Annotated in this window: 51 protein-coding genes (1 of these 51 only partly in view); 25 read left to right on the top strand and 26 right to left on the bottom strand. The window is 64.8% G+C overall.

Annotated features, from left to right (window positions below; all coding sequences use genetic code 11):
- Positions 1–168, top strand: partial view of a histone-like nucleoid-structuring protein MvaT gene (gene mvaT, locus SFA35_RS21335; protein ID WP_320572490.1) — the final stretch only. 213 nt of this gene lie to the left of the window's left edge; only the last 168 of its 381 coding nucleotides appear in the window; its start codon lies off the left edge, out of view; it ends in the stop codon at positions 166–168.
- A gap of 85 nt (positions 169–253) precedes the next feature.
- On the opposite strand, the gene sbcB is transcribed toward mvaT, so the two are convergent.
- A complete protein-coding gene (sbcB, locus tag SFA35_RS21340) occupies positions 254–1,702 on the bottom strand; it encodes an exodeoxyribonuclease I (RefSeq protein WP_320572491.1) in 1,449 nt (482 codons plus the stop codon).
- 111 nt (positions 1,703–1,813) lie between these two features.
- Between sbcB and SFA35_RS21345 the strand changes: the two genes are divergently transcribed.
- From SFA35_RS21345 to SFA35_RS21370, 6 genes are read left to right on the top strand one after another with little or no spacing between them, the layout of a single operon-like run.
- Positions 1,814–2,539: an RDD family protein gene (locus SFA35_RS21345; RefSeq protein ID WP_320572492.1), complete on the top strand. Its 726-nt coding sequence runs from the start codon at positions 1,814–1,816 to the stop codon at positions 2,537–2,539.
- Positions 2,536–3,516 (top strand): stage II sporulation protein M, encoded by a 981-nt coding sequence (locus SFA35_RS21350; RefSeq protein WP_320572493.1) that lies wholly within the window; start codon positions 2,536–2,538, stop codon positions 3,514–3,516. Before SFA35_RS21345 ends, SFA35_RS21350 begins: the two co-directional genes overlap by 4 nt.
- A complete protein-coding gene (locus tag SFA35_RS21355) occupies positions 3,503–5,008 on the top strand; it encodes a DUF4129 domain-containing protein (RefSeq protein ID WP_320572494.1) in 1,506 nt (501 codons plus the stop codon). The genes SFA35_RS21350 and SFA35_RS21355 overlap by 14 nt, the downstream gene beginning before the upstream one ends.
- Entirely contained in the window at positions 5,005–6,165 is a 1,161-nt protein-coding gene (locus SFA35_RS21360; RefSeq protein ID WP_320572495.1) for a DUF4350 domain-containing protein, read from the top strand. Before SFA35_RS21355 ends, SFA35_RS21360 begins: the two co-directional genes overlap by 4 nt.
- Positions 6,162–7,274 (top strand): MoxR family ATPase, encoded by a 1,113-nt coding sequence (locus SFA35_RS21365; protein ID WP_320572496.1) that lies wholly within the window; start codon positions 6,162–6,164, stop codon positions 7,272–7,274. The genes SFA35_RS21360 and SFA35_RS21365 overlap by 4 nt, the downstream gene beginning before the upstream one ends.
- Entirely contained in the window at positions 7,271–8,602 is a 1,332-nt protein-coding gene (locus SFA35_RS21370; protein WP_320572497.1) for a DUF58 domain-containing protein, read from the top strand. The genes SFA35_RS21365 and SFA35_RS21370 overlap by 4 nt, the downstream gene beginning before the upstream one ends.
- Before the next feature lie 64 nt (positions 8,603–8,666).
- On the opposite strand, the gene SFA35_RS21375 is transcribed toward SFA35_RS21370, so the two are convergent.
- Positions 8,667–9,026: a PilZ domain-containing protein gene (locus SFA35_RS21375; RefSeq protein ID WP_320572498.1), complete on the bottom strand. Its 360-nt coding sequence runs from the start codon at positions 9,024–9,026 to the stop codon at positions 8,667–8,669.
- A 173-nt stretch (positions 9,027–9,199) separates the two neighbouring features.
- Positions 9,200–9,577 carry a tetratricopeptide repeat protein gene (locus tag SFA35_RS21380; RefSeq protein ID WP_320572499.1) on the bottom strand — a complete coding sequence of 126 codons (378 nt, stop codon included), beginning with the start codon at positions 9,575–9,577 and terminating at the stop codon, positions 9,200–9,202.
- Between the two features lie 181 nt (positions 9,578–9,758).
- Here SFA35_RS21380 and pyk point away from each other — a divergent pair, with 181 nt between their 5' ends.
- A complete protein-coding gene (pyk, locus tag SFA35_RS21385) occupies positions 9,759–11,210 on the top strand; it encodes a pyruvate kinase (protein ID WP_320572500.1) in 1,452 nt (483 codons plus the stop codon).
- A 64-nt stretch (positions 11,211–11,274) separates the two neighbouring features.
- Here pyk and SFA35_RS21390 read toward each other — a convergent pair whose 3' ends face one another.
- Positions 11,275–12,213 (bottom strand): iron-sulfur-binding ferredoxin reductase, encoded by a 939-nt coding sequence (locus SFA35_RS21390; protein WP_320572501.1) that lies wholly within the window; start codon positions 12,211–12,213, stop codon positions 11,275–11,277.
- The gene (locus tag SFA35_RS21395; RefSeq protein WP_320572502.1) at positions 12,206–13,312 is read right to left on the bottom strand and encodes a GGDEF domain-containing protein; all 1,107 of its coding nucleotides are present in this window, start codon (positions 13,310–13,312) and stop codon (positions 12,206–12,208) included. The genes SFA35_RS21390 and SFA35_RS21395 overlap by 8 nt, the downstream gene beginning before the upstream one ends.
- Positions 13,313–13,649: 337 nt before the next feature.
- Between SFA35_RS21395 and SFA35_RS21400 the strand changes: the two genes are divergently transcribed.
- Positions 13,650–15,173 carry a fumarate hydratase gene (locus tag SFA35_RS21400; RefSeq protein ID WP_320572503.1) on the top strand — a complete coding sequence of 508 codons (1,524 nt, stop codon included), beginning with the start codon at positions 13,650–13,652 and terminating at the stop codon, positions 15,171–15,173.
- A 75-nt stretch (positions 15,174–15,248) separates the two neighbouring features.
- Here SFA35_RS21400 and SFA35_RS21405 read toward each other — a convergent pair whose 3' ends face one another.
- Positions 15,249–15,830, bottom strand: a complete 582-nt coding sequence (locus tag SFA35_RS21405) for a DJ-1/PfpI family protein (RefSeq protein ID WP_320572504.1) — start codon at positions 15,828–15,830, stop codon at positions 15,249–15,251.
- Positions 15,831–15,892: 62 nt separating this feature from the next.
- Positions 15,893–17,050, bottom strand: coding sequence for a phosphatidylserine/phosphatidylglycerophosphate/cardiolipin synthase family protein (locus SFA35_RS21410; RefSeq protein ID WP_320572505.1), 1,158 nt, complete (start codon positions 17,048–17,050; stop codon positions 15,893–15,895).
- A gap of 230 nt (positions 17,051–17,280) precedes the next feature.
- Between SFA35_RS21410 and olsB the strand changes: the two genes are divergently transcribed.
- Both olsB and SFA35_RS21420 read left to right on the top strand, forming a co-directional pair.
- Positions 17,281–18,036 carry an L-ornithine N(alpha)-acyltransferase gene (gene olsB, locus SFA35_RS21415; RefSeq protein WP_320572506.1) on the top strand — a complete coding sequence of 252 codons (756 nt, stop codon included), beginning with the start codon at positions 17,281–17,283 and terminating at the stop codon, positions 18,034–18,036.
- The gene (locus SFA35_RS21420) at positions 18,036–18,812 is read left to right on the top strand and encodes a lysophospholipid acyltransferase family protein (RefSeq protein WP_320572507.1); all 777 of its coding nucleotides are present in this window, start codon (positions 18,036–18,038) and stop codon (positions 18,810–18,812) included. Before olsB ends, SFA35_RS21420 begins: the two co-directional genes overlap by 1 nt.
- A gap of 1,911 nt (positions 18,813–20,723) precedes the next feature.
- On the opposite strand, the gene SFA35_RS21425 is transcribed toward SFA35_RS21420, so the two are convergent.
- Positions 20,724–21,314 carry an ACP phosphodiesterase gene (locus SFA35_RS21425; RefSeq protein WP_320572508.1) on the bottom strand — a complete coding sequence of 197 codons (591 nt, stop codon included), beginning with the start codon at positions 21,312–21,314 and terminating at the stop codon, positions 20,724–20,726.
- A 152-nt stretch (positions 21,315–21,466) separates the two neighbouring features.
- On the opposite strand from SFA35_RS21425, the gene SFA35_RS21430 reads away from it, so the two are divergent.
- The 3 genes from SFA35_RS21430 to SFA35_RS21440 are packed head-to-tail and all read left to right on the top strand — an operon-like array spanning position 21,467 to position 24,025.
- Positions 21,467–21,769 (top strand): helix-turn-helix transcriptional regulator, encoded by a 303-nt coding sequence (locus SFA35_RS21430; protein ID WP_320572509.1) that lies wholly within the window; start codon positions 21,467–21,469, stop codon positions 21,767–21,769.
- A 13-nt stretch (positions 21,770–21,782) separates the two neighbouring features.
- Positions 21,783–22,949 carry an MFS transporter gene (locus tag SFA35_RS21435; RefSeq protein WP_320572510.1) on the top strand — a complete coding sequence of 389 codons (1,167 nt, stop codon included), beginning with the start codon at positions 21,783–21,785 and terminating at the stop codon, positions 22,947–22,949.
- Positions 22,950–22,975: 26 nt separating this feature from the next.
- The gene (locus SFA35_RS21440) at positions 22,976–24,025 is read left to right on the top strand and encodes an alkene reductase (RefSeq protein ID WP_320572511.1); all 1,050 of its coding nucleotides are present in this window, start codon (positions 22,976–22,978) and stop codon (positions 24,023–24,025) included.
- 230 nt (positions 24,026–24,255) lie between these two features.
- On the opposite strand, the gene SFA35_RS21445 is transcribed toward SFA35_RS21440, so the two are convergent.
- The 3 genes from SFA35_RS21445 to SFA35_RS21455 form a co-directional block, all read right to left on the bottom strand.
- Positions 24,256–25,107 (bottom strand): ATPase, encoded by an 852-nt coding sequence (locus SFA35_RS21445; protein ID WP_320572512.1) that lies wholly within the window; start codon positions 25,105–25,107, stop codon positions 24,256–24,258.
- A gap of 98 nt (positions 25,108–25,205) precedes the next feature.
- Entirely contained in the window at positions 25,206–26,207 is a 1,002-nt protein-coding gene (locus SFA35_RS21450) for an NAD-dependent epimerase/dehydratase family protein (protein WP_320572513.1), read from the bottom strand.
- 41 nt (positions 26,208–26,248) lie between these two features.
- Complete coding sequence (locus SFA35_RS21455; protein WP_320572514.1) at positions 26,249–27,139, bottom strand: LysR family transcriptional regulator ArgP; 891 nt, start codon at positions 27,137–27,139, stop codon at positions 26,249–26,251.
- An 88-nt stretch (positions 27,140–27,227) separates the two neighbouring features.
- Between SFA35_RS21455 and SFA35_RS21460 the strand changes: the two genes are divergently transcribed.
- The 3 genes from SFA35_RS21460 (at position 27,228) to SFA35_RS21470 (ending at position 30,868) form a co-directional block, all read left to right on the top strand.
- Positions 27,228–27,827, top strand: a complete 600-nt coding sequence (locus SFA35_RS21460; protein ID WP_320572515.1) for a LysE/ArgO family amino acid transporter — start codon at positions 27,228–27,230, stop codon at positions 27,825–27,827.
- 167 nt (positions 27,828–27,994) lie between these two features.
- Entirely contained in the window at positions 27,995–28,591 is a 597-nt protein-coding gene (locus SFA35_RS21465; RefSeq protein WP_320572516.1) for a superoxide dismutase, read from the top strand.
- 216 nt (positions 28,592–28,807) lie between these two features.
- A complete protein-coding gene (locus SFA35_RS21470) occupies positions 28,808–30,868 on the top strand; it encodes a putative bifunctional diguanylate cyclase/phosphodiesterase (RefSeq protein WP_320572517.1) in 2,061 nt (686 codons plus the stop codon).
- Between the two features lie 85 nt (positions 30,869–30,953).
- Here SFA35_RS21470 and SFA35_RS21475 read toward each other — a convergent pair whose 3' ends face one another.
- The 5 genes from SFA35_RS21475 to colR form a co-directional block, all read right to left on the bottom strand.
- Entirely contained in the window at positions 30,954–31,178 is a 225-nt protein-coding gene (locus SFA35_RS21475) for a hypothetical protein (protein WP_320572518.1), read from the bottom strand.
- Positions 31,179–31,180: 2 nt separating this feature from the next.
- The gene (locus SFA35_RS21480; RefSeq protein ID WP_320572519.1) at positions 31,181–31,894 is read right to left on the bottom strand and encodes a lipopolysaccharide kinase InaA family protein; all 714 of its coding nucleotides are present in this window, start codon (positions 31,892–31,894) and stop codon (positions 31,181–31,183) included.
- Positions 31,895–31,899: 5 nt separating this feature from the next.
- A complete protein-coding gene (locus tag SFA35_RS21485) occupies positions 31,900–32,568 on the bottom strand; it encodes a class I SAM-dependent methyltransferase (RefSeq protein ID WP_320572520.1) in 669 nt (222 codons plus the stop codon).
- 141 nt (positions 32,569–32,709) lie between these two features.
- Positions 32,710–33,999 carry a HAMP domain-containing sensor histidine kinase gene (locus tag SFA35_RS21490; protein ID WP_320572521.1) on the bottom strand — a complete coding sequence of 430 codons (1,290 nt, stop codon included), beginning with the start codon at positions 33,997–33,999 and terminating at the stop codon, positions 32,710–32,712.
- Entirely contained in the window at positions 33,989–34,672 is a 684-nt protein-coding gene (colR, locus tag SFA35_RS21495) for a two-component system response regulator ColR (RefSeq protein WP_320572522.1), read from the bottom strand. The genes SFA35_RS21490 and colR overlap by 11 nt, the downstream gene beginning before the upstream one ends.
- Positions 34,673–34,900: 228 nt before the next feature.
- On the opposite strand from colR, the gene SFA35_RS21500 reads away from it, so the two are divergent.
- Positions 34,901–35,674 (top strand): phosphatase PAP2 family protein, encoded by a 774-nt coding sequence (locus SFA35_RS21500; protein WP_320572523.1) that lies wholly within the window; start codon positions 34,901–34,903, stop codon positions 35,672–35,674.
- A gap of 948 nt (positions 35,675–36,622) precedes the next feature.
- Here SFA35_RS21500 and groL read toward each other — a convergent pair.
- From groL to SFA35_RS21525, 5 genes are all read right to left on the bottom strand, one after another.
- Positions 36,623–38,266 carry a chaperonin GroEL gene (gene groL / locus SFA35_RS21505; protein ID WP_320572524.1) on the bottom strand — a complete coding sequence of 548 codons (1,644 nt, stop codon included), beginning with the start codon at positions 38,264–38,266 and terminating at the stop codon, positions 36,623–36,625.
- A gap of 47 nt (positions 38,267–38,313) precedes the next feature.
- A complete protein-coding gene (locus SFA35_RS21510; RefSeq protein ID WP_213875166.1) occupies positions 38,314–38,607 on the bottom strand; it encodes a co-chaperone GroES in 294 nt (97 codons plus the stop codon).
- 243 nt (positions 38,608–38,850) lie between these two features.
- Positions 38,851–39,333, bottom strand: coding sequence for an FxsA family protein (locus SFA35_RS21515; protein ID WP_320572525.1), 483 nt, complete (start codon positions 39,331–39,333; stop codon positions 38,851–38,853).
- A gap of 66 nt (positions 39,334–39,399) precedes the next feature.
- A complete protein-coding gene (locus SFA35_RS21520; RefSeq protein WP_320572526.1) occupies positions 39,400–40,128 on the bottom strand; it encodes a HugZ family protein in 729 nt (242 codons plus the stop codon).
- A 121-nt stretch (positions 40,129–40,249) separates the two neighbouring features.
- Complete coding sequence (locus tag SFA35_RS21525; protein WP_320572527.1) at positions 40,250–41,254, bottom strand: DUF481 domain-containing protein; 1,005 nt, start codon at positions 41,252–41,254, stop codon at positions 40,250–40,252.
- 73 nt (positions 41,255–41,327) lie between these two features.
- Between SFA35_RS21525 and SFA35_RS21530 the strand changes: the two genes are divergently transcribed.
- On the top strand, positions 41,328–41,687 hold the full coding sequence (locus SFA35_RS21530; protein WP_320572528.1) for an MGMT family protein: 360 nt from the start codon (positions 41,328–41,330) through the stop codon (positions 41,685–41,687).
- A 43-nt stretch (positions 41,688–41,730) separates the two neighbouring features.
- The gene (locus SFA35_RS21535) at positions 41,731–43,269 is read left to right on the top strand and encodes an AmpG family muropeptide MFS transporter (protein ID WP_320572529.1); all 1,539 of its coding nucleotides are present in this window, start codon (positions 41,731–41,733) and stop codon (positions 43,267–43,269) included.
- A 108-nt stretch (positions 43,270–43,377) separates the two neighbouring features.
- Here the strand turns inward: SFA35_RS21535 and SFA35_RS21540 are convergent, their stop codons facing one another.
- Positions 43,378–44,220 (bottom strand): mechanosensitive ion channel family protein, encoded by an 843-nt coding sequence (locus SFA35_RS21540; protein ID WP_320572530.1) that lies wholly within the window; start codon positions 44,218–44,220, stop codon positions 43,378–43,380.
- Between the two features lie 90 nt (positions 44,221–44,310).
- A complete protein-coding gene (locus SFA35_RS21545; RefSeq protein ID WP_320572531.1) occupies positions 44,311–44,790 on the bottom strand; it encodes a YajQ family cyclic di-GMP-binding protein in 480 nt (159 codons plus the stop codon).
- Between the two features lie 160 nt (positions 44,791–44,950).
- Between SFA35_RS21545 and SFA35_RS21550 the strand changes: the two genes are divergently transcribed.
- The 4 genes from SFA35_RS21550 (at position 44,951) to SFA35_RS21565 (ending at position 49,485) form a co-directional block, all read left to right on the top strand.
- A complete protein-coding gene (locus SFA35_RS21550) occupies positions 44,951–45,901 on the top strand; it encodes a GGDEF domain-containing protein (RefSeq protein WP_320572532.1) in 951 nt (316 codons plus the stop codon).
- Entirely contained in the window at positions 45,901–46,818 is a 918-nt protein-coding gene (locus SFA35_RS21555; RefSeq protein ID WP_320572533.1) for a putative 2-dehydropantoate 2-reductase, read from the top strand. The genes SFA35_RS21550 and SFA35_RS21555 overlap by 1 nt, the downstream gene beginning before the upstream one ends.
- A 64-nt stretch (positions 46,819–46,882) precedes the next feature.
- Positions 46,883–48,919, top strand: coding sequence for an ATP-binding protein (locus tag SFA35_RS21560; protein ID WP_320572534.1), 2,037 nt, complete (start codon positions 46,883–46,885; stop codon positions 48,917–48,919).
- A gap of 2 nt (positions 48,920–48,921) precedes the next feature.
- Positions 48,922–49,485 carry a cob(I)yrinic acid a,c-diamide adenosyltransferase gene (locus tag SFA35_RS21565; RefSeq protein WP_320572535.1) on the top strand — a complete coding sequence of 188 codons (564 nt, stop codon included), beginning with the start codon at positions 48,922–48,924 and terminating at the stop codon, positions 49,483–49,485.
- A 75-nt stretch (positions 49,486–49,560) separates the two neighbouring features.
- Here the strand turns inward: SFA35_RS21565 and SFA35_RS21570 are convergent, their stop codons facing one another.
- The 3 genes from SFA35_RS21570 to secA all read right to left on the bottom strand — a co-directional run bounded on the left by SFA35_RS21570 (position 49,561) and on the right by secA (position 54,613).
- Positions 49,561–50,511 (bottom strand): Nudix family hydrolase, encoded by a 951-nt coding sequence (locus SFA35_RS21570; RefSeq protein ID WP_320572536.1) that lies wholly within the window; start codon positions 50,509–50,511, stop codon positions 49,561–49,563.
- A 39-nt stretch (positions 50,512–50,550) separates the two neighbouring features.
- A complete protein-coding gene (gene argJ, locus SFA35_RS21575; RefSeq protein WP_320572537.1) occupies positions 50,551–51,768 on the bottom strand; it encodes a bifunctional glutamate N-acetyltransferase/amino-acid acetyltransferase ArgJ in 1,218 nt (405 codons plus the stop codon).
- A 97-nt stretch (positions 51,769–51,865) separates the two neighbouring features.
- On the bottom strand, positions 51,866–54,613 hold the full coding sequence (gene secA / locus SFA35_RS21580) for a preprotein translocase subunit SecA (protein ID WP_320572538.1): 2,748 nt from the start codon (positions 54,611–54,613) through the stop codon (positions 51,866–51,868).
- 330 nt (positions 54,614–54,943) lie between these two features.
- Here secA and SFA35_RS21585 point away from each other — a divergent pair, with 330 nt between their 5' ends.
- Positions 54,944–55,402 (top strand): DUF721 domain-containing protein, encoded by a 459-nt coding sequence (locus tag SFA35_RS21585; RefSeq protein ID WP_320572539.1) that lies wholly within the window; start codon positions 54,944–54,946, stop codon positions 55,400–55,402.
- Positions 55,403–56,071 lie beyond the last annotated feature (669 nt).

The following is a 56,071-nucleotide window of genomic DNA, read 5'->3' on the forward strand; positions in this document are numbered from 1 at the left end:
CCGGCCAAAGTGCCAGGCACCAAGCGCGCACGTAAAGTCAAACAGTACAAGAACCCGCACAACGGCGAAATCATCGAAACCAAAGGTGGCAACCACAAGACGCTGAAAGAGTGGAAAGCCAAGTGGGGCGGTGATGTGGTGGAAAGCTGGGCGGCATTCCTGGGTTAAGTCATAACCCGCTGACAGCGCCGCGTTCACCGGCAAGTTGCACAAGAACGCCAGCATTCGCTGGCGTTTTTTATTGCTGAATATTTCAGTTATGCATCCGTGGCGAAACTTGCAGGCGTACTGCCAACGCCTGTACATAAGCCTGCCATTGTTCGAGTACCTGCAACTGCGCCTGGCTGGCAGTCAGCCGGGCCTGGCTCAGGGCCTCGGCAAAACCGTCCAGGGTATTCGGTGCGCCGAATTGCGGGTCGCTCAGGCGCTGCTGGCAGAACCCCTGCCAGCGCTGGCGCTCCCCTTCGCTCAATGTATCGGGGAAGTTACGTGCGCGGTAACGGAACAGCAGCTCGGGCAACCGGGGGTCGTCGAACATCCATTGTTCGGCAGCCAACTGCTGCGGCTCGCACAGCCGAACTTGTTCACAGAGGCGCCGATCCCGGTCGCCGATAAATCCGTCATACAGCTGCTGTTCGGGGTCTGCGGTCTCGCTGAAGTCTTCGCTGGCATAGATAGTTGCCAGCTTGTCCTGCCACTGCGCGCAGCCCTCCTGCAATTGGCGGGCGCGGGCCAGGCAACTGTCCAGATCCAGGCCCAGACGCTGACAATCTTCGTCGCGCAGGACCTTGAGCGGAGCGACCACGGGACTTCGATTCACGTGAATCAATTTCAACGGTACCGGCAGCTGATCGGCGGCGGCCTCGTCGCGCCGTCGATAGAGATCGGCCCGCAGCACTTGCGCGCTGTCGGTACACAGTCGTGCCGGATCGTGATGCAGGTCACAGACAATCAGCGCGTTGCGATTGCGCGGGTGCCACGCCAGCGGCAATACCACACCGATAAAGTTGCGCGCCGCTGAAAAACGCCCCGATACATGAAGCATGGGCTCAAGCAGGCGTATTTGCTCCATGACCTGATGCTTGCCACGCAGTTTAAACAACCAGTCATACAATCGTGGTTGCTGTTGTTTGACTAAACGTGCAAGGCCGATAGTTGCGCGAACATCCGACAGCGCATCATGGGCATGACCGTGGTCAATGCCGTTGGCCGCCGTGAGAAGTTCCAGGCGCATGCTCACGCGCCCGTCCACTTGTGGCCAGTGGATGCCGTCGGGGCGCAGGGCATAGGCGGCTCGCACCACGTCGATGAGGTCCCAGCGGCTGTTGCCCCCCTGCCATTCACGGGCATAGGGGTCGAAAAAATTTCGATACAGGCTGTAACGAGTGACCTCGTCATCGAAGCGCAAGGTGTTGTAGCCGGCGCCGCAGGTGCCAGGCGCGCTGAGCTGGGCATGTACGCGGGTCATGAAGTCGGCCTCGGCCAGGCCTTTTTGTGCCAGTACCTGGGGAGTGATGCCGGTGATCATGCAGGCCATGGGGTGAGGCAGAATGTCGTCGCTGGGCTGACAGTACAGGTTGATCGGCGCGTCGATCTCGTTGAGGTCGGCGTCGGTGCGCAACCCGGCCACCTGCAGCGCGCGGTCGTTGCGGGGGTTGATGCCGGTGGTTTCGTAGTCGTACCAGAAGATGCTCGAGCTCACGGGCGGGTCCTGTTCAATAGTCCGAGCAGTCTACCCGAGGGCCGACGCTGGTTGCATGCCGGGCTGCGGCTGGCTAGCATCACGCTTTGCTGTCTCTCTAGCGGGCGCCCCATGCCACACTCTCCAGCCTATGCAAGGAATGCAGCGCTGCCTCGGCCCGTGGACACGCGCTACGCCCTGGAAACCCCGGAAGGCATCGAACTGACGCTGACCCCGGCCGGCCCCCTGCCGCGCGCCCTGGCCTACGCGGTCGACCTGGGCCTGCGCGGCGCGCTGCTGGGCGGCCTGTTTGCGCTGCTGGGTGGCCTGGGCGGCGTCGGTATCGGCCTCGGTGCCTTGCTGCTGTTTCTGGTCGACTGGTGGTACATGGTGCTGTTCGAGGTCCTGCATCAGGGCCGCACACCTGGCAAACAGCTGCTGGGCCTGCGCGTGGTGCACGATGACGCGACGCCGGTGGGCTGGAGCGCCTCGTTGCTGCGCAACCTGCTGCGCTGCGTTGACATGCTGCCCGCCGCCTACGCCCTGGGTCTGTTCTGCAGCCTGCAGCATGCGCAATTCAAGCGCCTGGGCGACCTGGCGGCCGGCACGCTGGTGATCTACACCGAGCGCCCGCCCCCCCTCGCCAGCCTGCCAGTGGTCGAGCCACAGGCGGCGCCGTGGCCGCTGTCGGTGGCCGAGCAGCAGGCCATCGTCCACCTGGCCGAACGCCACGCCCAGCTGCCCGCTCACCGCAGCCGCGAACTGGCCGCGCTGCTGGCCCCGGCCCTCCAGGTACCCGGCGACCAGGCGCTGGCCCGGGTGTACGCGATCGCCCGCAGCCTGCAGGCCGGGCCATGAAGCAGCAGCCCTTCGAGCAACTGCATCAAGCCGAATGGCAGGCGCTGGAGCAACTGCTCGACCAACTGGAGGGCAACCGCGCAAGTCCCGCCGCCTGTGAAGATTTCAGCCGCCGCTACCGGCGCCTGTGCCACCAGCTGGCACTGGCCACCGAGCGAGGCTACAGCCAGGCGCGGATCGAGGCTCTGCAGCAACTGGCGATGCGTGGCCATCAGCAGCTGTACCGGCACCGCAGCCAGGTCGCCGCGAGCATCGCCGGCTTTCTTGCCGCCGGCCTGCCTGGCAGCGTACGCAGCCAGTGGCGCTGGGTGGCGGCCGCAGCCGCCGTGCTGGCGACCAGCCTGCTGCTGACGCTGGCCCTGGTGCTGGCCTTTCCCGACCTCATCTACGCCATCGTCAACCCGCAACAGGTGCAACAGATGGAAGCCATGTACGACCCGGGCGCAGCGCGCTTCGGGCCGGCGGCCGAGCACCTGAGCAGCAGTGCCCTGATGATGTTCGGCTACTACGTGATGCATAACGTCGGCATCGCCTTTCAGGTGTTCGCCAGCGGCCTGCTGCTGGGGGTCGGCAGCCTGTACATGTTGCTCGGCAACGGCCTGTCCATCGGCGCTGTAGCCGGTCATCTGAGCCAGATTGGCTTCGGCCGGACTTTCTGGCCATTCGTCATCGGCCACGGCGCGTTCGAGCTGACCGGCATTGTCCTCGCCGGGGCCGCCGGCCTGCGCCTGGGCGGGGCGCTGATCGCTCCGGGCGCCTGCAGCCGCAGCCAGGCCCTGCGCCACAGCGCGCCGTTGGCCCTGCAGCTGGTCTACGGCGCCCTGCTGCTGTTGCTGGTCGCCGCCTTCGTCGAGGCGTTCTGGTCCTCGCGCAGTGATCTGCCGAACGCTGTGAAATACGGCGTCGGCGCGCTGTTCTGGGCGCTGGTCACAGGCTACCTCGCACTGGCCGGCCGAGGCACCCATGCGCGTGACTGACACCGCCGCCGTGCTGCGGCCCCGTTCGCCCTGGCAAGCCATCGACCTGGGCCTGCTGCTGGCCGGCCGCCATCGGCGTGTGCTGATACTCAGCTGGGCCTGCCTGACCATGCCGGTGCTGGCGGTGCTGAGCTGGGTGTTGCGCGACCACCCCAATGCCGTGTTGTTGGTGCTCTGGTGGCTCAAGCCGGCGTTCGAACGCCTGCCCCTGGATATTCTCGCCCAGGCCTGGCAGGGCACTGCGCCCAGCCTGGGCCAGGCGCTGCGACGCTATCCGCAGCTGCTCAAGACGCAACTGTGGCCAGCGCTGACGGTGCGCCGCCTGAGCCTGAGTCGCAGCCTGACCCTGCCGGTGAGCCAGCTGGAAGGCCTCGACGGCCCCGCCCGGCAACGCCGCATCACCCTGCTGCGCAAGGACAACCGCGGCGCCGCGCGCTGGCTGACGCTGCTGTTCGCGCACATCGAATACGTCTTTGGCCTGGCCTTGGTCGTGGTGCTGTACGCCCTGCAGCCCGACCCGTTCGACAGCCAATGGCACCTGGGTGAACAGTTGGGCTTGAGCGCCAGCCTCAGGGCCGCCTGGCCGGCCCATCTGAGCAACCTGATCTACGCCCTGGTGCTGACCGTCACCGAGCCGCTGTACGTTGCCGCAGGCTTTGGCCTGTACCTGAACCGGCGCAGCCAGCTCGAGGCCTGGGACATCGAACAGGTGCTGCGGCGCCTGGCCGCGCGCCTGGGCAGCGCCATCGGCGCGGTACTGATGGCCGTACTGCTGGCCTGGCCGAGCGCCCCGAGCCTGGCTGCGCCGCCGCCCGACAGCCCGCGCCTGCTGAACCAGAAACTCAGCAGCGACGCCGCACGCAGCGCCCTGCAGGCCATCGAGCAGCAGCCGCCCTTCCATAACCTGGAAAACCAGCGGCATTGGCGCTGGGTGCATGGCGATGGCGAGCCTGCCAGCGAAGTGCCGCTGCCGGCGAGCGTGCCGCGCTTCGAGGGCCTGGCACGCCTACTCGAATCCCTGCTCTGGGTTCTGCTGCTCGCCGCCGTCGTGCTGCTGGGCTGGCGTTATCGGCACTGGCTGGCGCTGTTCGCCCGACCGGCCCCGACGCCGCCCGCCCACCCCGAGCCACCGCAGGTGGTGGCCGGCATCGCCCTGCAGGCACAGGCACTGCCCGCCGACATTGCTGGCAGCGCCGAACGGCTGTGGCCCGAACAGCCCCGCGAGGCCCTGAGCCTGCTCTATCGCGCCCTGCTCCTGCGCCTGTTGCAGGATTACCAGTTGCCGCTCAAGGCGGCAGACACCGAAAGCCAGGTGCTGGCACGCATCGAACAGCTCGGCCAGCCGCCGCTGTTCGCCTTCGGCCAGGCGTTGACCGAGCACTGGCAGAATCTGGCCTACGGTCATCGCCTGCCACCCGAGGCCGCCGGCGCCGCACTGTGTGCCCACTGGCGGGCGCTGTTCGACGGCCCCCGCGCGGAGCCGGCGCCATGAGCCGACGCCGCACCTGGCTGTGGCTGGCAGTCGCCGCCGTGCTCGCGCTGGTGGTCGGCAGCGGCGCGCTCGGGCGGCTGGAGTCGTATCGCCAATGGGTCGACCTGGGCCCCAGCGCCGAGGCACGCGGCGATGACTACCTGGCCGCGCAGCTGTTCCTGCGCCAGCAGGGCGTGACGGTACAGCGCGCCCCGGGCCTGGAGGTGCTCGACCAGCTCGACCCGCGCGGTGCCAGCCTGCTGCTGCTCGGCGAGCGCCAGCGCATGTCGCCGAACCAGGCCGACCGGCTGCTGCGCTGGGTACGCGCGGGCGGGCGCCTGCTGTTCGTCGCCCAGGCCCTGTGGGATCAGGACAAGGCCATGAGTGGCGACCTGCTGCTCGATCGTCTGCAACTGCACCAGTTGCAGACCCGCGACCTGCCTCGGCTGTCGCCCGGCGACCGGATTCAATACCCTGAACTGACTCGTCTATATCTGGAAAACGAGAAGGCCCCGGCCTATTTCAGCTTCGACCCCGCCTGGCACCTCGAGGACCCGATGAACAAGGTCTCGGCCTGGGCCAACAACGCCACCGCCACGCACCTGATGCAGCTGCGCTGGGGCGACGGCCTGATCACCGTGGTCACCGACGCCGACCTGTGGCGCAACGCGGCGATCGGCCAGTACGACAACGCCTGGCTGCTCTGGTACCTGACCCAGGACAGCCAAGTGGCCCTGGTCGGCGACGCCCAGCACGACAGCCTGACCACCTTGCTCTGGCGCTATTTCCCGCAGGCGTTGCTGGCCCTGCTGGCGTTGCTGCTGCTCGGCGGCTGGCATTTCGCCTTGCGCCAGGGGCCCGTCCAGACCCCGCCCCCGCCCGCACGCCGGCGACTGCGCGAGCACCTCGATGCCAGCGCCAGCTTCCTGCTGCGCCGCGCCGGCCATGCCAGCCTGCTGCGCGCCCTGCAACGCGACATCCTGCGCCGCGCCCGGCGCCGCCACCCGGGCTTCGAACGCCTGCCGGTAGCCGAGCAATGGCAGGTCCTGGCCCGGCTCAGCCGCCAACCCACCGCTGCCATCGCCGACGCCCTGCGCCCCCGCCCCCGCCAACGCCTGCAAGCGGCAGAGTTCTGTCGTCAGGTTGCCCACTTGCAAATCATCAGGAACGCCCTATGAGCGAATTACCGGACCCCAGCGAAGGCATTGACCCTGAACACGCTGCCAGCCCTGACCCGGCGTCGCCCGCCGAACAAACGACGGCCGCAGAACCGACACCTGGAGTTGTAACCCCCGCACCCGAGACCCGCCCCGAGGAGCACCTGGCGCATCAGCGCCACCGCGCCAGCCAGCTGGCCCAGGCGGTGCGGCACGAGTTGCGCAAGGTGGTGATCGGCCAGCACGCGGCCATCGACGATGTGCTGACCGCGTTGATCGGTGGCGGCCATGTGCTGATCGAAGGCGTGCCCGGGCTCGGCAAGACCTTGCTGGTGCGTGCCTTGGCCAAGTGCTTTGGCGGCGATTTCGCGCGCATCCAGTTCACCCCGGACCTGATGCCCAGTGACGTCACCGGCCAGGCCGTCTACGACCTGCAAAGCGAGCAGTTCAAGCTGCGCAAGGGCCCGCTGTTCACCCACCTGCTGCTGGCCGATGAAATCAACCGGGCGCCGGCCAAGACCCAGGCGGCTCTGCTCGAAGCCATGCAGGAGCGCCAGGTCACCCTTGAGGGCCGGGCCCTGCCTATCGCCCAGCCGTTCATGGTGCTGGCCACGCAGAACCCGCTTGAGCAGGAAGGCACCTACCCGCTGCCGGAAGCCGAGCTCGACCGCTTCATGCTCAAGCTGCGCATGGACTACCCGGCCGCCGCCGAAGAGCTGGCGATGGTCCGCGAGGTGACGCGCTCGGCGCGCGCGGAAATGCTTGAAGTGCATCCTCCGCGCACCCTGCTCAACGCCCGTGACGTCAGCGTGCTGCAACGCATCGCCAGCGAGCTGCCGCTCGACGAACAGGTCCTCGACTACGCCGTGCGCCTGGCGCGCGCGACCCGCGACTGGCCTGGAGTGGCTATGGGTGCCGGGCCCCGCGCCTCGATTGCCCTGGTGCGTGGCGCGCGGGCCCGGGCATTGCTGCGCGGCGGCGAATTCGTCATCCCCGACGACGTCAAGGAGTGCGCCCTGGCCGTGCTGCGCCATCGTGTACGGCTGGCGCCGGAGCTGGACATCGAAGGCCTGTCGGTGGATCAGCTGTTGGGCCAGCTGCTCGACCAGGTCGCGGCGCCGCGTCTGTGAAACCGACTCGTCTGCTGCTGGGCTGGGTCGCCGCGCTGCTGGCGCTGAGCATACTGCTGGGGGCCCTGCGCGCCCTCGAGTTCGCCGTGCCGGGCAGCGCTTCGGCGGTGGTCTGGGGCTTGCTGCTGGCCACCTTGGTGGTGAGCGTCATCGATGCTCTGGGGCTGCTGCGCAAGCCCGCCGTGCGGGTGCGTCGACAACTGCCCGGCAGCCTGCTGCTCGGGCGCTGGGCCGAGGTGCAACTGTGGGTCGAACACGATCAAGGCTGGCCGCTGGCGCTCAGCCTGCACGACCATCCGCCTGCCGGCCTCGACACCCGGCAGTTGCCGGTCGATTGCCTGCTGCCACCCGCCACCGCGACCTCCCTGAGTTACGGTGTGCGGGCCACGCAACGTGGGACCTTGCAGTTCGCCCGCTGCGAAGTGCAGCTGGCCAGCCGCCTGGGCCTGTGGCGACTGCGCCGCTACCTGGAATGTGCAGATACGCTGCGGGTCTATCCCGATTTCCGGCGCCTGACCGGCGGTGGCCTGCTGGCGCCCGAGCAATGGCTCGGCCAGCTCGGCATCAGCCAGCGCCCACGGCGCGGCCAGGGCCTGGAATTTCACCAGCTGCGCGAGTTTCGCGAAGGCGACAGTCTGCGCCAGATCGACTGGAAGGCCACCGCGCGGCAGCGCACGCCGATTGCCCGGGAATATCAGGATGAGCGCGATCAGCAGATCATTTTCATGCTCGACTGCGGTCGGCGCATGCGCAGCCAGGACGGCGAGTTGGGGCACTTCGAGCACGCGCTCAATGCCTGCCTGCTGCTCAGCCAGGTGGCCCTGCGCCAGGGCGACGCCGTAGGGCTGCTGACCTTTGCCGGCGACAGGCCGCTGTACCTGGCACCGCGCAAGGGTCAGGGCCAGCTCAATCGGCTGCTCAACAGCGTCCACGACCTGCAGGCCGGTCACCGCCCGGCCGATTTCGCCGCCGCCAGCGACGCCCTGCTCGCCCGCCAGTCGCGTCGGGCGCTGGTGATCTGGATCAGCAATCTGGGCGACGAGGAACCCGACGACCTGCTGCGGGCCCTCAAGCGTCTGACCCGCCAGCACCGGGTGCTGGTCGCCAGCCTGCGCGAGGAGCTGCTCGACCAGCTGCGCCTGACGCCGGTCAGCGACTTTCAACAGGCCCTGAGCTACTGCGGCGCCGTGGGCTACCTGAACGACCGCGAGCAACTGCACGAACGCCTGAGCGCCCACGGCATGGCCGTGCTCGACGCCAGGCCGGCGCAGCTGGGTGCGCAGTTGATCAGTCGGTATCTGGGGTGGAAGAAGGCAGGAACACTGTAATCGGCCGCCCTCGCGAGCGTGGGCGGCCAGGTGTGGTCAGGGGTGGTCAGGAAACAGTGGTTCTTCAGGCCGAGGCGCTCAGCTGGCTGAAGGTAAAATAGCTGCGCAAGGCCTCGACCAGCTCGGCATACACCGCGCACGACTGCGTCAACTCGAACCCCGAATCATAATTGCCCGGCGTTTCGTCTTCGCGCGACCACATGCAATTGGCGGTGATGTTGAGCAGTTGCGGGCCACCGCTGGCGGTCGGGATTTTCAATTGCAGCTCGAAATCGGCACCGACCAGCATGGGCAACTGGCTGATCAACATCAGGCCGTGTTCCGACACGTTGCCCAGATAGCCGATCGGTTGCCCGGTGTGCCGGTTGAACACTTGCAGATAGTACGGTAGCTGGTGACGTTCGATACGACGCTCGATATACATGGGGGTGTACCACAATCAAATGACCATGGAGCATGGTCGTACTAAAGCGTGCCGGCACGAATCGAGTCGCGTGGACTCAAAGGGCCATCATTGGAAAAGCTTAGCCTACCACCGTCAAACGTCCACAAGGCTGTCATGAAACTTGTGATCTTGAAAAAACTGGAAATACTATTTCAGCGCGGCGCCGGGAAGGTCTGCGCCGGCGCGCCTTCGTGGATGTGCCCGCCCTGCTGCAGCGTGTCGAGGCGCGCACGGGCCCTGTAGGCGTATTCGCTATAAGGATACTGGGTGATGATGAACGAATAGGTCTGCGCCGCGTCGACGAACAACTGCTGGCGTTCCAGGCACTGGCCGCGCAGCAGACTCACCTCCGGCAACACGTAAGGCCGCGTGCGGCTCTCGCGCTCGACCTGGGACAGGCGCAGCATTACCGTCTCGCAATCGCCCTTGTCATAGGCGCGATAGGCGTCGTTGAGGTGGCTGTTCATGTACCAGCGGGTGCACCCGGTCAGACTGGTGGCCACCAGGGCCGCTATGATCAAGATACGCATGGGTTTCTCCTGTATGCCCGGGGTATCGGCCAGGCCGGAAGAATCTTCAGTGCCACGACACCGTCACGCGAATTCTGCAGTATCGCCGAACAAAGTCCGCTGCCGGTAGTGCAGAGGAACAATGACTACAGCTCGATTGAGGAGTAGCCTTCTGCTGCGCTTCAATACAAGGAGTCAGTGAATGACTGTTCGCCGTACAAAAATCGTTGCCACCCTGGGCCCTGCGAGCAACTCGCCGGAAGTGATCGAACGGCTGATCCTCGCCGGGCTGGATGTTGCCCGCCTGAACTTCAGCCACGGCACGCCGGACGAGCACAAGGCTCGTGCCCGCCTCATTCGTGAAATCGCTGCGCGCAATGGCCGCCATGTGGCGCTGCTGGGCGACCTGCAAGGTCCGAAGATCCGCATCGCCAAATTCGCCAACAAGCGAATCGAACTCAAGGTCGGTGACAAATTCACCTTTTCGACCGCTCATCCACTGACTGAAGGCAACCAGGAAGTCGTCGGTATCGACTACCCGGACCTGGTCAAGGATTGCGGCGTCGGCGACGAACTGCTGCTCGATGACGGCCGCGTGGTCATGCGCGTCGAAACCGCCACGGCCGACGCCCTGGAATGCTCGGTGCTGATCGGCGGCCCGCTGTCCGACCACAAGGGCATCAACCGCCGCGGCGGTGGCCTGACAGCTCCGGCCCTGACCGAAAAAGACAAGCAGGACATCAAGCTCGCCGCTGAAATGGACCTCGACTACCTGGCCGTGTCCTTCCCGCGCGATGCCGCCGACATGGAATACGCGCGCCAGCTGCGCGACGAGTCGGGCGGTACCGCCTGGCTGGTGGCCAAGATCGAACGCGCCGAAGCGGTCGCCGACGACGAGACCCTCGACAACCTGATTCGCGCCAGTGATGCGGTGATGGTTGCCCGTGGCGACCTGGGCGTGGAAATCGGCGACGCCGAACTGATCGGCATCCAGAAGAAGATCATCCAGCACGCCCGCCGCAACAACAAGGCGGTGATCGTGGCGACCCAGATGATGGAGTCGATGATCCAGAACCCGATGCCGACTCGCGCCGAAGTGTCGGACGTTGCCAACGCCGTGCTCGACTCCACCGACGCGGTCATGCTGTCGGCCGAAAGCGCCGCCGGCGCCTACCCGATCGAAGCCGTCCAGGCCATGGCGCGCATCTGCCTGGGTGCCGAAAAACACCCGTCCGGCAAGCTCTCCAGCCACCGCCTGCACACCCAGTTCACCCGCTGCGACGAAAGCATCGCGCTGGCGGCGATGTACACCGCCAACCACTTCCCCGGAGTGAAAGCAGTCATCGCCCTGACCGAGAGTGGCTACACGCCGCTGATCATGTCGCGCCTGCGTTCCTCGGTGCCGATCTACTGCCTGTCGCCGCACCGCGACACGCGCGCCCGCTCGGCGATGTTCCGCGGCGTCTACCCGGTGGCCTTCGACCCGGCAGCCCTGCCGCCGACCGAAGTCAGCCAGGCCGCCGTCGACGAACTGCTCAAGCTGGGCGTGGTCGAGCGTGGCGACTGGGTCATCCTGACCAAGGGCGACAGCTACAACCGCACCGGCGGCACCAATGGCATGAAGCTGCTGCACGTGGGTGATCCGATCGTTTGATCGGCAGCAAGATCATGTGGGATCGCGGGCTGGCCTGCCCCCACATGATCGGCGCCCCGCGCCGTTACCCCCGCCCCACGAACACATCCGCCAGCAACTGCCCGCGTGGCAGCCCCGCCAGAAACAGCCTTCGCGAAAAACCTTCGACACTGGCCGGTGACCCGCACACCAGCGCCATGGTCTGGCGTGACAGCAGGCGCAGCGCTGCCAAAGCCGTCGGCAATTGCTGAGCGGTAAGCAACTCCACCTGCAGCTGTGGATGCTTGTCGGCCAACGTCTGCAACTCGTTTGCCAGGTAGTGCCCCGGGGCATCGGCCGCCAGATGCAGCAGGCGGATCGCCCCTTGATGCTCGCTGCGCAGCGCCTCGCGCAGTACCCCCCATAGGGGCGCCAGGCCCGTGCCGGCCGCCAGCAGCCAGAGCGGTCGGGTCTGCCAGTCCGGGTCGTAGTGCAGGGCGCCGCCACTCAGCTCGCCGAGCAGGATCTCGTCACCCGGGCGCAGTAGCCGCGCCGCGTCGGCAAAGGCACCGGGTTGCGCACAATCGATATGAAATTCCAGCCAGGGGTCCTCGCCGGGCAGGCTCGCCAGCGAATACGGCCGGGCCACGCCGCCGGCGGTCCACAGCACCAGGTGCTGCCCGGCGCGATAGCGCAACGGGCGCTCGGGCAGCAGGCGCAGGCGCAGTACGCTCGGGCTGGGCCAGTCGCAGGCGGCGACACGGCTGGGCAGGCCGTCGCGCTGGCGGTCGAACACCGCCACCTCGAGGTCACTTACCACCCGGCACTGGCAGGCCAGCCGCCAGCCTTCGGCGCGGCGCTCGGCCTGCAGGGCGCCAGGGTTGATATCCTGCGGCTCGCCGGCCACGCAGTGCACCAGGCAGGCGTGGCAACTGCCGGCCCGGCAACTGTAGGGTACGGCGACACCGGCCTGGTTCAAGGCGTCCAGCAGGTTGCTGCCGGGCGCCACCGACCACTGCCGCGCGCCGACCCGAAGCTCAGGCATCGGCCGATTCCCAGGCCGCCGCGCAACGGTTGCGGCCGCTGCGCTTGGCCCGGTAGAGGGCCTGATCGGCGCGTTGCAAGGCCTCATCGAGGTCGTCGCCGTGGGCCAGCAGGGTCATGCCTGCCGAGAGGCTCAGGCTGGACAGGTCCAGCCCCGCCGGGCGCGCGGCGGCGAACGCCAGGCGCAGCCGTTCGCAGCAGGCGGTGAGGTATTCGGTGTGGCTGTCGAGCAGCAGCAGGACGAATTCCTCGCCACCGTAGCGGGCCAATACATCACCTTCGCGCAGGCAGGCGGTGGCCACGCTGGCAAAGGTCTGCAATACCTGATCGCCGGCAGCGTGGCCGTGCACATCGTTGATGCGCTTGAAGTGGTCAAGGTCGATCAGCGCTAGGCCATGTTGGGCTCCCGGCGCCAGCGCCGCCAGCTCGCGGGAGGCCAGGCGCAGGAAGTGCCGGCGGTTGAACAGGCCGGTCAGTTCGTCGGTCGCCACCAGGTCCTCGAGCTGGCGCATCATGCCGCGCAGCGTGTCCTGGTGCGCCTGCAGGGCAAAGCGCCGCTGGCGCATGCGATGGCGCGAAGCCTGGACATAGCTGGCGTACATGCACAGCCACGCCAGCACCCCAAACAGAACGCTGACCTGGGTCAGCGCCGTGGCCGGGCTGGGTGTCTGGCCGTGCCAGGCCTCCCACAGGTTGAGCCCGGCGAAGCTGGCGAACACCAGCACCGCGCAGCGGATGAACTTGTTGCGGTCCAGGTGAAACAGCCCGAACAGCAGGATCACCACATAGATCACCATGAAGCTGCCGCGGGCGCTTTCCATGTTGGCCACCAGCCAGGTCTGCCAGGCAAGCCCCAGCACCACCTGCACTTCGGTCAGGCTGGGGTCGGCATAGCGCTTGTTGGCGCCGGTCAGGAAAATCCCCAGCAAGGCCAGCTGCGACAGCACCGCGAGGCCGCTGGCCAACGCGGCAGTCAGCAGCGTGGCGTTAAAAAAGCCGCTCAGCACCGCGCCCCAGAACAAGGCCAGGACCAGTGCATAGGTTCCTGCGGCAAACAGGAACCGCTTGAGCAACAATTTCTGCAAAGCGTGTTCAGTCACTCGTTGACTCACCGTATTGGATGGGATTCCTTCCCTGGCTGGCAGCAAAGAGAATATGGCCAGATGCCACTTTAGTGTCCTGACCGCAAAATAACTATTCAAATTCGTGCGAATGTACAAGTTTCCTACCGATGGTAGCATTTCGCTACACCACCGGTGATCGCCCAGCCTTTGACCATCGGCGAGTGTGCGCGGCAATAAGCCGCGGTATACTGCGCCGCCTTTTTGCATGGACGTTCCTGCGTTCGCCCAGTGCACCCGAGCCGGCACGCGCCTCCATGGCCGCAGCCTTGCTCGCCGACTTTATGAATGTTCCCACCTTCAGAGGAGCGCACCCATGACCGTGATCAAGCAGGATGACCTGATTCAGAGCGTCGCTGACGCCTTGCAGTTCATCTCCTATTACCATCCCGTCGATTTCATCCAGGCCATGCACGAGGCCTACCTGCGTGAAGAGTCGCCGGCCGCCCGGGATTCGATCGCACAGATCCTGATCAATTCGCGCATGTGCGCCACCGGTCATCGGCCAATCTGCCAGGACACCGGCATCGTCACCGTGTTCGTGCGTGTGGGCATGGACGTGCGCTGGGACGGCGCCACCCTGAGCCTGGACGACATGATCAACGAAGGCGTGCGCCGCGCCTACAACCTGCCCGACAACGTGTTGCGCGCCTCGATCCTGGCCGACCCGGCCGGCAGCCGCAAAAACACCAAGGACAACACCCCGGCAGTGATCCACTACTCCATCGTCCCCGGCAACACTGTGGAAGTGGACGTGGCGGCCAAAGGTGGCGGTTCGGAAAACAAGTCGAAGATGGCCATGCTCAACCCATCCGACTCGATCGTCGACTGGGTGCTCAAGACCGTGCCGACCATGGGCGCCGGCTGGTGCCCGCCGGGCATGCTCGGCATCGGCATCGGCGGCACCGCCGAGAAGGCGGCGGTCATGGCCAAGGAAGTGCTGATGGAGTCCATCGACATTCACGAACTGAAAAAGCGCGGGCCGAGCAACCGCATCGAAGAGATGCGCCTGGAGCTGTTCGACAAGGTCAACCAGCTGGGCATCGGCGCCCAGGGCCTCGGCGGCCTGACCACCGTGCTCGACGTGAAGATCATGGACTACCCGACCCACGCCGCCTCGCTGCCGGTGTGCATGATCCCCAACTGTGCCGCGACCCGCCATGCGCACTTCGTGCTGGACGGCTCCGGCCCGGCCGAGCTGCAGGCGCCGGACCTCGACGCCTACCCGGAAATCGTCTGGGAAGCCGGCCCGTCAGCGCGCCGGGTCAACCTCGACACCCTCACCCCCGAAGACGTGCAGAGCTGGCAACCGGGCGAGACCATCCTGCTCAACGGCAAGATGCTGACCGGCCGCGACGCCGCGCACAAGCGCATGGTCGAGATGCTCAACCGTGGCGAACAGCTGCCGGTCGACCTCAAGGGCCGCTTCATCTATTACGTCGGCCCGGTCGACCCGATCCGCGAAGAAGTGGTAGGCCCGGCCGGCCCGACCACCGCCACGCGGATGGACAAGTTCACCCGGCAGATCCTCGACCAGACCGGTTTGCTTGGCATGATCGGCAAGTCCGAGCGCGGCCCGTCGGCGATCGAGGCGATCAAGGACTACAAGGCCGTGTACCTGATGGCCGTCGGCGGCGCCGCCTACCTGGTCGCCCAGGCCATCAAGAAATCCCGCGTGGTGGCGTTCGAGGAACTGGGCATGGAAGCCATCTACGAGTTCGACGTCAAGGACATGCCGGTCACCGTCGCGGTAGACAGCAAAGGTGAGTCGGTGCACATCACCGGCCCGGCGATCTGGCAGCAGAAGATTGCCGAGAGCCTGGCGGTCGAAGTGCAATAAGGCCAGTTCCAACCCGCCTCGCCCCCTTCCACCCTGGCGGTGGGAGGGGGCACAGCCCCCGGTCGTTGCAGGCCGTCACAGCGTGATCCGCGTCCCCAACAATCCCAGAAACCCCGCCAGCCACGACGGATGCGCCGGCCATGCCGGGGCGCTGACCAGGTTGGCCTGCACATGGGCCTGGTTGACCTCGATATCGATGAAACGGCCACCGGCCAGCTTCACTTCCGGTGCACAGGCCGGGAAGGCACTGCATTCGCGCCCCTCCAGCACACCCGCCGCCGCCAACAGCTGCGCACCGTGGCAGATCGCCGCGATCGGTTTGCCGGCCTTGTCGAAAGACTGCACCAGCTCCAGCACTTTCTCGTTCAGGCGCAGGTATTCCGGCGCCCGCCCGCCAGGAATCAGCAGCGCGTCGTAATCGTGGGCCTCGACCTGGGCGAAGTCGTGGTTGAGGACGAAGCGATGCCCGGGCTTTTCGCTGTAGGTCTGGTCGCCCTCGAAGTCGTGGATCGCCGTGCGCACGCTCTGCCCGGCGCGCTTGTCCGGACAGACCGCATGCACGGTGTGGCCGACCATCGACAGCGCCTGGAAGGGCACCATCGCTTCGTAGTCTTCGACGTAATCGCCGACGATCATCAGGATTTTCTTGGCAGCCATGGGGGGCAATGTCCTCGACGTGCGCTCAGGTGCGCCGAGTCAGCATAGCAGCGCCCACCCACTCAGCTGCGGCGGTCCAGCAGGTTGACCACCAGGCGGTCGAGCCAGCCCCACACGCGCTGCTGCACGCGCCGCCAGAACGGTCGCGCCTCCCAGTCGCCAAGGGTGACCGCCGTGCTCTGGGCAAAATCGCGCTGAAAGCTCGCCGCCACGTCGGCGGTCAGGGCGGGGTCCAGGGCCTCGACATTGGCCTCCAGGTTGAAGCGCAGGTTCCAGTGGTCGAAGTTGCACGAACCAATGCTCACCCAGTCATCCACCAGCACCATCTTCAGGTGCAGGAAGCACGGCTGGTATTCGAAGATCTTCACCCCGCCGCGCAACAGCCGCGGGTAGTAGCGGTGCCCGGCGTAGCGCACGGAAGGATGATCGGTCCGCGGCCCGGTCAACAGCAGGCGCACGTCGACGCCCCGGGCGGCGGCGCGGCGCAACGCCCGGCGCACCTTCCAGGTCGGCAGAAAATACGGCGTGGCCAGCCAGATGCGCTGCCGGCCACTGTTCAAGGCGCGCACCAGCGACTGCAGGATATCGCGATGCTGGCGCGAGTCGGCGTAGGCCACCCGGCCCAACCCCTCCCCGGCCTGGGGCACCCGTGGCAGTCGCGGCAGGCCGAAATGGGTGGCCGGGCGCCAGGCGCTGCGCCGCAGGTTGGCCCGCCATTGGCGGTCGAACAGCATCTGCCAGTCGGCGATCAGCGGCCCCTGCATCTGCACCATCACCTCATGCCACTCGCTGCTGGCCTGGCCCGGCTGCCAGAACTGGTCGGTGACACCGGTGCCGCCGACCACGCCCCAGGCCTGATCCACCAGCAGCAGCTTGCGATGGTCGCGGTACAGGTTGCGGCCGCCGTGGTACCAGCGCACGCGGTTATAGGTGCGCAACTCGATGCCGGCTGCCAGCAGGCGCTCGCGCGAGGTCACGCCAAAGGCCTGGGTGCCGTAGCCGTCGAACAGGCAGCGCACCTGCACGCCACGCTCGGCGGCAGCGCACAACGCCTGGACCACAGCCTCAGCGCAGGCGCCGGCTTCGACCAGATACAACTCCAGGTCCACCTGGCGTTCGGCATGGGCAATCGCCGCCAGCATGGGCGGAAAGAATTGCGGGCCGTCGACCAGCAGCTGGAACCGGTTGTCACTGCGCCAGGGGAAAATCGCGCCCGCCATTTCAGCCCGCCCCCCGATTGGGGTCACGACAAGACATAAATTTTCCCGAACATATATTTCGAATCATTTCAGGCGCAACCATAACCGTCGCATCGACCGGTAGCAAACCCGCCTTGCCCGCTGTCACCCAACCATCACCAAAGGGTCACTTGGCTGACACCGCGCCTGCATAGCCTGAGCCTGCCCACTCAGTCTACGGCCGCGCCGATGGCAGGCTCATGGAGACCGCAATGACTCAGATCGCCCGCATCAAGGAGCCTCGCCCGGAACGCCGTCTGCAAGCCGAGCGGTTGATCGGCGGCCAGGCCTTACGTGAGGCCCAGGCCCTGCGCTACGCCGTGTTCAGCCAGGAATTCGACGCCCGCCTGCAAGGCGCCGAACTGGGTTTGGACCGCGACACCTACGATTCGCATTGCAGCCATATCGGCGTGCGCGACCTGAGCAGCGGGCAACTGGTGGCCACCACGCGCCTGCTCGACCACCAGGCCGCCGACGGGCTGGGCGGCTTCTACAGTGAAGAGGAATTCAGCCTGCACGGGCTCAAGGGCCTGCAAGGGCCGATCCTGGAAATCGGCCGCACCTGCGTGCACCCGGCCTACCGCAACGGCGGCACCATCGCGGTGCTGTGGAGCGAGCTGGCCGAGGTACTCAATCAGGGCGAGTACCGCTACCTGATGGGCTGCGCGAGCATCTCCATGCAGGACGGCGGCATCCAGGCCGAAGCCATCATGCAGCGCCTGCGCGAACGCTACCTGTGCAACGAGCACCTGCGTGCCGAGCCGCGTCACCCGCTGCCACCGCTGGACCTGCCGCACAACGTCATCGCCGAACTGCCGCCTTTGCTCAAGGCCTATATGCGCCTGGGCGCCAAAGTCTGTGGCGAGCCCTGCTGGGACCGCGAGTTCCAGGTCGCCGACGTGTTCATCCTGCTCAAGCGTGACGACCTCTGCCCGCGCTACGCCCGCCATTTCAAGGCGGCCGTGTGATGGTCCGGGCGCGCCTGCTCGGGCGCATCCTGCGGATCCTCGGGGTGGTGATGATCGGCCTGCTGATGGCCGGCACCGTGCGGCTGCTGCAACTGACCCGCCTCAGCGACTCCAGCGAGCGCCGCCTGCGCTGGTCGCAAGCCTTCATGGCGCGCCTGACCCGGGCGCTGCCGTTCGAGGTGAGTGTGCAGGGTCAGCTGCCCAGTCAGCCCATGCTGTGGGTCGGCAACCATGTCTCCTGGACCGACATCCCAGTGGTCGGCATGCTGGCACCGCTGGCGTTCCTGTCCAAGGCCGAGGTGCGCGGCTGGCCGGTGGCCGGCTGGCTGGCGGAACAGGCCGGGACCCTGTTCATCCGTCGCGGCGCCGGCGACAGCCAGTTGACCCGTCGGCAGATGACCCTGCAACTGCAAGGGGGTGCGCCTGTGCTGATCTACCCCGAAGGCACCACCACCGACGGCCGCGCGCTGCGAACCTTTCACGGGCGCTTGCTGGCCAGCGCGCTGGACGCCGAGGTACCGGTGCAGCCGATCGCCATCCGCTATGAGCGTGACGGCCAGCTCGACCCGCTGGCGCCGTTCATTGGCGAGGACGATCTGCTCTCGCACCTCCTGCGTCTGCTGCGCGCCGAGCGCAGCCAGGTGCAGGTGCACCTGCTGACACCGATCAGCAGCGCCGGCAAGGAGCGCGCGGCCCTGGCCCATGAATGCCAGCTGGCGGTGCAGCAGGCGCTGTTCGGCGTGGCAGCGCAAGAGGTGCAGCGTCAGGCGGCGTGAGTGGTCGGTACGCAGAGACGCGCGTAGGCTTCCCCCGTGATGTGAAGGTCCGACCCCGTCTGCGACGCCGCGCTGTCGCGCCGCAAACTGGACCGTGCAGGAGCCGGCGCAGCTGGCGACAGGCCGCGCGGGCGTCCGTCGGTGGCCGTGATTGAATCCCGAGCCTGGCCTGGTGGCCTCCCGGGGGCACAGTTCACGGCGTGGGAGGGGGCAAAGCCCCCGAGAGGCCGCAAGGCCGGTTTGATCTTCGGGCGCCTGACGAAATGTCCAATATGGCCGCCACCGGCCGCCCGTGCGGCCCATCGCCAGCTTCGCCGGCTCCTACGCCACCTGGGCACCCCGGACCGTTGTAGGAGCCAGCGCAGCTAGCGAGGGCATCACCTCGGTGGCCAATTGAATCATTTGCCGGAATCGCAGCCCATGCCCAATCAAACCTGGCGTCCGAGTTGCTTCGCTCGCCAGCTTCGCCGGCTCCTACGCCATCTGTAGGGTATCCCGGACCGTTGTAGGAGCCGGCGCAGCTGGCGAAGGCATCACCTCGGTGGCCATTTGAATCATTTGCCAGAATCGCAGCCCATGGCCAATCAAACCTGGCGTCCAGGGTTGCATCGCTCGCCAGCTTCGCCGGCTCCTACGCCACCTGTGGGGTATCCCGGACCGTTGTAGGAGCCGGCGCAGCTGGCGAAGGCATCACCTCGGTGGCCAATTGAATCATTTGCCGGAATTGCAGCCCATGGCCAATCAAACCTGGCGTCCAGGGTTGCATCGCTCGCCAGCTTCGCCGGCTCCTACGCCACCTGTGGCCCCCCCGGACCGTTGTAGGAGCCGGCGCAGCTGGCGAAGGCATCACCTCGGTGGCCAATCGAATCATTTGCCGGTATCGCAGCCCATGGCCAATCAAACCTGGCGTCCAGGGTTGCATCGCTCGCCAGCTTCGCCGGCTCCTACGCCATCTGTAGGGTATCCCGGACCGTTGTAGGAGCCGGCGCAGCTGGCGAAGGCATCACCTAGGTAGCCGGTTGAATCATTTGCCGGAATCGCAGCCCATGGCCAATCAAACCTGGCGTCCAGGGTTGCATCGCTCGCCAGCTTCGCCGGCTCCTACGCCACCTGTGGCCCCCCCGGACCGTTGTAGGAGCCGGCGCAGCTGGCGAGGGCATCACCTCGGTGGCCATTTGAATCATTTGCCGGAATCGCGGCCCATGCCCAATCAAACCTGGCGTCCGAGTTGCCTCGCTCGCCAGCTTCGCCGGCTCCTACGCCACCTGTGGGGCCCCCCCCGGACCGTTGTAGGAGCCAGCGCAGCTGGCGCGAGGGCATCGCATCGGGCACCAATTGAATCATTTGCCGGAATCGCAGCCCATGCCCAATCAAACCTGGCGTCCGAGTTGCTTCGCTCGCCAGCTTCGCCGGCACCTACGCCACCTGTAGGGTATCCCGGACCGTTGTAGGAGCCGGCGCAGCTGGCGAAGGCATCACCTCGGTGGCCATTTGAATCATTTGCCGGAATCGCAGCCAATGCCCAATCAAACCTGGCGTCCGAGTTGCTTCGCTCGCCAGCTTCGCCGGCTCCTACACGACCTGGGCACCCCGGACCGTTGTAGGAGCCGGCGCAGCTGGCGAGGGCATCACCTCGGTGGCCAATCGAATCATTTGCCGGAATCGCAGCCCATGCCCAATCAAACCTGGCGTCCGAGTTGCTTCGCTCGCCAGCTTCGCCGGCTCCTACGCCACCTGTAGGGTATCCCGGACCGTTGTAGGAGCCGGCGCAGCTGGCGAGGGCATCACCTCGGTAGCCATTTGAATCATTTGCCAGAATTGCAGCCCATGCCCAATCAAACCTGGCGTCCGAGTTGCTTCGCTCGCCAGCTTCGCCGGCTCCTACGCCACCTGTGGGCCCCCCGAGTTGTTTCAAGGCATGGGAGACAATTGTTGCTGTTCCCGCGCAAACGCCTGCACCTGCGGGTAAAACCCGCGAAAGGCCTCGCTCAGCGGCTCGTACAACGCGCGCACTTCGGCGTAAGCGCCGTGCAGCCCCTCGGGCCGCGACAAGCGCCGGGCAATGCCGTTGAGCACTTGCTCGATAACGCGAAAATCCCGGTAAGAGCCCAGCCAGTCCTCGCCGATCATGTGCGGCGCTACCATGGCCAGCCGGCCCGGCAGCTCGGCCTCGTCACGCAACACCTGATAGACCTGGCGGGTGAAGTGATCCAGCGGCTGGGGATGGTATTCGCGCCAGTGGCGCGCCAACACATGGTCGAAGAACACGTCAACGATGATGCCGGCGTAGCGCCGGCGCTCGGGCGAAAACAGCTGCAATGCTGCCAGCACCAACGGATGACTGTCGGTGTAGGCGTCGATCCGCCGATGCAGGCGTATGGCGGCTTCCAAAGGCGGCGGGAAACGGTCTTCCAACCTGCCCTTGACGAAGTCGCCGTACAGGCTGCCAAGCATTTGTTGGGGGCTGGGGCCGCCCAGGTGCAGGTGCGCGAGATAGTTCATGGGGGCCAGCTTAGCACTTTGCCATCAAGGCCGTTATAGCTTGAAATTCCATTTGGCTATGGCCTTAGCACCACTCCATATTTGTATATCGCGAAATACCGAACTATATTTCGTCGCATCGCGATATACCGTTCCGCCAAGGGTGAATCATCATGTCTCTGGATCTCGACGAAATAATAAAAGCGCTGGCTCACCCCACGAGGCGCGAAATTCTGGCCTGGCTCAAAGACCCGCAGCAGCAGTTTCCCGCTCAGCAGCACGCTCACGAGAACGGTGTCTGCGCCGGGCAGATCGATCAACGCTGCGGCCTGTCGCAGTCGACCGTCTCGGCGCACCTGGCCACCTTGCAGCGCGCAGGGCTGATCAGCAGCAAGAAGGTCGGCCAATGGCATTTCTTCAAACGCAACGAGGACACCGTGCAGGCGTTCCTCCGCCAACTGAGCCTGGAGCTCTGAAAAGGATTCATTCATGCCCCTGTCCCTGATCATCCTGGCGCTCAGCGCCTTCGCCATCGGTACCACCGAGTTCGTCATCATGGGCCTGCTGCCCGACGTCGCCAGCGACCTTGGGGTGTCGATTCCCGGTGCCGGCTGGCTGGTGACCGGTTATGCCATGGGCGTGGCCATCGGCGCGCCGTTCATGGCCCTGGCCACCGCGAGACTGCCGCGCAAGGCCGCGTTGGTGGTGCTGATGGGCATTTTCATCGTCGGCAACCTGCTTTGCGCACTGGCCAGCGACTACAACGTGCTGATGTTCGCCCGGGTGGTCACCGCCTTGAGCCACGGCGCCTTCTTCGGCATCGGTTCGGTGGTGGCGGCCAACCTGGTACCGGCCAACCGCCGCGCCTCGGCGGTGGCCTTGATGTTCACCGGCCTGACCCTGGCCAACGTGCTTGGCGTGCCGCTGGGCACCGCCCTGGGCCAGTACGCCGGCTGGCGCTCGACCTTTTTCGCGGTGACGGTGATCGGCGTGATCGCCCTGCTCGGCCTGATCCGCTTTCTGCCGCACCAGCGCGACGAACAAAGGCTCGACCTGGGCGCCGAGGTCTCGGCGCTCAAGAGTGGGCGCATCTGGCTGTCGCTGGGCATGACGGCGTTGTTCTCCGGCTCTATGTTCGCCCTGTTCACCTACATCGCCCCGCTGCTCGGTGACGTCACCGGCGTTTCGCCGCACGGTGTGACCTGGACCCTGCTGCTGATCGGCCTGGGCCTGACCCTGGGCAACATCGTCGGGGGCAAGCTGGCCGACCGACGCCTGAGCGCCACCTTGACCGGCGTATTCATCGCCATGGCGGTGGTCAGCACCGCGCTGCGCTGGACCAGCGTGGCGCTGATTCCAACCGAAATCACTCTATTCCTCTGGGCTACCGCCACCTTCGCCGCCGTGCCGGCCCTGCAGATCAATGTGGTCAGCGCCGGCAAGGCCGCGCCCAACCTGGTCTCGACCCTCAACATCAGCGCCTTCAACGTCGGCAATGCCCTTGGCGCCTGGGTCGGTGGCGCGGTGATCGCCAGGGGCCTGGGCCTGACCAGCGTGCCGCTGGCCGCTGCGGCGCTGGCGGTGCTGGCCTTGATCCTTACCCTGATTACCTTCAGGCAGAGCGCCGGGCCCGACCTGGCGCCTGCCGCCCGCTGATCCTTCCGACCCACGAGGCTGCTTCGATGACGACCATTTTCGACCCTATCAAGCTTGGCGCACTGCAACTGCCGAATCGTATCCTGATGGCCCCGCTGACCCGTTGCCGCGCCGATGAAGGCCGCGTGCCCAACGCGTTGATGGCCGAGTACTACGCTCAGCGCGCCAGTGCCGGCCTGATCATCACCGAGGCCACCTCGGTGGCACCGATGGGTGTCGGCTACCCGGACACCCCCGGCATCTGGTCCAACGACCAGGTGCGCGGCTGGACCCAGGTGACCAACGCCGTGCACGCGGCCGGCGGGCGCATCATCCTGCAACTGTGGCACGTGGGGCGTATCTCCCACGAGCGCTACCTGGACGGCGAGAAGCCGGTGGCGCCCAGCGCCATCCAGCCTTCCGGGCATGTCAGCCTGGTGCGGCCACTGGCCGACTACCCGACGCCGCGCGCGCTGGAGACGGCAGAAATCGCCGACATCGTCGACGCCTTCAGGGTGGCGGCGGAGAACGCCAAGGCTGCCGGCTTCGATGGCGTTGAAGTACACGGCGCCAACGGCTACCTGCTCGATCAGTTCCTGCAGAGCGGTACCAACCAGCGCACCGATCAGTACGGCGGCTCGGTGGAAAATCGGGCGCGGCTACTGCTGGAAGTCACCGACGCGGTCAGCGAGGTATGGGGCGCCGACCGCGTAGGCATGCACCTGGCACCTCGCGGCGACATGCATGACATGAGCGATGCCGACCGCAGCGAGACCTTCACCTATCTGGCGCGGGAACTGGGCAAACGCGGCATCGCCTTTATCTGCTCGCGCGAGAAAGAGGCCGACGACAGCATCGGTGCCTTGATCAAAGAGGCGTTTGGTGGCCCGTACATCGTCAACGAGCGCTTCGACAAGACCAGCGCCAACGCGGCGCTGGCCCGCGGCGAAGCGGACGCGGTGGCATTCGGCGTGCCCTTCCTGGCCAACCCCGACCTTCCGGCCCGGCTGGCCGCCGATGCGCCGCTGAACGAGGCCAAGCCCGAGCTGTTCTACGGCAATGGAGCGAAGGGGTACACCGACTACCCGACGTTGTAATCGTCAAACAGGCCTGACGGCCTCTCGGGGCCAATGTGGGAGAGGTCGCAGACCCCGAGAGGCCGCCAGGCCGGTCTTGGGATTCAATCACGGCCACCATCGGCCGCCCGCGCGGTCATCGCGGGCTTCGCGCGCTCCGTTTGTTTCGCCCGTATTCCGCCAGCGGCCCTCAGCTACGACCCCCTTGGCGCCTGGCGAAACTTCCCGAGAGGCCGCAGGCCGGTGGTTCGTTACTGCCGCGAATTGATCTGCTGTTGCAGGTTCTGCACCTGGCTCTGCAAGGCGATGATGTTGCGTGTGACCTGGCCTCGGAAGCTGTCGAACTCGGCGGTATTGCTCGACGCGGCCGGCGCCGCCGCACGGTTGTCCTGCTCGCTCTTGAGCACCACCAGGTCCTGCTCGATCTGTTCCAGCCGCGCGCTGGGGTTGCCTTGTTTCTTCAGCGCCGCGACATCGTTGCCAAGGGCTTCGAGCTGGCTCCGGTCACCCTGGGCCGCCTTCAGCGTTGCCAGGTCGGCTGTCAATGTCTTCACCTGAGCCGCCAGCTGTTCATTGGCCGCCTGCTGTGCGGTCGCCTGGGCGTTGGCCTGGGCCAGCGCGTCTTCCAGGCGCTTGCCCAGCCCACTCTGCAGCCCCATCACCCCCTGCTGTTGCTGGCGCGCCTGCTCTTCGAGCTGCGCCTGCAACTGCTCGACCCGGGCCTTCAAGGCTTCGGCACCGGAGTTGGCGCTGGTCTCGGTATTGGCCACCTTGCCGCTGATAGCCTGCAAGCGCCCAGCGGCGTCTTCACTGATGCGGGCGAAACTCTCCTGGGTGGCGACCAGCTGCGCCTGCATCATTGACAGGTGCTGGAAGCTCCACCAGCCGAGCCCCAGCAGGGCGATGCTGAGCGCGCCGATCAACGCCCACAGGGCGCCCATCATCGGCGCCTTGACCCGCACCACCGGGCTGGTCCGCGAATACAGCGCCTCAGGCTCACGCTCCCGGTGCCCGCGGGCCACTGGCTCGAACTCGTGGTCGCGCTCGTCGGCGCGCAAGCTGGGCAGGTGGTCGTCAAAATCGTCGCTGGCGTCTCTACGCATGGTGGCTCAACCTTCGGGGACCTGGGCCAATCGACTGGCCGCAAAATTCGAGAATCTTAAACTGCCTGTGGGGGCGGATCGACCGGCAATTGTAACCGCTACAGGTTGGCGATGCGTTCACTGGCCTGCCACCATGCGCAGAATTCATCCAGCGCCGTCCACAGGCTGACAGCAGGCTCGTAGCCCAGATGATGACGGGCGCGGGCGATGTCCAGGGTGAAACTCTTGTTCAGCACCTGCATGCCCAGCCGCGACAGGGTCGGCTGTGGCCGCCCTGGCCACAGCCGACAGGCACCTTCATTGACCATGGCTGCCGCATAGGCCAGGCCAAACGAGCGATAGCGCAGCACCGGCGGCAACTGCATCTGGCGCAGCACGTAGTTGATCACGTCCCAGATCGGCAACGGCGTGCCATTGCTGATGTTGTAGGCCCGGCCCAGCGCTGTCGGCCCCACGTGCAACGCGCTGTACAGCGCCTGGTTGAGGTTGTGCACGCTGGTGAAGTCGACCTTGTTCAGGCCGTCGCCGACGATGGCCAGGCGGCCCTTGCGCTGCATCTGCAACAGCCGCGGAAAGATCGCCCGGTCGCCGGCCCCGGTGACCATGCGCGGACGCAGGGCCAGCACCTCGAGGCCGAATTCGGCAGCGCCGAAGACCTTCTGTTCGGCGAGGTACTTGCTGGCGCCATAATGGTCGTGAAAGCGCCTGGGCAGTTGGTCTTCCTTGATACCCAGGTGCGAACGGCCGTCGAAGTAGATCGACGGCGACGACAGATGCACCAGGCGTTGTACATGCTCCTTGAGGCAGGCCTCGACCACGTTCTCGGTGACCTCGACGTTGGCCTGCATGAAATCCTGGCGCCGGCCCCAATGGCCGACGGCGCCGGCGCAGTGCACCACCGCGTCGACGCCGATGCACAGGCGCCGAGCCAGGTCGGGGTCGCTCAAGTCGCCCGGCATGAACTGCGCGCCACGGCGCAGCAGATGTTCCACGGCGTCGGCGCGGCGGGCATTGATGCGCACCTGCAGGCCCTGCTCGAGGGCGTAGCGGGCAAAACGCCCACCGATGAAGCCACTCGCGCCGGTGACCAGAATCTTCATTTAACCCAAAGCCTCATTCATTGCTCATCTCATCGCTCGGTTCATTGCCCGATCAACACCTTGCGACAGGCCACGGCCAGACACTCGGTCAACTGCTCGAGCAACTGCCCGCCACTGCGCCAATAGTGCCAGTACAACGGCACGTCCAGCGGATTATCCGGCAAGAGCTCCACCAACACACCCCTGCCCAGCTGTTCGCGCACCTGCAACTCAGGCACCAGCCCCCAACCGATGCCGGCTTCGGCCATGCGCATGAAGCCTTCGGAGGACGGGCACAGGTGATGCAGGAACGGTCCGTCCAGGCCCAGCGCTGCAACATAGCGATGCTGCAAGGTGTCGTCCGGGCCGTACACCAGCGCCGGCGCCTGCGCCAGGGCCTTGCCATCAACGCCGTTGGCAAAATGCCGGGCCATGAAGGCCGGGTTGGCCAGCGCCCGGTACCGCATGGCGCCCAGCGCCAGGCTGCGCGCCCCGGAAACCGGCCGTTCGCTGGCACACAGGCAGGCTGCGACTTCACCGGCACGCATGCGCTTGAGCGAGACCTCCTGATCTTCCACCACCAGGTCCAGCAACAGCCCCTGCTCGGCGCAGAAGGCTCCCACCGCCGCCGCCCACCAGGTGGCGAGGCTGTCGGCGTTGACTGCCACGCGCAAGCGCTGCGGCGCGCGCTCCTCATCCAGGCTCGGTACCTGGCCCTGCAACCCACGCTCCAGCAGCCGTACTTGCTGCACATGGTTGAGCAACTGGCGTCCCAGCTCGGTGGGTGCCGGCGGCGTGGCACGGATCAGCACCGGCTGCCCCACGCGCGCCTCCAGCAGCTTGATGCGCTGCGACACCGCCGACTGCGACAGGCCGAGTTGCTGCGCAGCGCGCTCGAACCCGGCCTGCTCGACCACCGCCGCCAGGGCAGCGAGCAATTTGTAATCGAACATCAGATTACCTAATGAGGGGTTAGGATTATTCGTTTTCCTTATACAGCACTGACCGCCACCCTGGCAGCTCATTCGAGGAGCGCAGCACATGTGGCAAAGCTATATCAACGGGTTACTGGTCGCCGCCGGGCTGATCGTGGCCATCGGCACGCAGAACGCCTTCGTGCTGGCGCAAAGCCTGCGCCGTGAGCACCATCTGGCCGTGGCCAGTTTGTGCGTGCTGTGCGACGCCCTGCTGGTGGCGGCCGGAGTGTTCGGCCTGGCCACGCTGCTGGCGCGCAATCCAGCCCTGCTGGCAGTGGCGCGTTGGGGCGGCGTGGTGTTTCTGGTGTGGTACGCGAGCAAGGCCCTGCGCCGAGCGTTCGCCCGCCAGGGCCTGGCCCAGGCCGGCGAGGCAGGCAGCCGTGCGCTCGGTGCGGTGCTGCTCAGCGCCCTGGCGGTAACCCTGCTCAATCCCCATGTCTATCTCGACACGGTGTTGTTGATCGGCTCGCTTGGCGCCCAGCAGACGGTCCCGGGGGCCTATGTCGCCGGTGCCGCCAGCGCCTCGCTGCTGTGGTTCTTCAGCCTGGCCCTGGCTGCCGCCTGGCTGGCTCCGTGGCTGGCGCGCCCGGCCACCTGGCGCCTGCTTGACCTGCTGGTGGCCATCATGATGCTGGTGGTGGCCGGGCAGTTGATCCGCGGCTAGGGCGCGGCGGAACCTCTATCCCCTACAGTTGTTGCGTGGTTAAGGCTCTGCCCCGGTGCTATGATCCTGACCCTGCGCCGCAAAGAGTAAAAACTCGCCGGCGTATTTCTGGCCGCCCGTGATCGGCCTTGCGCTCACCGCAACAGACCTGATTAGGAGAATCACCCATGGCTTTTGAATTGCCTCCGTTGCCTTACGCCCATGACGCACTGCAACCGCATATTTCCAAAGAAACCCTGGAGTTTCACCACGACAAGCACCACAACACCTATGTCGTGAACCTGAACAACCTGATCCCTGGTACCGAGTTCGAAGGCAAGACCCTCGAAGAGATCGTCAAAACCTCTTCGGGCGGCATCTTCAACAACGCGGCCCAGGTCTGGAACCACACCTTCTACTGGAACTGCCTGGCCCCCAACGCCGGCGGCGCACCGACCGGCGCGCTGGCTTCGGCCATCGACCAGGCTTTCGGCTCGTTCGACAAGTTCAAGGAAGAGTTCAGCAAGACCTCCATCGGCACCTTCGGCTCCGGCTGGGGCTGGCTGGTGAAAAAGGCCGACGGCTCCCTGGCCCTGGCCAGCACCATCGGCGCCGGCAACCCGATCACCAGCGGCGACACCCCGCTGCTGACCTGCGACGTCTGGGAACACGCCTACTACATCGACTACCGCAACCTGCGTCCGAAGTATGTAGAAGCGTTCTGGAACCTGGTGAACTGGAAGTTCGTCGCCGAGCAGTTCGAAGGCAAGACCTTCACTGCCTGAGCCACGCCCGCGTAGAACGACCGGCCCTTCGTGGGCCGGTTTTTTTTGCCCGCACGTCGGGCGTCGACGAGTGACCCTAAAGATTCTCCCCTGCCCTGCCGAAACACTCTGCAAGGCAAGTCGTGCCATCTTCTCATTGTCCCTTTGACTGCCATCAGCGGATTGCCAATACTCAGGGCACGTTGAGGCCAAGCGCACGGTACAAGGAATCACGCTTTGAAGCTGGAACTCAAGCACAGCTTGTCGGTGAAACTGCTCAGGTTCGTCCTGCTCTCGGCGCTGATTGTCGGAGTCGCGCTCAGCTGCGCGCAGATCGTCTTCGACATCTACAAGACCCGCCAGGCCGTGTCGAGCGACGCCGAGCGCATCCTCAACATGTTCCGCGACCCTTCGACCCAGGCCGTCTACAGTCTTGACCGGGAAATGGGCATGCAGGTCATCGAAGGCCTGTTCCAGGATCAGGCCGTGCGCAAGGCCTCCATCGGCCACCCCAATGAACCGATGCTGGCAGAAAAGTCGCGCCCGCTGGAAGCCTCCGGCAGCCGCTGGCTGACCGACCTGATTCTGGGTGCAGAACGCACCTTCACCACCCAGCTGGTGGGCCGCAGCCCCTACAGCGAGTACTACGGCGACCTGAGCATCACCCTCGACACCGCCAGTTATGGCCAGGCGTTCCTGATGAGCTCGGTGATCATCTTCATCTCGGGGATGCTGCGCGCACTGGCCATGGGCCTGGTGCTGTACCTGATCTACCACTGGATGCTGACCAAGCCGCTGACGCGGATCATCGAACACCTGACCCAGATCAACCCCGACCGCCCCAGCGAGCACAAGCTGCCGGCGCTCAAGGGCCACGAGAAGAACGAGCTGGGACTGTGGATCGACACCGCCAACCAACTGCTCGAATCCATCGAGCGCAACACCCACCTGCGCCATCAGGCCGAGGACAGCCTGCAGCGCATGGCCCAGTACGACTTCCTTACCGGCCTGCCCAACCGCCAGCAGTTGCAGACCCAGCTGGACAAGATCCTCATCGACGCCGGCCGGCGCCAACGCAGTGTCGCGGTGTTGTGCGTCGGCCTGGACGACTTCAAGGGCATCAACGAGCAGTTCAGCTACCAGATCGGCGACCAGCTGCTGCTGGCCCTGGCCGACCGCCTGCGCAGCCACAGCGGTCGCCTCGGCGCCCTGGCGCGGCTGGGCGGCGATCAGTTCGCTCTGGTGCAGGCCGATATCGAACAGCCCTACGAAGCGGCAGAGCTGGCGCAGAACATCCTCGACGACCTGGAGGCGGCCTTCGCCCTGGAGCCCCACGAGATCCGCCTGCGGGCCACCATCGGCATCACCCTGTTCCCGGAAGACGGCGACAGCACCGAGAAACTGCTGCAAAAAGCCGAACAGACCATGACCCTGGCCAAGACCCGTTCGCGCAATCGCTATCAGTTCTATATCGCCAGCGTCGACAGCGAAATGCGCCGCCGCCGCGAACTGGAAAAAGACCTGCGCGACGCCCTGGTGCGCAACCAGCTGTTTCTGGTGTACCAGCCGCAGATCAGCTACCTGGACCACCGGGTGGTCGGGGTCGAGGCCCTGCTGCGCTGGCAGCATCCGGAACACGGGCTGGTGCCACCTGACCAGTTCATTCCGCTGGCCGAGCAGAACGGCTGCATCATCGCCATTGGCGAATGGGTGCTGGACCAGGCCTGCCGGCAGCTGCGCGAGTGGCACGACATGGGCTTCACCGAACTGCGCATGGCGGTGAACCTGTCCACCGTGCAGCTGCACCACAACGAACTGCCGCGGGTCATCAACAACCTCATGCAGCGTTACCGCCTGCCGCCGCGCAGTCTGGAGCTGGAAGTCACCGAGACCGGCCTGATGGAAGACATCAGCACCGCCGCCCAGCACCTGCTGAGCCTGCGCCGCTCCGGAGCGCTGATCGCCATCGACGACTTCGGTACCGGCTACTCGTCGCTCAGCTATCTCAAGTCATTGCCGCTGGACAAGATCAAGATCGACAAGAGCTTCGTGCAGGACGTGCTGCAGGACGAAGACGACGCCACCATCGTGCGCGCCATCATCCAGCTGGGCAAAAGTTTGAACATGCAGGTGATCGCCGAAGGGGTGGAAACTGTCGAGCAGGAGGCCTATATCCTTGCCGAGGGCTGCCACGAAGGCCAGGGCTACCTCTACAGCAAGCCACTACCTGTGCGTGAAGTGACCGCGTTTCTCAGGCAGGCAGAGCGGGTGCGCGCCCCTTCGTTGTCGAGTCCCTGAAGGCCAAAAAAGCTCGGGGGCCCGGCCCCCTCCCACGTCAGATGCAGGAGGGGGCCACGCCCCCAAGCGTCTTGCCACCGATGCCTCAGCCCTTGGTCCGGCTGCCCTGCACCAGGCTGTACATGAACAGCAGCACATCCCGGTCAGGCTTGGCCGTCGGGTTGGCCTTGGCCATTCGCGGCGCAGCGCTGCCCTGACCACCATCGGCACTGACGATCCGGGCGTGCGGTTCATCCCAGGCCGCTGCCGCCGCTGTGGCGACACCCAGCGCGGCAAGCAAAAACACACTTCGAGCGATTTCTAACTTCATGACTACAACCCCTTGATAGCGCTGCCAAACGCTGCCTCATAAAAGTAGAGGAACTTCTGCCAGTCCGCATCGCTGAACGACGAATGGCGACGTAGTTGCTTGATGTCATGCTGGGCGGCGTGCTGCGGGGTCAGGCGCTGGCGGCACTTCTCCAGATCGAGCAGGGCCACCTCGCCACAGGCCGCCTCGCCCTCGCCGGTCACCCGTACGAAGACATGCTTGATGTACAGGCAACTGTGCTGCCAACGGCCTTTGTGCATGCGCGCCAGGTTCTGCGCCAGATCCTGCAGGATCTGCTCATGGACCTTCTCGCCATGGCGCTCGCGGCCGCCCCCGGCATACCAGTGCTCGATCTCCTGGAAGCCATCCAGCGCCGCGGTGACCAGCAGTGCTCGCCATTGGTGCTCGGGGTCGCGCTGGGCCCCGCAGAAGACCATGCGCGGCACCCGTACATTCAAGGCGTGCAGGCCGTTCAGCGCGTCGCGTTCGCGCAATACCGTGGGCCGCCCGAACGGGTGCAGCCAGCTGCGATAGATATGGCCGGTCTGGCGCTTGGCGTAGAGCAGCTCACCGTTGCCGGCGTGGATACGCTGCACGCCGCTTTCGCCGCCGCGTCTTACGTTGGGCTCTTCCACCCATTCGCCGCGCTGTGCCCAAAAGTACTCGAAGCGCTGGTCCGCCGTAGCGCCGCTTTCAGTTGCACGGTTTGCCGCCATAAAAATCATCCCTTACGCAGTAGGTACACTCGCCACATGGCGTAGAGCGGCAAAAAATCGAGCCGCTGCTGAATTTTGAAACCCGCCCTTACAAACTCATCTTCGACGGTAGCGGTTGGTAACACAAATCGGTTCTGGTAACCCTCCTGGCCGCGCGAGCGCTCGGCTCGACGTCGCTTCCAGGCCTTGAAATTGCCATCGACCCATAACGAGACAATGACGCTGTCGCGGCTCACCCGGTGGAATTCCTTGAGCATTTGCGCGCGATGTCCAGCTTCGCCGATGTGATGCAGCAGGCGCATGCTGAAGATGCAGTCGACGGCGTTGTCGGGCAGGTCGATGGCGAAGGCAGAAGTCTGCAAAGGCCGTACCCGTTTTACTATTTCGGCTGGCTGCATGGCGCAGGCTGTCTGCACCATGGCTGCGGAATTGTCAGCGCCGATGATCACGCGACCGGACTTTTCTGCCAGCAGCGGCCAGAAACGCCCGGCGCCACAGGGCAGGTCGAGCACCAGCCCTGGGTCGCCGGCCAGGCTCAAGGCCTTGCGCGCCAGCTGCACGTCGCGCAGATGGGACATCCGCCGAGCGAATCCATTCTGGTGCTTGCGAAAATATTTTTGCGCATGGGCTTGGTCATATTTGCCGGAAAATTCCAGCTGCACAGGATCGTCCATGGGGGATCTCCAATTAGGTATCCCCGAAGGATGGATGAAGGCCTGTGATCTGCACGTTAGAGCGGCGTGAAAAAACCGTGAGTACCTATTTCATACATTTCTAAATATTTCAATACACGGGCTCGCCAGCAACATGAAACATCACTCAGCCGCAGGCCCACCCGGTACCAGGTTGACCCGGAAACAGCAGCCATGGGGTTCGCGCTCGCTCAGGTCGACCTGCCAGCCCTGGTCTTCGCAGATCCGCTGCACCAGCGAAAGACCCAGGCCCAGGCCTTCGCCGCGCTTCTCGGTGCCGCGCACGAACGGCTGGAACATGGCTTCGCGTTTCTCTTCGGGGATGCCGACGCCACTGTCTTCGACCGTAAAGCCTTGGTGAGTGAGGGTGAGGCGGATGAAACCCTGCTCGGTGTAGTGCATGGCATTGCGGATCAGGTTGCCCATTACCGTCAGCAGGAACGTGGCGTTGTACCGCCCACCGCCAGCGGCGGCATCGACGTACTCCAGGCGCAGGCCCTTGGCCTCGATCGGCGAGCGCCACAGTTGCAGCAAGTCTTCGGCGACCTGCTCCAGGGTAGTCTGGGCTGTCAGGTCGGTGTCATCGCGCTGGGCCCGGGCCAGCATCAGGAAAGTCTGGACCAGCTCGCGCATCTCTTCGCAGGCGCGCGCGATACGCTCCACCTGGTTGCGCGCACGGGCTTCCAGTGCAGGGTTTTCCAGGAGCAGTTCGCAGGAGGTGGCCAGCACCATCAGCGGCGTGCGCAATTCGTGGCTGACGTCGCTGGTGAAGAGCCGCTCGCGGCTCAGGGCGTCGCGCAGGCGGCCCAGGGTGGCGTCGAACGCCACCGCCAGCTCACCCACCTCGTCGGCGGCGTAGTCGGGGGCCAGGGGCGGCGCCAGGCCCAGCAATTGATCGCGGTGGCGCACCTGGCGTGCCAGGCGCACCACGGGCGCCATGACCCGTCGCGCCAGCACCCAGCCGAGCACCAGTGCCAGCGCCAGGCTGAGCACGAAGCCGACCACCACCACCGCGAACAGCACCCGCTCGCGCTCCTCGAAGTCGCTCTGGTCCTGCAGCAGCACATAGTGACGGCCATCGACGATCTCGACCATGGCGTGGTACGAGAGGTCACCGCGAAACACTTCATGGAAACCCGGGGTCAGGTGGCGCAAGTCCTTGGACAGCTCGTAGTCGCCGGTGCCGCCGGTGTAATAGAACAGCTGGTCCGGCTCGGGCCGGTGCGACCAGTCGAATACACTGTCCATCTGCAGCAGGCGCTGCAGGTCGCCGCCCAGGCCGGCAGAAATCAGCTTCTCTTCCACCAGGTGCACGGTGGCGACGATGCCGACGGCAAAGGCGCCAGCCACCAACGCGCTCATCAGGGCAAAGGCAATGATGATGCGCTGTGACAGGCTTTGCTTAAACTCCATCACGCCCCTCAGCCAGACGATAGCCGACGCCATGCACAGTGTGCAGCAGCGGCTTGTCGAAAGGCTTGTCGATCACCTGACGCAATTGATGCACGTGGCTGCGCAGGCTGTCGCTGTCCGGGCAGTCATCGCCCCACAGGGCTTCTTCGAGCACTTCGCGACGCAGCACATGCGGGCTCTTCTGCATCAGCACGGCCAGCAGCTTGAGGCCTACCGGGTTGAGCTTGAGCAGCTTGCCCTCGCGGGTCACCTCCAGGGTGTCGAGGTCGTAGACCAGCTCGCCAACCTGCAGGTTGCGCCGCCCGCCACCCTGGGCGCGGCGCAGCACGGCCTCGATACGCGCCGAGAGCTCGGACAACGCGAAAGGCTTGAGCAGGTAGTCGTCGGCACCCGAGCGGAAGCCTTGCAGGCGGTCGTCCAACTGGTCGCGCGCCGTCAGCATGATCACCGGGGTGTCGCGCCGCGCGTCTTCACGCAGGCGCTTGCACAAGGTGTAACCATCGATGCCGGGCAGCATGATATCGAGCACGATCAGGTCGTAGTGCTCGGTGGCGGCAAGGTGCAGGCCGGACAGCCCGTCCTGGGCACAATCGACGGTGTAGCCCTTCAACCCCAGATAATCCGCCAGGTTGGCAAGGATGTCGCGGTTGTCTTCGACCAGCAAAATTCGCATTGATACTCTCTCCATTCGCGGCAGATTCCCGCTTGGCTGGCGCAGCTTAAAGGTTGTGCAGGCGGCCGGCCAGAGGCCATCGACAGTTGGGCAGCTTTGACGCTTTTTTCACACGCCATTGACACCCACCCGACGCCCTGGCGCGCAGGCTCGAACGTTGACGTGCCCTTCGCTTCGGGCTTGCGCACGCGCGCTGCCCGAAACCGTTCCGTTAACCGTGGATAGCCCATGCCTTCGACCGACCTGCACCCCCGCTCCCGCCCGTTCAGCGCCAAGCTGTACCTTGGCCTGCCTGTGCTGATCATGATCGCACTGTGCTTGCTGGAACTGACCTCTATCGACATGGATCTTGAGCGGTTGTTCTATAACCCGCTGGAACATACCTTCACCGGCAAGCACAGCTACTGGCTGGAGACCGTACTGCACGACCGCGCCAAGCAGGTGGTGATCGCCATCGGCGTCTTCGCAGCCATCGGCTATGGGCTCAGTTATGTGGTCAAACGTTTGCTGCCGTACCGTCGCGAGTTCATCTTCGTGGTGGTGGCGATGACGTTGTCGACCAGCTACACCAACCCGGTCAAGACCATGACTGGCGTGCAATGCCCTTGGGACCTTACCGAGTTCGGCGGCCAGCAGGCCTACAGCAAGCTGTTGCAGCCGCGCCCTCCTACGGCTGACCCGGGTCGTTGCTGGCCAGGCGGGCATGCTGCCACCGGCTTCACCCTGTTCACCCTGTTCTTCGTGCTGCGCGACCGCCGCCCCCGTGCCGCTCGTGCGGCGTTGGCGGTGGCCTTTACCATGGGGTCGGTGTTTTCCATCGGCCGGATGATTCAGGGTGCGCATTTTCTTTCGCACAATATCTGGGCTGCGGTGTTCTGCTGGTTGATCTGTCTGGGGACTTACTACGTGATGTTGTACAGGCCCAGATCTGTTGCGGTGGTGGAGAAGCGCCGTGCGGCGGTGGTGGTGGATGTACCGGCGGCGGTGATCACCGCCAACTAGATCAAACCGCTCGCTGGCGCTCCCTCTCGGGGGCTGCGCCCCCTCCCACGAGAGCGCCAGGCGCCTTCGTTTGACCTGCTAGGCTCGGCTCCTGATCTGCTTTTGATCTTGATCTGGCTTTTGATCTTGATCTTGATCTTGATCTTGATCTTGATCTTGATCTTGATCTTGATCTTGATCTACCGCGACTTCAGCAGGCCGAACGGAACAGCGCGGGAGTGGTGGCGCGAGGCAGGAGCCGAGCGAGCGCCGCGCGGCCAGGGACGGCCGCTCGGCGCGTACGCCACGGAGCGATGTGGAGTGAGGGAACCCGGAGCGCAGCGTAGGGCCAATGAATGGAGCGGAGGCCTTTTGCTTACTTTTGGGCCTTTCCAAAAGTAAGACGCCGTAAGGGCGGAAAGGTGATTTCGCACCACCCTAGCAAATGGATTAGCTTAAAAACCCAGGGGTCGCTACTGCGATATCGAAGCTTATCCGGCATCTTCAACGCGGCCAAAGGCCCCTTTCGCCCTTACGGCGACTCACTTTTGGAAAGCCGGAATGCCGGACCACCCAAAAGTAAGCAAAAGGCCTCCGCTCCGTTCATTGGCCCTGCGTTACGCTGCGCTTCACTCCGGGTTCCCTCCTTACGCATCGCTCCGTGGCGTACGCGCCGAGCGGCCGTCCCTGGCCGCGCGGCGCTCGCTCGGCTCCTGCCTCGCGCCACCACTCCCGCGCTGCTTCAGTCGGCCTGCTGAAGTCGCGGCAGATCAAGATCAAGATCAAAATCAAAAGCCAAAGCCAAAGCCAAAGCCAAAGCCAAAGCCAAAGCCAAAGCCAGGCATGGCATGGCATGGCATGGCTATGCGATGCGATGCGATGCGATGCGAATCGAGAGGCTGGCGCGGGTTTGAGGTATAAAAAAACCCCGCACTAGGCGGGGTTTTTTTCTTTAGCCGGAAGGCTGGGTTACATCATGCCGCCCATGCCACCCATGCCGCCCATGTCTGGCATGCCGCCAGCCGCAGGCTTGTCTTCAACGATTTCGGCCACAGCGGCCTCGGTGGTCAGGATCAGACCGCCGATCGAGGAAGCGGCTTGCAGCGCCGAACGAGTCACCTTGGTTGGGTCCAGGATGCCCATCTCGATCAGGTCGCCGTATTCGCCGGTAGCAGCGTTGTAACCGAAGTTACCCGAACCTTGCTTGACCTTGTCGACGACTACGCTTGGCTCGTCACCGGAGTTGGCGACGATCTGGCGCAGCGGTGCTTCGACAGCGCGACGCAGTACGGCAATACCGACGTCCTGGTCGGAGTTTTCACCCTTCAGGTCGACGATGGCCAGCAGGGCACGGATCAGTGCCACGCCGCCGCCAGGTACCACGCCTTCTTCGACGGCTGCGCGGGTGGCGTGCAGGGCGTCTTCAACGCGGGCTTTCTTCTCTTTCATTTCAACTTCGGAGCCAGCGCCAACCTTGATCACTGCAACGCCGCCGGACAGCTTGGCCAGACGTTCCTGCAATTTTTCACGGTCGTAGTCCGACGAAGTGTCGGCCACTTGCTGGCGGATCTGGGTGACGCGCGACTGGATGTCGGCTTCAACGCCAGCACCGTCGATGATGGTGGTGTTTTCCTTGGACAGGATCACGCGCTTGGCGTTACCCAGGTGCTCCAGGGTGGTGCTTTCCAGGCTCAGGCCGATCTCTTCGGAGATGACGGTACCGCCGGTCAGTACGGCGATGTCCTGCAGCATGGCCTTGCGACGGTCGCCGAAGCCTGGTGCCTTGACGGCAGCCACTTTGACGATACCGCGCATGTTGTTCACGACCAGCGTCGCCAGGGCTTCGCCTTCGACGTCTTCAGCCACGATCAGCAGTGGGCGGCCGGCTTTGGCAACGGCTTCCAGCACTGGCAGCATTTCGCGGATGTTGGAGATCTTCTTGTCGACCAGCAGGATCAGCGGGCCGTCGAGCTCGGCAACCATGGTGTCCGGCTTGTTGACGAAGTACGGCGACAGGTAGCCACGGTCGAACTGCATGCCTTCTACAACCGACAGTTCGTTTTCCAGGCCCGAGCCTTCTTCAACGGTGATCACGCCTTCTTTACCGACTTTTTCCATGGCTTCGGCAATGATGTCGCCGATGGAGCTGTCGGAGTTGGCCGAGATGGTGCCGACCTGAGCGATGGCTTTGGAATCAGCGCATGGCTTGGACAGGGACTTCAGCTCTTTGACGATGGCGATGGTGGCCTTGTCGATACCACGCTTGAGGTCCATCGGGTTCATGCCGGCAGCGACGGCCTTCAGGCCTTCGTTGACGATCGACTGAGCCAGTACGGTGGCGGTGGTGGTGCCGTCGCCAGCGTCATCGTTGGCACGGGAGGCAACGTCCTTGACCAGCTGCGCGCCCATGTTCTCGAAGCGATCTTTCAGCTCGATTTCTTTGGCAACGGAAACGCCGTCCTTGGTAATGGTCGGAGCGCCGAAGCTTTTTTCGATGATGACGTTACGGCCTTTCGGGCCGAGGGTCGCTTTTACTGCGTCAGCCAGGACGTTGACACCGGTGAGCAGTTTTTTGCGGGCGGAATCGCCAAACTTAACTTCTTTAGCAGCCATGATCATTTATTCCTTGAATACGGGGTCGTAACGGAGTTTCGCAGCGATCAGCCTTCGACGACGGCGAGAATTTCCTTCTCGCTCATCACCAGCAGGTCTTCGCCGTCTACCTTCACAGTGTTGCTGCCGGAGTAAGGGCCGAACACGACCTTGTCACCCACTTTCACGGCCAGCGCACGTACTTCACCGTTGTCCAGGATAGTGCCGGTGCCCACAGCGACGATTTCGCCACGGTTGGGTTTTTCAGCGGCCGAACCTGGCAGAACGATACCGCCAGCGGTTTTGGACTCTTCTTCGCTGCGACGGATTACGACGCGGTCATGCAGAGGACGAAGCTTCATTGTCGATCTCTCCTAATTATGGTTTTCATCGGCCGGTGTGAAACCGGCGGTTGTTTCTTCCGGCGTTGCCGGTCGCGCTCACTCCGCCTCTACAGCCTGGCGGGGCACAGCGCGGAATCATGTCCGATCGCTGCAAGCAGGACCGGTAACCTTGCGGTGACCCATACATGAGGTCGCCAAGGGCGATTACAAGTCCTGTAGCGATTTTTTTTCATGTAAAAAACCGTACAGGCCGACCGCAGCCTAGGGGTCGCGGCGCTCGAAATCGCCTTCGATGACATCCGGCTGGCGGCCCGAGGCTGGCTGTTCGATGTGCACATTGGCACCGCCGCGGGGCTTGAGGTCTTCGCTGAAGGCACGCTGGCGCAGTGCCTGCTCCTCGGCCCGGCGCCGAAGGGTGCGGGCGATCAGGCGGCGAGTCGGCGGCAGCATGAGAATGACCCCGAGCAGGTCGCTGACAAAGCCCGGCACCAGCAGCAGACCGCCACCGACGGCGAGCATCAGCCCCTGGAACATCTGCTCGGCGGGCAGCTCGCCGCGCTGCATGCTCTCGCGGGTGCGCAGCGCCGTGGCCAGGCCGACCACCCGCACCACCAGCAGGCCGAGAATCGACCCGGCAACAATCAACAGCAGCGCCGGAAAGAAGCCGATGGCCGTGCTGACCTGAAAGAACACGTACAGCTCCAGCACCGGGAACAGCAGTAACAAAAGCAGAAAAGCGCGCATCGTGGTTTCCTCAGCGGAAGACGTTTCTTCCTGTAGGGACACTAGGTGAGTCCGCCGAGGACGATTTCAACCTTGGGCCGTGCCCGGAACGGGCCATTCGCTGGCGCGGGCCAGTGAAACCAAGGCTTCACGAACTTGTATCGGCGTATTACAAGGGCTCGCGAAGGGCAACCAGTATACGCCGTGGCCTATGCGCAGATGCAGCCCCTCGCTGTCGATGCCCGTCAGGTGCGCCGGCTCGTGGGTCGGCAGCCCGGCCAACTGCACGTAGTGCGCGATGGCTTTGGCATGGTCGTCGTTCATGTGCTCGACCATGCCCGTTTCGACACTGCCAGCGAAGGGGTTGGCCAAGGTCACGTCGTCGAGCCAGTGGATCGCGCCGAAACCGCCGATGTAGCGATGGCGCACCGGGCTCAGGGTCCAGAAGTCGAAGTCGTGGGCGCTGTGATAGTTGCGCGACTCGGGAAAGTAGCGGTAGTAGCGCTCAGCGGCCTGCTCGATGGCAGGGCCTTGCAGCTTGCGCGCTTCGGCCAGCAGGGTCAGGCGCCCGACCGCCTGCACGTCCTCGGCGGCACGCTCGCCGACCAGCAGCGAACACTTGGGGTCCAGTTGCAGATTGTGAGTGTGCTGGGCGATGCGGCTGATCAGAATCAGCGGCTCACCGTCGGCATTCAGGCAATAAGGCACCACCGAGCCGAAGGGGAAGCCAGGCATGGCCTTGGAATGGGTGGACAGTACGCCGCGGTATTCCTTGAGCAGCAGGTGGCGGGCTTGAGTGGTGGCTGGGATGCTCACGCTTGGGCTCCTTATATAGGGTCGGCCATGCAAAAAACTCGCGGGCCTGGCCCGCTCCCACATGCTATTGCATTCAATGTGGGAGCGGGCAAAGCCCGCGAGTTTTCGGCCGAGATGCCGCTTACCAGGTCAGACCCAGACCCGCGGTATAGCGCGTGGTGTTGAGGTCGCCGTTGTCGCTGCCGCTGACCTGGTCCTTCTCCATCTTCAGGTTCAGCGACGCCCACTCGGTCACTTTGTAGCGCAGGCCGACGTCGCTGGTCAGGCTGTAATTGGCAGCGCCCGACAGCGGCTTGCCCAGCTCGCCTTCAGTGAAGAATTCCACCGTCTTGCCGATCAGGAAGCGGTTGTAGTCCCAGCGCACGGAGGCCGACATGAAGTTGTCGAGCGAGCCGTCGCGGTATTCATAGTCGGTGCGGTTGACCAGGCCGATGAGCGAGAAAGCGCCCAGCTCGTCGTCCCAGAACTGGTAGCCCGGACCGGTACCGACGATACGCTGGCGTTGCAGGTCTTCGATGTGGTCGCGGTTGTAGTTCAGGCGGCCATCCCAGAACCACTTGTCGGTGATGAAGCGGTCCACCGCATAGTCCAGGGTGAAGTTGTCGGTGGTGGTGACCTCTTGCTGCGTCTCGCGGTTGTATTCGCCGGTGGCGGTGTGGCGCCAGCGACCGCTGCGCGCCGTGGTCTTGAAGGCGATGTTGTAGTCGTCGGTGTCGGTGTCGGCGCGCTTGAAGTCCAATGCGGCGTCGATGTTGCCTTTCCACACCAGGTCGGTGATGACCGGCTTGGGTCGGATGATCTGCTGGACACTGGCGATGTCGACTGTCTTGTTCTCGCCGTTTTCCAGGGTAATCTTGCCGTCATCGGCGGCCTTGATGGTCTTGGCCTTCTGTTCGTCGTACTTGCCTTGCTTGACCAGCAGCTCGTGGGAGCTTTCGAGGGTCTTGACCTGCTTCATGTCGATCGGCACCGAACCGCCGTACGAGGTCTGGAGCATCAACTTGCCGCCGTCGAAGACTGTAATGTCCCCGGTGAGGCGGTCGCCGTTCTTCAACCAGACGGTATCGGCGAGCGCGGCGGAAGAAGCACCGCACACGGCGAGGCACAGCAGAGTTCTGGAAAGCATAGGCAAAGGTGCTCAAATTCGGGAATTTTCGGGCATGATCAGCACACCCCGGACCAGAAGGACTGACCCGACGATGGCGCCTGAGTTCCACCCTGAGTTACAAAATGTTTCAGCAGCCGAGCGGCGCACGGCGCTCTACACCGTGCTGGCCCAGGTGCCGGAGGGCCGGGTGGTGACCTACGGCCAACTGGCCGACATGGCCGGCCTGGGCCGCGCAGCGCGCTGGGTGGGCCGCGTACTCGGTCAGCTGCCCGAGGGCAGCACCCTGCCCTGGCACCGCGTGGTCGGCGCCGGTGGGCGCCTGAGTCTGGCCGCAGGCACGGTCAGCGGCGAGGAGCAACGCGCGCGGCTGCGCTGCGAAGCTGTATCGATCATGAAGAATCGTGTGGATATACGCCGTCATGGCTGGCGCCCGGTAGAGCACAGCGGTTAGAGTGCGCGCTTTGTTTTCGCAAACTTGAGGCAGATTTCAGCCCATGCCCCGTAAAACCTGGCGCGCCGCGCTCGCCGCATATGCCAGCCCTTCGACACTCGTACTTCTTTTGCTCGGTTTTGCCGCCGGCCTGCCGTACATGCTGGTGTTCTCGACCCTTTCCGTGTGGCTGCGCGAGGCCGGTGTGGCCCGTGAAACCATCGGCTACGCCAGCCTGATCGGCCTGGCCTATGCATTCAAATGGGTGTGGTCGCCGTTGCTCGATCAATGGCGCCTGCCGGTGCTCGGTGGCCTGGGCCGTCGGCGCTCGTGGCTGGTGCTGGCGCAGGCGCTGATCGTGCTGGGGTTGATCGGCATGAGCTTCTGCGACCCACAGAAGCATCTGTCCTGGCTCATCGCCATTGCCGTGGTCGTGGCATTCGCCTCTGCCACCCAGGACATCGCGGTCGACGCCTACCGCCTGGAGATCGCCGAAGACGGCACCCAGGCTGCCCTCGCCGCCAGCTACATGGCTGGCTACCGGGTCGCCGCCCTCCTGGCCACGGCCGGCGCACTGTTCTTCGCCGAAGGTTTCGGCTCCACCGGCTTTGCCTACCTGCAGAAAGCGTGGGCCAATACTTATATGGTGTTTGGCGTGCTGATGGTGCCTGCGCTGATCACCACTCTGGTCATGCGCGAGTCACCGGTGCCCCTGCGCACCCAGCGCTCGGCAGCGCGCTATGGTTTCAGTCATCAACTGATCTCGGTGGTGGTGCTGATCATCCTGCTGATATCAGTGCCGGCGATGTTCACCCAGCTGTACAACACCGACTTCGCCGCCGTGTTGTTCGACGGCGAGAGCGTGCTCGACCTGCTGCTCGAAGACCGCGCCTTCCTGCGCGCCATTCTCTATACCCTGCTCACAGTGCTGTGCCTGTCTTCGGTAGGCCGCCGCGGCCTGGCGCCGGTGCTGACCCCGGTCAACGATTTCATCGTGCGCTACCGCTGGCAGGCGCTGCTGCTGCTCGGGCTGATCGCCACCTACCGGATGTCCGACACGGTGATGGGCGTGATGGCCAACGTTTTCTATATCGACCAGGGCTTCACCAAGGACCAGATCGCCAGCGTCAGCAAGCTCTTTGGCCTGATCATGACCCTGCTGGGCGCCGGCTTCGGCGGCCTGCTGATCGTACGCTTCGGCATCCTGCCGATCCTGTTCGTCGGCGGCGTCGCCTCGGCCGGCACCAACCTGCTGTTCCTGCTGCTGGCCGACATGGGTCCGAACCTGCAGATGCTGGTGGTCACCATCTCGCTGGACAACTTCAGCTCCGGGCTGGCCACCTCGGCCTTCGTCGCCTACCTGTCGAGCCTGACCAACCTGAAGTTCTCGGCCACCCAATACGCCCTGCTGAGCTCGATCATGCTGCTGTTGCCGCGGCTGATCGGCGGTTATTCAGGGGTGATGGTGGAGAAATGGGGCTACCACAACTTCTTCCTGATCACTGCGGTGCTGGGCTTGCCGACCCTGTTGCTGATCGCCCTGCACTGGCACCAGGAAGGCCGGCGACTGGCGGCGCAGGCTGAGGCTGAGGCTCAGGACTGACAGCAGCGGGTGAACGACTCGGGGGCTTTGCCCCTCCCACCTTTGATAACGATCAAGGCGGGAGGGGCAAAGCCCCCGAGTTTTTTGCTGCCTATCGAGTGGCCCAGGCTACTTCGCCGGCGTTTCCTGCATCACCCGCACCACCCGTTGCGGGAACGGGATGTCGATGCCGGCGGCGCGCAGGCGGTCGCGCACTTCCAGGTTGAGCATGTTGGTCACCCCGCCCATGTCCGGGGTGTTGACCCACAGCATCAGCGACAGGGTGATCGAGCTGTCGCCCAGTGCAGACACCACGCAATCGGCCGCCGGGCTGGGCAGCACGCGCGAGTCCTTGGCCAGTTCCATGAGGATGGCCTGGGCCTTCTTCAGGTCGGCGTCGTAGTCCACGCCCACGTTGTAGGTGATCTTGCGGGTCGGCTGGCGGTTGGTGTTGGTGATGATGCCATTGGACAGGTTGCCGTTGGGGATGATCACCGTCTTGTTGTCACCGGTGCGCAGCACGGTGTGGAAGATCTGGATGGCATCGACGGTGCCTTGCACGCCTTGCGCCTCGATCCAGTCGCCGATGCGAAACGGCCGGAACAGCAGGATCAGCACCCCACCGGCGAAGTTCGCCAGGCTGCCCTGCAACGCCAGGCCGATGGCCAGGCCCGCGGCGCCGATGGCGGCGACGAACGAGGTGGTTTCCACGCCGATCATCGAGGCCACGCTGACCAGCAGCAGGATTTTCAGAATGATGTTGCCCAGGCTGCCGATGAAGCCCTGCAAAGCCAGATCGATGTGGCGCAGGGCCAACAGTTTCTGCAGGTTGGCGGTAAGCTTGTTGATCAGCCACCAGCCGATGAACAGCGTCACCAGGGCCAGCAACAGCTTGCTGCCGTACTGCAGAATCATGGGTATCCAGCCTTGCGAGGCTCTCACCAGATGATCGACTTCTGCATTCAAATCCATGTACCTCTCCATAATGTCTTCAGCGTGCATTCAACAGGTCGGACGCTGACAGGCCGGTGAGGTTCCCGTCGGCGCCGACCGCGCCAGGCCTCAGTCGCGGAAGTTGTTGAACTGCAGCGGCATACCGAATTCCTTGGCGCGCAGGGCCGCGATGGCCTCCTGCAGGTCGTCGCGCTTCTTGCCGGTGACGCGCACCTGCTCGCCCTGGATGGCGGCCTGCACCTTGAGCTTGGCGTCCTTGATATGGGCGACGATCTTCTTGGCCAGTTCCTTGTCGATGCCTTCGCGCAGCACTGCATCCTGTTTCATTTCCTTGCCGGAAGCATAGGCGTCCTTGACTTCCAGGCACTGCACGTCGATCTTGCGTTTGACCAGGCACAGCTTGAGGATCTCGATCATCGCCTCCAGCTGGAACTCAGCCTCGGCGGTGAGGCTCACGGTCAGTTCCTTGAAGGCAAACGAGCCCTTGCCTTTCAGGTCGTAGCGACGGTCCAGTTCCTTGATGGCGTTGTCGACCGCGTTGGTGACTTCGTGTTTATCGAGCTCGGACACTACGTCGAACGAGGGCATGGTTTCTCTCCAGATTGAATAAAGGCGCGTGTTGCAGACCAATGGAACGCGCCTGGCTTGACGGGTAAAATGCCGGGTCATTATAACGGTTGCCAGCATTACGACATGCCCTTCATGCTTGCGCCTGCAGGACATACATCCCTTTTCATGCGAGCTGCACATGCCTAACCCGATATTGAGCATTTTGCTGGTGACTGACGATCTCGACAGCGCCGCTATCACCACTGGCGAACTGCGCCAGGCGGGCTATCAGGACATTCGTCTGGCGCAACCGGAAGGCGCTCTGGGGCTGCTCGAGAACCAGCCGGCCAGCCTGCTGCTGGTCAGCGGCGAGGAAGGCCTGCAACTGGCTTCACAAGTGCGCCAGCTCGATGAAATGGGCGACCACTATACCTACATCCTGCTGATCGATCAGCGCCCCGCCGCCTACCTGCTCGATGAAAACGCCGACAACGGCATCGACGACGTGATTCACCCAGGCCATGTACGCGACCATCTGCTGCCGCGGGTGGCCGCCGCCGATAGGCTGACCACCAACCTGCAGCGGCTGCGCCAGGAAAACCGCCTGCTGCGCCAGAACATCGCCAGCCTGGAGCAGCGCAACCAGGTGGACTCGCTGACCGGCCTGGGCAACGCCCGCTACCTGCGCCAGAAGCTTTCCGACAGCCTGCGTCAGATCCAGGCCCGCGGCGGCGCCTTGTGCTACCTGTTGATCGGCCTGCAACAGTCGGCGGCGCTGCAGCGCGAATACGGCAGCGACTTCTACGACGAACTGCTGCAGGGGGTCGCCCGTCGACTGCAACAGATGGTGCGCCCGCTGGACATCCTCGCGCGCCTGGACGACCAGCATTTCGTGCTCCTGACCCTGCCGGCCGACTTGCAGGAATGCGCGCCGAGCAGCTTCAAGAGGCTGCATGAAGGCCTCAACACCAAGGGCTTCATGACCAGCGCCGGCATGCTCGAAATCGCCGCCGGCATCAGCCTGGTGGGCCTGGACAGCCGCAGTCTGCCGGTCGACCCGCAGTCGCTGTTCGACGAGGCCGCCGCGCTGCTCGACTATTCCTACACGTCCGGCCTGGTCACCGCCAAGCGCCTGCCGTCCAAGCTCTGATGGCCGGTAGCTGGCATGTCCTCGGTGCCGGCAGCCTCGGCACGCTGTGGGCCTGCCGGCTGTGGCGCGCCGGGCTGGATGTGCGGCTCATTCTGCGTGACGACCAGCGGCTGGCCGCCTACCGCGCCGCGGGCGGCCTTACCCTGCAAGCCGCGCCGTTGACCGAGCAATCGCCAGTGCCGGGCGAAACGGCGGCCCAGGGCGCGCCGATCCAACGCCTGATCGTCGCCTGCAAGGCCTATGATGCACGCCAGGCCGTCGCCGCGCTGGCCCATCGGCTGGCCCCCGGCGCCGAGGTGATCCTGCTGCAGAACGGCCTGGGCAGCGCCGACGAAGTGGCCGCCGTACTGCCCGGGGTACGCTGCATCCATGCCTCCAGCACCGAAGGCGCGTACCGGCCGCAGCCCTGGCACGCGGTGTTCGCCGGGCATGGCTTCACCTGGCTCGGGGACCCGGCCGACCCGACCCCACCGGCTTGGCTGGCCGACCTGGACCAGGCGGGCATCCCACAGCAATGGACCGCCGACATCCTCTCGCGCCTGTGGCGCAAGCTGGCCCTGAACTGCGCCATCAATCCCCTGACGGTGCTGCACGACTGTCGCAACGGCGAGCTGGCGCAGCACCCCTGCGAGGTCGCCAGCCTGTGTGACGAACTCGCGCAACTGCTCGAACGCTGCGGACAACCTGCTGCCGCCGCCGACCTGCACGCCGAAGTACTGCGGGTGATCCACGCCACGGCGCAGAACTTCTCCTCCATGCATCAGGACGTGGCGCTGGGCCGGCGCACAGAGATCAGCTACCTGCTCGGCTACGCCTGCGCCGCCGCCACCCGTCACCGCCTGGCGCTGCCCCACCTGCAACAGCTGCAACGGCGCCTGATCGGCGCCCTGCAAGCCCGTGGCCTGCCTTGCGACTGAAGCGACCGGTTGGCGGGCTATTGCTTTGGTACACTGCAACGCATCATCCCCATTGGATACCGTGATGCCCCTGCGCCAGCGTCTGGAAAACCTCCCCGTCGGGCAAAAATTGCTGGCCGCGCTGCTGGTGCTGCTGGCCACCGTGCTGCTGGTGGCCAATCTGACCTTCATCAGCGCGGCCTACTGGATCTCCCAGGAGAGCATGGCGCCCCAGGCCCTGCAGACCATCGGCCGGCTGCTCAACAACCCGTCGCTGACCCAGCAGGCCTTGCAGTCGCCGAGCAAGGCCCAGGCCCTGCTGGAAGAACTGCACAGTTATGCGCCCCTGCGCGCGGCGGCGGTGTACGACGCCAAAGGCGAGTTGCTGGCGCAGTTGCAGCATGGCGATCGGCTGAAGCTGCCCAACCACTTCGAACGCATCGACAACTGGCGCGAGAACGAATACCGCAGCACCCAGGTGGTGGTGCTGCACGACCCGCACGACAGCGGCACCGGCCACCTGCTGCTGGTGGCCAGCAGCGAATTGCCCGGCGCCTTCTACACCGGCACCCTGACCGCCAGCCTCGGCATCCTGGTGTTCAGCGTGCTGCTGTGGCTGGTGGTGGCCCGGCAGATCAAGCGCCTGATCACCCAGCCCATCTACCAGCTCGAGGAACTGTCGCGCCAGGTCACCCGCGAGGAGAACTACTCACTGCGCGCCGGCCCCGGCAATCACGACGAAATCGGCAGCCTGGCCGAGGCCTTCAATACCATGCTGTCGCGCATCGAGGCGCGCGAGCAGCAGCTCAAGCGCGCCCGTGACGACTCCGACGCCGCCTATGCCCAGGCCCAGGGCCTGGCCGAGGAGACCCGCCACACCAATCGCAAGCTGGAGTTGGAAGTGCAGGTGCGCAGCAAGATCGAGAAAAAGCTCACCGGGTTCCAGAACTACCTCAACAGCATCATCGACTCCATGCCGTCGGCGCTGATCGCCCTCGATGAACAGCTGTATGTCACCCAGTGGAACCAGGAAGCCAGCGCCCTTTCCGGCACGCCGCTGGATGAGGCGCTGAACCAGCCGATCTTCCTCGCCTTCGCGCCGCTCAAGCCATTCCTGCCGCAGCTCAAGAGCACGGTCGAGCAACACACCGTGGCCAAGATCGAGCGGGTCACCTGGGTCAAGGACGACACCGCCAGCCACTACGCACTGACGTTCTACCCGTTGATGGGCGGTGCCGGGCGCGGCGTGGTGATCCGGATCGACGACATCACCCAGCGCCTGTCGCTGGAAGAAATGATGGTGCAGTCCGAGAAGATGCTCTCGGTGGGAGGCCTGGCCGCCGGCATGGCCCACGAGATCAACAACCCGCTGGGCGCCATCCTGCACAACGTGCAGAACATTCGCCGGCGGCTCTCTGCCGACCTTCCGAAGAACGTCGACTACGCCGCCGAAGTCGGCATCGACCTGCAGACGGTCAACCGCTACCTCAGCGGCCGGGAAATCCCGCAATTGCTCGAGGGCATCCAGCACGCCGGAGGCCGCGCGGCCAAGATCGTCACCCACATGCTCAGCTTCAGCCGCCGCAGCAAGCGCGAGATGGCGCCGTGCGACCTGCCGGCGTTGATCGACCAGGCAGTGGAAATCGCCGGCAACGACTTCGACCTGGCGATCGGCTTCGACTTCAAGGGCCAGGCCATCGTGCGCCAGTTCGACCCGGCGCTGGGTCCGGTGCCCGGCACCGCCAACGAACTGGAGCAGGTGCTGCTCAACCTGCTGAAGAACGCCGCCCAGGCCATTCACCAGCGCCCCGAGGGCAGTGAACCTGGGCGCATCACCCTGCGTACCCGGCTCAATCCGCCATGGGCAGAAATCCAGGTAGAAGACAACGGCATCGGCATGTCGGAGAACGTGCGCAAACGCACCTTCGAGCCGTTCTTCACCACCAAGGAAATCGGCCAGGGCACCGGCCTTGGCCTGTCGGTGTCGTACTTCATCATCACCAACAACCATAAGGGGCAGATGGAGGTGCAGTCGGCGGTCGGCCAAGGCACCTGCTTCACCCTGCGCCTGCCGCTGGTGGGCGCTGTGGCTGGCTACCCTGTGACCCACCTGGAGACATGAACATGGGCTTTCGCCTGTCGAAGATTTACACCCGCACTGGCGACAAGGGCGAAACCGGCCTGGGCGACGGCCGTCGCGTGCCCAAGGACCACCCCCGGGTAGAGGCCATCGGCGAGGTCGACAGCCTCAACAGCCAGCTCGGGCTGTTGCTTGCCGGCCTGGCCGGACAGGCGCCGATGGCGGAACTGGTCGAGATTCTGGCGCCCTGCCAGCACCGCCTGTTCGACCTGGGAGGCGAGTTGGCGATGCCGGCGTACCAGGCGCTCACCGCTGCCGAGGTCGAACGGCTGGAAGCCGCCATCGACCACTGGAACGAAGAACTCGGCCCGCTGGAAAATTTCATCCTGCCCGGTGGCTCCGCGCTGATCGCCCAGGCCCACGTCTGCCGCGCCCTGGCGCGCACCGCAGAACGCCGCTGTCAGCAGCTCAATGCCGTCGAGCCGTTGGGCGAGATCAGCCTGGCGTACATCAATCGGCTGTCGGACCTGCTGTTTGTAGCGGCGCGAATCATCGCCCGCCGAGAAGGCGTCGCCGAGGTGTTGTGGCAGGCGGCGCAGAAGGGATGAGGCAGGGTTGAAACCGGCCTGACGGCCTCGCGAGGCCCAGGGCCGATCGTTTGATCGGCCCTGGGCTTTAGTGACCTAAGGCACTTCCCCAGGCCAGAACGCGCGGATCCCGGCCACACCTTGGGCGCCGATCTCCCACGCCCGCTCGCGTTCGGCACGGCCGACGCCGCCCAACACATACACCGGGTGCTTGAACCCGGCGATCAACTCAGCTGCCGTCTCCCAGCCCAGTGGCGCTGCCTCTGGATGGGTCAGCGTGGCCTGCACCGGCGACAGGGTGACGAAATCCACTCCCATCTGCTCGGCCAGGGCCAGCTCCTCGGCGTCATGGCATGACGCCGCGAGCCAGCGCTCGCGAGGGAATGGCCGGCCCTTGCTGGCATACTTGCGCAGCTGCGCTGCGGTCAGGTGCCAGCCAGCTGCCGGGAAGTCGCCCAGCCACTCCAGCGGCCCCTTGAGCATCAACTGCGCCTTGCCCGCACACAGCCCCACGGCGTCCACCGCCAGGTCACGGTACTTGGGATCGTAACCGTTGGGCGCGCGCAGCTGGATCAGCTTGATGCCGCCGGCGATGGCCTGCTGGATACCGCGCAGCAGCGGGCCGTTGTCCAGCCCGTCCGGGGTGATCAGGTAGTCGCCGGGCAGGCTGGCGGCGGCAACGATCGGCCGGTTGGCCTCGGGAAACTCGTAGCCCGGCAGCTGGCGCGCCGACACCCAGGCCAAGGGCTGCCCCTCGGCCCCATGGGGCTCGCCCGCGAACTCGAAGACTTCCCAGACATCCAGCAGCACCTGTTTGTCCGGGTAGTCGTGGGCCACCTTGATCAGCGGCCTTGCAGCTTTGACCTCGATGCCCAGCTCCTCGCGCAGCTCGCGCACCAAGGCCGCGCGCGGCGCTTCGCCAGGCTCCAGCTTGCCACCGGGAAATTCCCAGAGGCCGCCCTGATGCTGGCTGTCGGCGCGCCTGGCGATGAGAATGCGCTGATCGCGGTCGCGTATCACCGCCGCCGCTACATGGACACGTTTCATCCTGCCTCCTGGTTGCAAGGGTCGAGCCCGTGGGTTGGCTTAAGTCCGGTACTCGGCGTTGATCTTCACGTACTCATGGGACAGGTCGGTGGTCCAGATGGTCTCGCTGCATTCACCCCGGCCCAGCTCGATGCGGATGTTGATCTCCTCGCGGGCCATCACCGCCGAGCCCTGCTCCTCGGTGTAGCTGGCAGCGCGGCCGCCCTGGCTGGCGATGCACACTTCGCCCAGGTAGACGTCGATCCTGCTGACGTCCAGCTGCGGCACGCCGGCCCGGCCGACGGCGGCAAGGATGCGCCCCCAGTTGGGGTCCGAGGCGAACAGCGCGGTCTTGATCAGCGGCGAATGGGCCACGGCGTAGCCGACATCCAGACACTCCTGATGATTGCCGCCACCGTTGACCTGCACGGTGACGAACTTGGTCGCGCCTTCGCCGTCACGGACGATGGCCTGGGCCACCTCCATGCACACCTCGAACACCGCCTGCTTCAACGCCGCGAACAGCTCGCCGCGCGCTTCGGTGATTTCCGGCAGAGCGGCCTGACCGGTGGCGATCAGCATGCAGCAGTCGTTGGTCGAGGTGTCGCCGTCGATGGTGATGCGGTTGAACGACTTGTTGGCGCCGTCGCGCAGCAGATCCTGAAGCACCGCTGGCGCCACCTTGGCGTCGGTGGCGATGTAGCCGAGCATGGTCGCCATGTTCGGGCGGATCATCCCGGCGCCCTTGCTGATGCCGGTCACCGTCACGGTCACGCCATCGTGCTGGAACTGCCGGCTGGCGCCTTTGGGCAAAGTGTCGGTGGTCATGATGCCAGTGGCCGCTGCGGCCCAGTTGTCGGGCGACAGGTCATCGAGGGCGGCCTGCAGCGCGCCTTCGATCTTCTCGACCGGCAGGGGCTCGCCGATCACCCCGGTGGAAAACGGCAGCACTGCTTCGGCCGGCACCCCGGTCAGGCTCGCCAGCGCCGCACAGGTGCGCGCTGCGGCGGCCAGGCCTGGTTCGCCGGTGCCGGCGTTGGCGTTGCCGGTGTTGGTCAGCAGGTAACGCACGTCGCCCGCCACGCGCTGCTTGGAGAGGATCACCGGCGCCGCACAGAACGCATTGAGGGTGAATACACCCGCTACCCGCGAACCTTCGACGCAGCGCATCACTACCACGTCCTTGCGCCCCGGGCGCTTGATGCCGGCACTGGAGATGCCGAGTTCAAAACCTGCGACAGGGTGCAGGGTGGGCAAGGGACCGAGACCGACAGCCATGGGAGCGCTCCTGGAAAAAGACAAAGACGTTGAATGGAAAAACGCCGCGACAAACCGAAGCCGTCGCGGCGCAAGGTGTTACTGCATCACCTGCCGATCAGTCGATCTGGCCGTGGCAATGCTTGAATTTCTTGCCCGAACCACACCAGCAGGGCTCGTTGCGACCCAGTTTCTGGTCGTTGCGCACCGGCGTGGCTGCGGTGGCCATGGCCAGGGCGACGTCGCCACCCTCTTCAGCCGCGTCGGCGACTTCCAACGATGGCGCCGAGGGGTGCTCGAACTGCATGCGGGCGGCCAGGTCTTCGGCTTCCTGGCGCAGGCGCGCCTCTTCCTCGACCGGGTCTTCGCGGCGTACCTGGACGTGGGACAGCACGCGGATGGTGTCGCGCTTGATGGAATCCAACAGCTCCTGGAACAGGGTGAAGGATTCGCGCTTGTATTCCTGCTTGGGGTTCTTCTGCGCGTAGCCACGCAGGTGAATGCCGTGACGCAGGTGATCCATGGTCGACAGGTGGTCTTTCCACAAGTCGTCGAGCACGCGCAGCAGGATCTGCTTCTCGAAGGTACGCAGGGCCTCGGTGCTGGCCTGTTCTTCCTTCTCGTTGTAGGCCGCCAGCAACTCGGCCAGCAGCTTCTCGCGCAGGGTCTCTTCGTAGAGTTTTTCGTCGTCGTCGAGCCACTGCTGGATCGGCAGTTTTACCCCGAAATCGTTGAGCAGCGCGGCCTCGAGGCCGGCCACGTCCCACTGCTCGGGCAGCGACTGTGGCGGGATGTGCGCGCTGACGGTGGCATCCAGCACTTCCTGGCGGAAGTCGGCGATGGTGTCGCCGATGTTCTGCGCCGCCAGCAGGCTGTTGCGCATGTGGTAGATGACCTTGCGCTGCTCGTTGGCCACGTCGTCGAATTCGAGCAACTGCTTGCGGATGTCGAAGTTGCGGCCTTCGACCTTGCGCTGGGCCTTCTCGATGGCGTTGGTCACCATGCGGTGCTCGATGGCCTCGCCGGACTGCATGCCCAGCGCCTTCATGAAGTTCTTCACGCGGTCGGAGGCGAAGATGCGCATCAGGCTGTCTTCCAGCGACAGGTAGAAGCGGCTGGAGCCGGCATCACCCTGGCGACCGGCACGGCCACGCAGCTGGTTGTCGATGCGCCGCGATTCGTGGCGCTCGGAGGCGATCACGTGCAGGCCACCTGATTCCAGCACTTGCTGGTGACGCTTCTGCCAGTCGGCCTTGATCTGCGCGATCTGTTCGTCGGTGGGGTTTTCCAGCGAGGCCACTTCGACCTCCCAGTTGCCGCCCAGCAGGATGTCGGTACCGCGACCGGCCATGTTGGTGGCGATGGTCAGCGCGCCGGGGCGACCGGCCTGGGCGATGATCTCGGCTTCCTTCTCGTGGAACTTGGCGTTGAGCACCTTGTGCTCGATGCCTTCCTGGTTGAGCAGGTTGGACATGTGCTCGGAGGTTTCGATGGTCGCGGTGCCGACCAGTACCGGCCGGCCCTTGGCCATGCTCTCTTTGATGTCGGTGACGATGGCCGCGTACTTCTCGTCGGCGGTCAGGTACACCAGGTCGTTGTGGTCCTTGCGCGCCAGCGGCTTGTTCGGCGGAATGACCATGACCGACAGGTTGTAGATCTGGTGGAACTCGAACGCCTCGGTGTCGGCGGTACCGGTCATGCCGGACAGCTTGTTGTACAGGCGGAAGTAGTTCTGGAAGGTGGTCGACGCCAGGGTCTGGCTTTCGGCCTGGATGTTGAGGTTTTCCTTGGCTTCGATGGCCTGGTGCAGGCCCTCGGACAGGCGACGGCCCGGCATGGTGCGGCCGGTGTGTTCGTCGACCAGCAGGATGTTGCCGTCCTGGACGATGTACTCGACGTTGCGATGGAACAGCTTGTGCGCGCGCAGGCCGGCGTAGACGTGGGTCAGCAGGCCCAGGTTGTGCGCCGAATACAGGCTCTCGCCCTCGGCCAGCAGGCCGACGCGGGTAAGCATCTCTTCGATGTACTGGTGACCGGCCTCGTTGAGCTCGACCTGGCGGGTCTTCTCGTCGATGGTGAAGTGGCCCTCTTTGGTGACCACGCCTTCGACTTCTTCGATGTGCTGCTGCAGCTGCGGGATCAGGCGGTTGATCTCGGTGTACAGCTTGGAGCTGTCCTCAGCCTGACCGGAGATGATCAGCGGGGTACGGGCTTCGTCGATGAGGATGGAGTCGACTTCGTCGATCACGGCGAAATTCAGCTCGCGCTGGAATTTCTCTTCGACGCTGAACGCCATGTTGTCGCGCAGGTAGTCGAAGCCGAATTCGTTGTTGGTGCCGTAGGTGATGTCGGCGGCGTAGGCGGCGCGCTTCTCTTCAGGCGGCGCGAACGGGGTGACCACGCCCACGGAGAGGCCGAGGAACTCATACAGCGGACGCATCCAGTTGGCGTCGCGGCGGGCCAGGTAGTCGTTGACCGTGACCACGTGTACGCCCTTGCCGGACAGCGCATTGAGGTACACGCCGAGCGTGGCGACCAGGGTCTTGCCCTCACCGGTGCGCATCTCGGCGATCATGCCTTCGTGCAGGGTCATGCCGCCGATCAACTGGACGTCGAAGTGGCGCATGCCCATGACCCGCTTGCCGGCCTCGCGGCACACGGCAAAGGCTTCGGGCAGGAGTTTGTCGAGGGTCTCGCCCTTTGCCAGGCGGGCCTTGAACTCTGCGGTCTTGGCGCGCAGCTGCTCGTCCGAGAGGGCCACCATTTGCTCTTCGAAGGCATTGACGATCTGTACCGTCTTGAGCATGCGTTTGACTTCACGCTCGTTCTTGCTTCCAAAAAGTTTTTTTAACAAAGGCGCAAACATATCGGCAGGATCTTCCACACGTAGGGATGGAGGGCGGCCCCGTGAGTCGCCCGTGCAGCCCTTATGGCCGCATGCGAACGAGCATTCTACCCGGAAACGATGGTGAGGAAAGTGGCGTTATTCCACGATGCTGGCACAGCGCTGTAACGGGGCTTTTTCACAATAAGGGCTTTTTCGCCAACTTCAACCCGCACGCCGCAGAAGTTCCCGCCCCGGGGGCGCCCTGACGCCCTGCAAAAGGCCTTTGCGCACCGGCTGTCCGGGCGGGTGGTTCGGCGGCCCAGGCTGATCTGTTAGGATGGCTGTTCTGTAACCACCGGTATCTTGCTCATGGCCTATCGCCCTCTTCCCGCCCAGGCGCCCGCCGTCCTGCTGCGCGAAGCCAAGCCATTGAAAGCATTGTTCAGCCAGGCCCAGCGCCTGGCGCAGCTGCAGCGACTGCTGGAAAGCCAGCTGCAACCGGCTGCCCGGCCGCATTGCCACGTCGCCTCGTGGCGCGAGGGCAGCCTGCTGCTGATCGTCACCGATGGGCATTGGGCGACCCGCCTGCGTTATCAGCAAAAACGCCTGCAGCGTGATTTGCAGGCGCTGGAGGCGTTTGCCTCGCTGACGCGGATTCTGTTCAAGGTGCAACCGCCGAATACTCCGGCTGCGCCGGTGACGCGAGCGATCGATTTGTCGGTGGGGTCGGCGGACAATATTCAGGCGACTGCGCAGGGGATCAGTGACCCTGGGTTGAGAGCTGCGCTGGAGCGCCTGGCGGCGCATGGGAAAAGCAAGCCCGCGTAGCTTTGCCGGACCTTGCGAACAGTCGCTGCTGCCCTGCTCTGCTCTGCTCTGCTCTGCTCTGCTCTGCTCTGCTCTGCTCTGCTCTGCTCTGCTCCAGATTTTGATCTTGATCTGGCTTTTGATCTTGATCTGGCTTTTGATCTTGATCTACCGCGACTTCAGCAGGCCGAACGGAACAGCGCGGGAGTGGTGGCGCGAGGCAGGAGCCGAGCGAGCGCCGCGCGGCCAGGGACGGCCGCTCGGCGCGTACGCCACGGAGCGATGTGGAGTGAGGGAACCCGGAGCGAAGCGTAGGGCCAATGAATGGAGCGGAGGCCTTTTGGTTACTTTTGGGCCTTTCCAAAAGTGACTCGCTGTAAGAGCGAAAGGGGCCTTGAGGCGCGTTGGAGATGCTGGATAAGCTCCAATATCGCAGTAGCGACCCTGTGATTTTTAAGCTAATCCATTTGCTAGGATGGTGCGAAATCACCTTTTCGCCCTTACGGCGACTCACTTTTGGAAAGGCCCAAAAGTAAGCAAAAGGCCTCCGCTCCGTTCATTGGCCCTGCACTTCGCTACGCTACGTTACGGGTTCCCTCCTTACGCATCGCTCCGTGGCGTACGCGCCGAGCGGCCGTCCCTGGCCGCGCGGCGCTCGCTCGGCTCCTGCCTCGCGCCACCACTCCCGCG

It is taken from the genome of Pseudomonas sp. HR96 (genome assembly GCF_034059295.1).
Taxonomy (GTDB): Bacteria; Pseudomonadota; Gammaproteobacteria; order Pseudomonadales; family Pseudomonadaceae; genus Aquipseudomonas.

What these genes read in the sequence shown, in the direction of transcription:
- SFA35_RS21425 (WP_320572508.1), bottom strand. Translation starts at nt 21,314, where the DNA reads ATGAACTATCTCGCGCACCTGCACCTGGGCGGCCCCAGCCCCCAACAA.
- argJ (WP_320572537.1), bottom strand. Translation starts at nt 51,768, where the DNA reads ATGGCTGTCGGTCTCGGTCCCTTGCCCACCCTGCACCCTGTCGCAGGT.
- SFA35_RS21345 (WP_320572492.1), top strand. Translation starts at nt 1,814, where the DNA reads ATGCCACACTCTCCAGCCTATGCAAGGAATGCAGCGCTGCCTCGGCCC.
- SFA35_RS21410 (WP_320572505.1), bottom strand. Translation starts at nt 17,050, where the DNA reads ATGGCGGGCGCGATTTTCCCCTGGCGCAGTGACAACCGGTTCCAGCTG.
- groL (WP_320572524.1), bottom strand. Translation starts at nt 38,266, where the DNA reads ATGGCTGCTAAAGAAGTTAAGTTTGGCGATTCCGCCCGCAAAAAACTG.
- SFA35_RS21435 (WP_320572510.1), top strand. Translation starts at nt 21,783, where the DNA reads ATGCCCCTGTCCCTGATCATCCTGGCGCTCAGCGCCTTCGCCATCGGT.
- SFA35_RS21450 (WP_320572513.1), bottom strand. Translation starts at nt 26,207, where the DNA reads ATGAAGATTCTGGTCACCGGCGCGAGTGGCTTCATCGGTGGGCGTTTT.
- SFA35_RS21455 (WP_320572514.1), bottom strand. Translation starts at nt 27,139, where the DNA reads ATGTTCGATTACAAATTGCTCGCTGCCCTGGCGGCGGTGGTCGAGCAG.
- SFA35_RS21485 (WP_320572520.1), bottom strand. Translation starts at nt 32,568, where the DNA reads ATGGACGATCCTGTGCAGCTGGAATTTTCCGGCAAATATGACCAAGCC.
- SFA35_RS21390 (WP_320572501.1), bottom strand. Translation starts at nt 12,213, where the DNA reads ATGCCTGAGCTTCGGGTCGGCGCGCGGCAGTGGTCGGTGGCGCCCGGC.
- SFA35_RS21565 (WP_320572535.1), top strand. Translation starts at nt 48,922, where the DNA reads ATGGGCTTTCGCCTGTCGAAGATTTACACCCGCACTGGCGACAAGGGC.
- SFA35_RS21475 (WP_320572518.1), bottom strand. Translation starts at nt 31,178, where the DNA reads ATGAAGTTAGAAATCGCTCGAAGTGTGTTTTTGCTTGCCGCGCTGGGT.
- SFA35_RS21430 (WP_320572509.1), top strand. Translation starts at nt 21,467, where the DNA reads ATGTCTCTGGATCTCGACGAAATAATAAAAGCGCTGGCTCACCCCACG.
- SFA35_RS21355 (WP_320572494.1), top strand. Translation starts at nt 3,503, where the DNA reads ATGCGCGTGACTGACACCGCCGCCGTGCTGCGGCCCCGTTCGCCCTGG.
- SFA35_RS21440 (WP_320572511.1), top strand. Translation starts at nt 22,976, where the DNA reads ATGACGACCATTTTCGACCCTATCAAGCTTGGCGCACTGCAACTGCCG.
- SFA35_RS21465 (WP_320572516.1), top strand. Translation starts at nt 27,995, where the DNA reads ATGGCTTTTGAATTGCCTCCGTTGCCTTACGCCCATGACGCACTGCAA.
- SFA35_RS21540 (WP_320572530.1), bottom strand. Translation starts at nt 44,220, where the DNA reads ATGGATTTGAATGCAGAAGTCGATCATCTGGTGAGAGCCTCGCAAGGC.
- SFA35_RS21350 (WP_320572493.1), top strand. Translation starts at nt 2,536, where the DNA reads ATGAAGCAGCAGCCCTTCGAGCAACTGCATCAAGCCGAATGGCAGGCG.
- SFA35_RS21375 (WP_320572498.1), bottom strand. Translation starts at nt 9,026, where the DNA reads ATGTATATCGAGCGTCGTATCGAACGTCACCAGCTACCGTACTATCTG.
- SFA35_RS21535 (WP_320572529.1), top strand. Translation starts at nt 41,731, where the DNA reads ATGCCCCGTAAAACCTGGCGCGCCGCGCTCGCCGCATATGCCAGCCCT.
- SFA35_RS21555 (WP_320572533.1), top strand. Translation starts at nt 45,901, where the DNA reads ATGGCCGGTAGCTGGCATGTCCTCGGTGCCGGCAGCCTCGGCACGCTG.
- olsB (WP_320572506.1), top strand. Translation starts at nt 17,281, where the DNA reads ATGACTCAGATCGCCCGCATCAAGGAGCCTCGCCCGGAACGCCGTCTG.
- SFA35_RS21460 (WP_320572515.1), top strand. Translation starts at nt 27,228, where the DNA reads ATGTGGCAAAGCTATATCAACGGGTTACTGGTCGCCGCCGGGCTGATC.
- SFA35_RS21525 (WP_320572527.1), bottom strand. Translation starts at nt 41,254, where the DNA reads ATGCTTTCCAGAACTCTGCTGTGCCTCGCCGTGTGCGGTGCTTCTTCC.
- SFA35_RS21560 (WP_320572534.1), top strand. Translation starts at nt 46,883, where the DNA reads ATGCCCCTGCGCCAGCGTCTGGAAAACCTCCCCGTCGGGCAAAAATTG.
- SFA35_RS21420 (WP_320572507.1), top strand. Translation starts at nt 18,036, where the DNA reads ATGGTCCGGGCGCGCCTGCTCGGGCGCATCCTGCGGATCCTCGGGGTG.
- SFA35_RS21380 (WP_320572499.1), bottom strand. Translation starts at nt 9,577, where the DNA reads ATGCGTATCTTGATCATAGCGGCCCTGGTGGCCACCAGTCTGACCGGG.
- SFA35_RS21545 (WP_320572531.1), bottom strand. Translation starts at nt 44,790, where the DNA reads ATGCCCTCGTTCGACGTAGTGTCCGAGCTCGATAAACACGAAGTCACC.
- secA (WP_320572538.1), bottom strand. Translation starts at nt 54,613, where the DNA reads ATGTTTGCGCCTTTGTTAAAAAAACTTTTTGGAAGCAAGAACGAGCGT.
- colR (WP_320572522.1), bottom strand. Translation starts at nt 34,672, where the DNA reads ATGCGAATTTTGCTGGTCGAAGACAACCGCGACATCCTTGCCAACCTG.
- SFA35_RS21510 (WP_213875166.1), bottom strand. Translation starts at nt 38,607, where the DNA reads ATGAAGCTTCGTCCTCTGCATGACCGCGTCGTAATCCGTCGCAGCGAA.
- pyk (WP_320572500.1), top strand. Translation starts at nt 9,759, where the DNA reads ATGACTGTTCGCCGTACAAAAATCGTTGCCACCCTGGGCCCTGCGAGC.
- SFA35_RS21530 (WP_320572528.1), top strand. Translation starts at nt 41,328, where the DNA reads ATGGCGCCTGAGTTCCACCCTGAGTTACAAAATGTTTCAGCAGCCGAG.
- SFA35_RS21405 (WP_320572504.1), bottom strand. Translation starts at nt 15,830, where the DNA reads ATGGCTGCCAAGAAAATCCTGATGATCGTCGGCGATTACGTCGAAGAC.
- SFA35_RS21550 (WP_320572532.1), top strand. Translation starts at nt 44,951, where the DNA reads ATGCCTAACCCGATATTGAGCATTTTGCTGGTGACTGACGATCTCGAC.
- SFA35_RS21360 (WP_320572495.1), top strand. Translation starts at nt 5,005, where the DNA reads ATGAGCCGACGCCGCACCTGGCTGTGGCTGGCAGTCGCCGCCGTGCTC.
- SFA35_RS21490 (WP_320572521.1), bottom strand. Translation starts at nt 33,999, where the DNA reads ATGGAGTTTAAGCAAAGCCTGTCACAGCGCATCATCATTGCCTTTGCC.
- SFA35_RS21585 (WP_320572539.1), top strand. Translation starts at nt 54,944, where the DNA reads ATGGCCTATCGCCCTCTTCCCGCCCAGGCGCCCGCCGTCCTGCTGCGC.
- SFA35_RS21500 (WP_320572523.1), top strand. Translation starts at nt 34,901, where the DNA reads ATGCCTTCGACCGACCTGCACCCCCGCTCCCGCCCGTTCAGCGCCAAG.
- SFA35_RS21515 (WP_320572525.1), bottom strand. Translation starts at nt 39,333, where the DNA reads ATGCGCGCTTTTCTGCTTTTGTTACTGCTGTTCCCGGTGCTGGAGCTG.
- SFA35_RS21445 (WP_320572512.1), bottom strand. Translation starts at nt 25,107, where the DNA reads ATGCGTAGAGACGCCAGCGACGATTTTGACGACCACCTGCCCAGCTTG.
- SFA35_RS21400 (WP_320572503.1), top strand. Translation starts at nt 13,650, where the DNA reads ATGACCGTGATCAAGCAGGATGACCTGATTCAGAGCGTCGCTGACGCC.
- SFA35_RS21570 (WP_320572536.1), bottom strand. Translation starts at nt 50,511, where the DNA reads ATGAAACGTGTCCATGTAGCGGCGGCGGTGATACGCGACCGCGATCAG.
- SFA35_RS21480 (WP_320572519.1), bottom strand. Translation starts at nt 31,894, where the DNA reads ATGGCGGCAAACCGTGCAACTGAAAGCGGCGCTACGGCGGACCAGCGC.
- SFA35_RS21365 (WP_320572496.1), top strand. Translation starts at nt 6,162, where the DNA reads ATGAGCGAATTACCGGACCCCAGCGAAGGCATTGACCCTGAACACGCT.